Genomic DNA, 41,659 nt, shown 5'->3' with positions numbered 1-41,659 from the left:
ACCATAAAAGAGGCAATTAAGGGGTTTGTTTTAAAAATGCAAGACTTTTTTTAAAATTTGAAATGGGTTAAATGCATAAAGGTTTGTTAAATTTATCTAAAATAATTTCCCCGTCTATATTTTAAAAATATATTAAAATTTGATTGCCTTCGATTCCAATAAATGGCACCGGGCATTTGATATTAATATGATTACATTTTTTATTTAAAAATACCTTTCAAAAGGGGGGGGGCAATATTCATTAAAAAAATTGCTCCGTTCAACCTTAAATAAACGGAGCAATTTCAAAAATAACCTATGAGCAAATCAATGAATCCTTTCTTACAATTCGGCTCCTTCACGAAACTCGCGCATTCCCTGGCGTTTTCCGAATCTACCTTGTCGGTTTTTCTTCATCCTGGCATCGCCGCGTTTCCTTTTTTCTCCCTGGAAATGGCGTAACTCCTTTGCTTTTTCACGTTGTTCAGGAGTCAATACTTTTTTGATGGCCAGAGTGGTATTAATTTGTTGCGCCATTCTTTCTGCCTGCAATTTGCCTAACATCGAAATTTTCGCATCAACCTTTTTCTGGTCCGGTTCATCCCCGGCCACAAGCTCGTGTAGTTCAATTCGGGCTATTTTCAGCTTGGCATTTGTCTCGATGCTCTTTTTTTTGTTGTCCATGCGAAGCTGATGGATTTGTTCCTTTTGCTCATTGCTAAGATCGAGCCCTTCCATGAGCCGTGCTCCCCTTTGTTTCATTTCACCTTGTTGCGCTTGACGATGCCGCGGTTGTGCATTGCTTAAACTCGCACAAAAAATTAAGCAAACACCAAATATGATTATGGTTAAGCGTTTCATAGTTATGTCCTTTCATTTTGTGTGATTGGTTCTATTTTTGTTTTGCTCATTTAGATTTTCTCCATTCATTTCTAACGGCCGCAACTATTATACAACCAGGGACTTTAAAACTTTCAAATAAATGTGACTAAAACCGTTTTGCAGGGTTAAAGCTATAAGAAAGAGGGATAGAATTCGTAGTAAAACCCCTAAATTATCCAAAATTGGAATATCAAATGGAAAGATTTCCTGTTAAGATTTATCATTTCGAAATATCGTGGGAAAGCGGCTTGAGTACCAACCAAGGATACCGGATCAAGTAATTTACTATAGGTGGCTTTGGTTGTTTGTTCATCCTAATCTCGCCGGGTATCTCTTGCCACTCAAAAGGCAAATGTTCGATGCCGCCGGGTTTATCCATCTCCAATATCGCCAACATGCTCTTCTTACTCATCTCCCCGATGCAAGCACTTACCCACACAATACTATCTCAATTCCGCAGGAGCCGTTTTAGATTAATCCACAATCCGAGGGCGCACCCGAAAACACGAAGTACCGAATAAATCTCTTCTTTAAGTTCGATTGCTGTAGGCTTGTGCAAATCCCTGTTCCTTCATGCCGACAGGTGGAACATGGCGTGATTGATGGAGTGATTTCCGGGGACTGATTGGTGGTTAGCAAATCCAATTGACATAGTGGAAATAGCCTCACATGGCAAGGGCGTTCTAATCTTCGAGCCATGTGGGGCAACCTATAAAGTCTAAAGAAAAGGAGCGTTTCAGAGGGTTGAATTCTGCGAAATTCAAGCCATCTTGATTGCAATTGCAGGAGTCACGCGAGAATGGTTCAAATCATTAGTTTTTGAGTAATTCAATTCAATAATGCAAAATCTCGCGCGAAGTCGCAGAGAGCAAACTGCGATTTTGGATGTAGAAATTAGCTGTCTCGATACTAATCTATGCTAGATGCAATCAGCCAGTTGTTTCGTTAAAGGCGTTCAAGGAATTTCACGAGGCGATCAAGTTTGATCCAGGATTTAACCAGTCTCTTGGTAAACCCATTGCTGAAACGATGAATCTACGGTTTTAGCCTTGCGTCTGAATATTCAAGTTTGATTATTTTTTATTTGATTTCGATTCTCAGTAAGATCTTTGATTTCCAATCTCCTAATTATTCAATATTCTATCCTAATAGTTGCTTTATTACAATATTAAGATCAATTGCCATCTGTTTTTCAGGCGTCAAAATATCCAACTCCAGGTAAAATTCACAGCGGTCGATAATCTCACCCGCAGTCATCAATAACATTCAAACCCACAAACTAAATTTGCATGTTTGTATATTCTTTCAACTTTGGATGATCATATCATTTATTCTCATAGCCCCTGGATTGTGCCATACCGATTCCCATGGTCACTACTGGTATAATCAGGTATGTGATACCAATATCCGACATATACTCGCCAAATGTCATTAACATGGGCCCGCCAAACAACATCATTGGGGCATCAATTAAAATACTGATCAAAAACCAAATTACTCCAAGCAACGCCCCTTCCCTGAGAAAATTCGATTGAATGGATTTCATGTAGTTTAGCCCTAGTATCATTGCACTACAGGTTACTGTGACAGCCATAATCGATTCAAACCAAAGCTCTGTTGGAATCATGAATGAAAAATATAGCAATAGCTACGATGAATGGTATCAACCAAACCAAAAAACCAAAAAGGACAACTTTGCGCCAGGATTTCATAGCTTACCTCTTTAGTTAAGTTGCGGTTACTGGAACTCACAAAATAAATTGCTTAATCTTAAAACTAGAAGTTTCGCAATATAATGATAAAATGATAAAAGTTAAATTTTATTTATTTTCTTCCTTTTTTTCAATACTTTGTGCCTTGTGTCTATAAATTATGCAAGTTAATTTATTTTCCCAAATATTTTTTAAAAGCATTTCGCAAATGAGGTTCAATTTGAGATTGGATAGACTTGTTTGCATAACCGATCCAGGTGACATTTTCATCTACACTTAAATTCGAGCTTAATTGATTGCCGTTTTCGTCTGTAATGATTACTCCTAATTCTCGTGCAATAAGTTCTGTACAAACATCGTATGGATGGCAGCATAATCCGAGAGCTGATCCCTTGTCAGCTAAAATTGGTTCTATGAGTGGCCGAAAATCTGCAATAAATCGATCATGGCCGGCCATTAATTCATAAAACTGTCCGCCGGTGCAGATGTATTGGTCTTCAAAACAAAGAGCTTTGCCTTTATGGATGGGTCCTAAAGCTTTCCTGGTTATTTCCTCATCAATAGTGGAAAGAATATCCCGTGCCCCAGGAATAAAACGCGAAATGGTTGCAAATCCATGTTTAATCGTTGGTGCCTTTGAAGGTGCGAATTTAATAGAACAAACTTCTCCGGTCAATCGGTTAACCCGTTCAGCATGCGCTTCCCGGCCTTTGAAAGCCCATATCCTATCAGATAAATGCTGTTTAATCATTGGAATTTCCGTTTGAATTGCAAATTCAATATCCGAAAGTTTGGTTGAATTCCCCTTGTTTGGAGCAAGCCCGGTTAAAATCCAAGCGCTTCTCTTTTGGTACATTAAGCCGCGTGTGCCATCAATGGGGTCTATGATGATTCTCAGGACTGCCTCTTCTTCGGAACTGCTATCAGGTAAAGTTATTTTTCCACCAGGGAGTCCTTCCGCAATCAGTATGAGTGGAAAACTTTTAGCGATTTCTTTATCCAGGTAATCAATGATTAACTCTTCACTGATTTTATCGATTGTATAAATCGTATCCGCTGTGGTTTCCCGGGCGACTTTTGATAATTCATCCATTGAATTTTCTTCACAAGATTCAACGACTTTATCCCGGATAATCTCATGAAGTTTTCGAATGGGTGTGAGAAATTGCTCGAAATTAAGAGGCATTGATTTGGATTAACCTAGTTATTGAATAGTTTGAAGATAAGCAATAAAATAGAATTCATAATCAATAAATCAAGTTGTTTTAAAGTGGATACAGAAAGGATTGGAAAAAAATTGTTTTTTGAAGGGTGTTTTTATTTAACTAACAGCCCCCCAATGAAGGGCGATTATCTGGCTACTTGCGTTTAAGTGTATATACGTACGCCTCTACCGTGCTCTTGTCGCTGAGTATTGCCGTTGTTAAGACCCGCTCATAGCATTCACCCTCAAACTCATCGAGGCTCGCCCATTGCGTCGAGAGTTTATTCGAACTGAACAGAAAGCCATCAACTTCGTCACCTAACTTATCAAGCACTATCGCGGGATAACCTAACGTTGCGCCCCAACCCTCTGGAATCAGCGTTCCCCTCACCGAGGCTTTTTGCCAGGAACCACCGATTTCTTCCAGCAAATGCTCATTCGGCTTTCCTGGCGCCAAGGTTCCGTATACAAATAATCGTTGAATCATCTTAGTTCATTATTATACGCTTTATAGACTTCACTAACTAACGCCGCCTTCGCCAAGTTTTTCTAAAATCTAATATTGTGAAATTGTCTTGCCAATCATTATCGGTTCTCCTCAGCAGATAGTTTGCCTGTGAGATAATGTAGATGGAAAATTTATCATCATGTTGAAGTTCTCTCTTGGTTCCAATTATTTCTAAGAAATCGTGCATTTATCTCACAGGGTAAACGATATTGGATAGTATTAGTTGAAAAATTCAAAATCAATGATTTTCTTGACTTTGTTTGGAGATTTGGATGGATAGATAATTTTTCAGATTGTGGTACAGGTTTGCTGTTCGGGAAATTGATCAGTGAAACCGGCAATTTTTCGGATAAATTTTATCCTGGCATTACATTACTACCTTAAAAACGCCTCATGCAAGCCCCCATCCACGCTAATAATCTGACCGGTGGTTTTACTGAATTTATTGCTGATTAACAGACAGGCTACTTCTGCCTGATCTTCCATTGTGACCGGTGATTTAATTAGGGTTCGTTGAGCATAATATTTGGCCAACTTGTCGCGCAGTGTTTCAGTGGATTCCGTTTCTGAAAATGGAATTTCATATTTTACCAAAGAACTGATAACACGATCACGGGGAAACATATTGCTACCATGTAGGACAGTTGCCGGCGCAAGTCCGTTGACCCGAATATTGGGCGCCATTTCAATAGCCAATTCTCGCACCAGATGGTTGGCTGCCGCTTTGCTGACATCGTAGGCAATAGATCCTTCTTTAGAAATGGCGGCATTAACGCTGGTAGTAATTACCATGCTGCCTTTCAATCTTTGTGAATTCCAGATTTTCTGGGCTTCATCGGCAACGAAATAACAACCGATTACGTTGACGTCAAAGGTTTTACCCCACATCTCATCTGGTATGCTGCCTTCGTTTGAGGGTGGTACAAAAATGCCCGCAGTGATAATCACATGATCGATGCCGCCATAAGCAAGTATCGTATCCTTAAACAGTTTCCGGATACTTTCCCGGTTTGTGATATCTACGGATAAACCAATGGCTGGTCCGCAGGTGGAAATCCCGCTACCCGCAACTCCAATGCCCAATCCGTAAATATCGGTGAGTTCTTTTGCTGTTTGCACGGCTGCATCACCATCCAGATCTGCACAGACCACATGTGCGCCGTATTTGGCAACGCAATTCGCGGTGGCATTGCCTATACCACTTCCGGCCCCGATAACCACAACAACATCGTGCGCAAATTCTTTTGCCGGGGGCATCCGTTTCAATTTGGCTTCTTCGAGTAGCCAGTATTCGATGTCAAAAGCTTCCTGTCGTGGTAAAGCAACGTATTCGCTAATCGCTTCCGCGCCACGCATGACTTCCACGGCGCAATTGTAAAATTCGGCCGTCACCCGTGACTCACTTTTGTTCTTTCCCCAGGTGATCATGCCCAACCCAGGGATTAGTATCACGGTGGGGTTGGGATTTCGCATCAGGGGAGAGTCGGGATACTTGCAGGCTTTATAGTATGCAATATAATCTTCCCGATAACGAACTAAACCGGTATGGAATTGCTTTAACAGCTCGTCAACATTCTCAGTTGCGGGGTTCCAGTCGATATATAACGGTTTAATTTTTGTGCGTAAAAAATGATCCGGGCATGAGGTACCAATTTCCGCAAGCCTTTCCGCATCGTTACTATTAACAAACTGCAAAATGGCATCATCCGATTGGACCGTAGAAATAAACTTTTGCTCCTGTGACACCATTCCGCGCAAACGAGGTAACAATTTGAATAATAAATCTTCTCTCGTTGTGCTATTTAATACAGGGTATTTTTGACCGCCAAACGTCTGTTCTCCCCTGTCATTGGCTTCGATGTACCGAGCCGCTATTTCGATCAGTTCCAGGGTCAGTTCATAGCATTCTTTATGGTCATCGGACCAGTTGATCAGGCCGTGCTGCCCCATTACCAAACCCTTCAGTTGCGGATTCTCTCGACACGCCGCTTCGATCTTTATACCCAGGTCAAAGCCAGGACGCTGCCAGTCAATCCAGCCAACTGCATCGCCGTATATTTCCCGTGTTAATTGCTTCCCATCACGGGAGGCGGCAACGGCAATGACGGAGTTTGGGTGCATGTGATCGACATGCTTAAAAGGAACAAAGGCGTGCAAAGGCGTATCAATAGAACTGGCGCGGGGATTCAGGTTGAAAACCGTATGCGGATAAATGGCCACCATCTGATCCTCAATGGGACTTTTGACACCTTTAACCGCAGCCTGATCATAGATTCTTTTCAGGTTCTTTAATTTACTAAGGTAAAGAGAAGCAAAATTCGCCTTGGTAGACGTACGTAAATCTCCCCCGGAACCCTTTACCCATAACACTTCGATCTCTTCACCGGTAAGAGGATCTTTCATGGAAATTTTTGATGAGGTGTTACCGCCACAAGTATTGGTAATTCGCAGGTCGTCGCCCAGAATGTTTGAGCGATAAACCAGATGTTCAACCGCATCTAGCGCCTCTACCCGGGAGTCATCCCAGGCGTAATTCACATGTTGGAAATCGTTTCTATTAAAGTTTGACATTTCACACTCCAAATTGTATAGATAAGTCACATTTGATCCCAAACAACATTGCTTCACTTTTTTCCGACTTGGCTTTTAATTTACTTATGTTTGGCAATAATTTTTAAAAACCTCTCATAGGCCTTATCCCATTGGTCATGGTCATGACTAAAGTAATGCTTCAAAACGCCCATTTTTGCAATCAACTGTCGCGCTTCATGAATGTTACTAATTTCACCCAACGCAATGAGTTGCGTCAAGGCATTGCCAAGCACTGTTGCTTCATCGGGCCCGGCAACCACCGGCAAATGCGTGACATTAGCGGTCATCTGGCAGAGCAGTACGTTTTTTGATCCTCCCCCTACAATGTGAATGATGTTTACTTCACGTCCGGATATCTGCAGTATATCCGTTAAAACCTTCCTATAGGAGAATGCCAGGCTTTCCAGAACGCAGCGGATAATGGCTCCTTCGTTTTCGGGAATCGACTGCCCGGTTTCCTTGCAGAAGCTCTGAATGAGTTGAGGGTGATCCCCGGGTGGTAAAAACATCAGGTCATTGGGGTTGATGAAATGTTGTAATGGCAGCGCCTGGCTTGCTAAAGCCATAAGTTGTTGATAACTTAGTAACTTACCTTTTTTTGTAAAAGTATTGCGACATTGTTGGAAAATCCACAATCCCATTACATTTTTTAACAACCGAAACGTATTTTCTACACCACCCTCATTGGTCAAGTTCGCCTCAAGTGCTTCTGGACTGATAATCGGGTTTTCGATTTCGATACCCACAAGGCTCCAGGTACCACTGCTGATATAAGCATAATCCGGATTTTTAGCCGGAATGGCAGCGACCGCGCTACCAGTATCATGACAGGCCGGGGCAATTACGGGTATACCATGATATTTACCGAGTCGAGTGCCCGGCAATGTAATGGATGGGAAAATCGTTTCAGATATGGCCAACTTGTCAAGGACGGGTTTTGCCCAGTTACCAACTGTCGGATTATATAGCTGGGTGGTGGTGGCATTGGTAAATTCACAGGTTTTTACACCCGTTAGCCAAAAATTCAACAAATCCGGTATGGTAAGAAAGGTGTGAGCAAGCCGAAGTGACGCTGATCCATTCAAGACCATGCTATACAACTGATAAATGGTATTGATAGGCATGAACTGAATACCCGTTTGTTGGAAAATTTCTTCCCGGGATACCTTCCGGAAGGCTTTTTCCATTATGCCATCGGTGCGATGATCGCGGTAATGCACTGGAATACCCAACAGCTGATCGTGATTGTCCAGAAGAGCAAAATCTACACCCCACGTGTCTACCCCGATGCTGGCGGAGGACAGGTCTTTTGCTTTATCAATGCCGTCCTGGATATCCTGCCAGAGCTGTAAAATATTCCAATGCAAAGTATTGCGGATCATAATCGGGCGGTTTAAAAAACGATGCACCGAGGAGAGTTCCAGTCCATTATCGTTTAAATGAACAGCCATCACCCGACCAGACTTAGCGCCAAGGTCTATACCTAGAACAGAAATTGCTTTCAATGTGTGTTATTTCAGTGTGTTTTGGAAACGGAATTTAGTGATTTAACATTTGTAACTTTCAAGAAACTTGAGTGAGTGAGTGAGTGGTCCGAAACAAAGATATGACGTTAGCGGTCTGTCGGATACCCACCGCTGCCAGTTTCCGTACCGCGTTCTCGAGTAATTTTGTCTTCATAATCATCCATGCGATAAGCCTCAATCGGATCGGGATGCAATCCCATCTCTATTCTTACCTGAGCTAACAGGGGGCGCACATCCGTTTCAAAAGCTTCTGTATGTAAGCGATGGGCACCCAGAACATCGCCAGATTCCTGAGCAGCACGCAAGGCAGTGTAATTGACAATGAGCGCTTTGGCGTATGCCTGTTGGCAGTTCATAATACTGTAAATCATCGCTTCCAGTTTTGGTTCAATATTGTGGCTTTGATCGATCATGTAGGCTATGCTTGCCGCACGCTGTTCATTGACAACCAATTGTGTAAATATGTCAAAGAGCTCGTAAGGATTCTGTGTGCCCACAATAAGATCGTCGTCAGCATATTTCCGGGCGTTGAAATGAAAACCACCTAGTTTCCCTTCGCTCAATAAAAAGGCAACAATATGGCCAATATTGGTGCCCTGGGCATGATGACCGGTATCGACAAGGACTTCTGCTTGCTTACCGCATTTACAGGCCATCACATAGGCCATACCCCAGTCGGCAAGATCGCTATGGTAGAACGCCGGTTCAAAAAATTTATATTCAATGAGCATGCGGCTATTTGTGGGCAGGTTTGCATAGATGGTTCGCAGCCCTTCTTCCAGTCGCTCTTTACGAAGGGAAAGGTCATCTTGCCCGGCATAGTTGGTCCCATCCGCCAGCCAGATGCTTAAAATATCACTGCCGGTTGCTTTCATGATGTCGCAGCATTCCACCATGTGGGCAACGGCATGTTCACGCGACTTGGCAAAAGGACTGCACAGTGACCCCAGCTTGTATTGGTCATCTTGAAACACATTGGGATTGATCGCCCCGATGTTTAATCCCTTTTCCCTGGCAAATTTACCCAGGAACTGCCAGTCATCCGTTTTATCCCATGGAATATGAAGGGCAATTGAGGGCGCTATTCCAGTGAGCTTGTGCACGTATGCCGCATCAACTATTTTTTCATAGATATTTCGTGCGGCTCCAGGCCAGGCGAAAGTCTTGAACCGGGTGCCGCTGTTTCCGTATCCCCAGCTCGGGGTTTCGATTAGCTGAGCTTTCAGTTTGCTCTTTATAATTTCAATGTCTAATCCACTTTTCGCAAGGTCTTCTTGCAAATAGCGGTAATTGTCCGAAGTTTCCATAATTAATCTTGCCGGCTTTGTGTTTGGGAAATTAAAACTTCAATGCCTTTTTTCCGGAAAGCTTTTACTGCTTCCCTGGTTGTACTCACATCGGTAACGATGGGATTAATTCTTTCTGGAAAGGCAAAGGATGCCAGGCCGACCTGACTAAATTTACTGCCGTCAACAACAGCAATTAATTCTTTGGAACGTTTAATAATGGCTTTTTTAATATCCACTTCCATCATATAGGTATCTTGACGTTCATTCAGTATCATGGTCAACGTCTCATGAATCTATTTTCTTGCTTTATGAATTATAATCAAAGGAAATACTTTTTTCTATTGTTTTTAAATATTTACAATTACTTACAGGTTGAGTGCAAGATGAAAATGAGCAGCCTTGAGAGGCTCATTTTCATTGCCATATTTAACTTAATCAAAATAATTTTTAATTTTTTTGTAGAGATTATAGTTTCTAATGGTCCTAAATATATTAAAGGTATTACTGATGAAAAAAAGTTAATCTAGCAGCGCGCGAAAGTAAACTTTTTATATTTTTATCATTATATTATATGACTAAATCAGTTATTGCCCATTAGTAAAAAGTTGCAAGGAACTTTGTAATCAAGTGGATCCGATGAGGGGATAAATTCTATCCATCACGCCGCATCCCTTATACAATGGTTGCATAAACCACCCAAAATAGAAATTCTTTTAACTATCCCATTACTCTGGGATTTGTAACCCAATGAATCCTCTAAGCTATCCCTTAATGTGGCGTTTGAGTTATAATATTTTATGTATTGCCGCAAAATATTCACTATCTGCTTTTCACTGATGAGAAAAAATACTCTCGGATATATTCATCCCCTCAACGTTTCTCGGGATCGGAATTATTTGTGTGGTTGTTACGAAAAGGGATTGCTAATGTGCCGACTTGTTGATGTGATAAGCAACAAAAAATGCGAGTATATTTTATATTGGATTAAACACATCTGTCGATCTGAGGTTTTTCGGGGATTGTTCGGGAAAATAAAAATAAGTCAGGAAGTAAATAAGGGTGCCTTCAAATAACTAGAATCAAATAACATTCATCTTTGTAGTTTGGACAATCTCCTCTACTTTTTTTAGCTTCAGGATAATTCCAATATCATGACCCTCTCTGCCTATATTAATGAGACAAAAAGTTGAACGTTATTGTGCTTTTGTGATGATATTGCATTTTTACACAACCTCTTCATGTCGAGGTTATGGTATAACTTTTTATTTACTAACTGAATACGACATAGGCTTTAAATCATCAATCTCATTGTGTGGAAGGAATTATAATATTGAGGGTATACATAACCCCGGGTATTCCCACTTTGCAGAATTATCAGAAGGAAGCATTGATCCAAATAATAAAACCCCTGGCTGATATCCAACCAGGGGGTATAAAAGAAATTCTTTTAACTATACTTTTGAAACGTTAGTTGCTTGTAAGCCTTTAGGTCCACGTTCGACATCAAACTGGACTTTGTCTCCCTCTTCCAATGATTTATAACCCTCACTTACGATGGCATTAAAATGGACAAATACGTCTTCGCCCTCTTCTCGATTGATGAATCCATAACCCTTAGAGCTATTGAACCATTTTACTGTTCCTGTTTCCATATACTAAATCCTTACATTAATTTATTTTGACTTGTACAACTAAGTCTACAACTTTTACATCCCATGATCCATCAGATTTGCCATTTACCAATATATATGAATTTTGATTATATTCTATATGTGAAGCTTATTAAAAGGGCATTATTAGATTTGAACATATAAAAGCATAAAACAGGTGTACATATTACTTAGGCGCTTAACTTATATTTAATTCAATAAAAAAGCAACTATTAATTTCAATAAAATTCAACAACTGAAATATTTAATTATTGTTATGTTCTAGGTTCTCTGAAATATTCACAATCCAAGGGTTAAGATTGATTGGTTTTTCGCAAAAGCTTACCTTAATTTAAGTCAAATTGAATTTATAATATAAACTAACTTTTCAAAGATTATGTCAAATTATAAAACAAAATTAATATTTTTATTCTTAGTTTTTCTATCCGTTAATCTAATCCATTGTCAAAAAAGTCAAGACCCTGAAATTGGACTTCCTGTCGATGAGGAATCGTTTGTGAAGCTTTATGCTGAAATAATGATCATAAAAACGCTCTACCCAAGAGAAGAAGATTATACCTCAAGATTTATTCCATTGCTCAAAAAAAATAAAATTACCCTAGAAAAATACGAACTAATTCTTTCTTATTATCAGACGAATCCGGATAGATTTCTGGAATTTCTCGACAAAGTCAGCGCTGAGGTTGACAGTATGGCAAAGGAGAACAGGAAAGAAAACCCGGAAGAATTAGAACCATTCCCGGGTTGAAATTTCAGGTATTGCAACATCACCTGGATAAAGAACATCAAGCAAAACCTACGGTAAATGCCCTGGCTATTTTTACCGGCTTTTCAAAATCCAATGCATAGGGAATAAGCTCCAGTAAAATCAAGAAAATCATAACTCCTGCTGCAAACCCCATCAAAACGGTCATGAGCGGTTTGAAAAAACCAGGAAGCAATCCCAGCAGGAATAGCTGCCATTGGCTGTGGTAAGCTTGTGAAAAAAGTAGCTATAAACATTTCTTGATACTTGCTCAAGTGGATGGTAACAGCCAGTCCTTCGGTGATATTATGAATTCCGATCGCAACCAGCTATATAAGTTCCTAATTTCGTAGAGAGCACTTCTTCGGAAGCATATCCCACTCCCACGGCAACACTTCCTGTATGCTATGAACCATCCGAGCAATTTTTTTATCAATGGCTTACCGAGGAAAAGTATTTTAAATAAAAGAAAATGAGGGGTGAGACAAGAAAAAGGACATCAAAGCGATCGAATATACCACCATGTCCTGGCAGGATATTCGAGGTGTCTTTTACACCAGCATCCCGTTTAAATAACGATTCGACCAAATCACTCATTTGTCCAACAGTTCCGCAAATTACACCGATGACAGTAGCATCTAACCAACTCCATTCCGGTAAAAATAACATTTTGGATAAATACGCCACCATAAGCATGGAGATAAATCCTGCAATCGCACCCTCGATTGTTTTTTTTGGGCTGACTCTTGTCGCCAATTTATGTTTTCCTATGCTGCTTCCTACAAAATAAGCTATCGTATCCCCAATCCAAAAAATCGCCAATATAGTAATAGCCCAAATTCCGCCCTGGTTATAGTCAATATTCAAATCAAGGGGTAATTGGCGGATCCCAACAAAAAAACTTAGCAGCATTCCTAAATATCCGACAGCAAAAAAATTAACGGAGAGATTTTGAATCTGCGACCCCCTGGTTTCCCATAATTGTAAAATGCTGATGAGAACCAGATAAACACTGATGATAGGTATAAAATATTCGCCGCGAGAAAAATACATGTCATATAAAAGTAGCAAACCGGCTATAATAGAAATTAATAAATTGGGAACGACACCCTTATTTTTAGATAGCTCAAAGAATTCCCTTAACGATAGGACAAATATCGCCGCAATGAATATAAGGAAAGGCCAGTTTCCAAAATATACACAACACAAAACAATAGGCGCCCCGACAATTGTAACGAGGACTCGAGATTTAAGCTGTGCAAATGCCATTTTGATTTTCTTTTAGAGGGTTCCGATTAATTCCGTGATAGATTCTAATTTGTTTTCTTCGCAATACTGATGTAGATCATCAACCAGTTTTTCGCTGATTTTCGGCTCAATATAATTTGCGGTCCCTATTTGAACCGCAGAGGCCCCCGCCAATAGAAATTCAACGACGTCGGTTACTGTAAAAATACCTCCGATTCCTATGATGGGTATTGAAACGACCTGGCTAAGGGCATAGACCTTTGCTAGAGCTAACGGCTTTAGTGCTGGTCCAGAGAATCCACCGGTTATGGTTCCCAAAACCGCTTTTCTTTTTTTTGTGTTAATTGCCATCCCGATAAACGTGTTTATTGCAGAAATGATGTCCGCTCCACCTTCTTGCGCTGCAAGCCCCAATTCACCGATATCTGATACTTCCGGAGTCAATTTGATAATCAGCGGTTTATTCGTCAATTCCCGTAATGCCGACGTAATTCGATGTACTTGTCTGGGATCTTTGCCAAAAGTCCTACCACCTTCCTTTACGTTTGGACATGACAGATTTATTTCATATGCATCAATTCCATTATTAACAGTTTCTAATTTTGTGAGGACAATTAAGTATTCATCAAGGCTCTCACCTGCAATATTGACGATAACCTTGCATTCCAAGGTTTGGAGAAATGGCATTTTATCCTGAATAAATAAATCTACGCCAACGTTGGCCAAACCAATTGAATTGAGCATGGCTCCTGTAACTTCTACCACACGATGAGGTGGATTTCCGGGGCGAGGATTGGGAGTAAGAGATTTTGTAACGATTCCTCCTAGTCTGTCAAGATTGATAAATTCTGCAAATTCTTTTCCGTAACCAAAAGTCCCTGAAGCGGTTAAAATTGGATTTTCTAATTCTAATGGCCCCAGTTTAACAGTCAATTTACTCAAACTTTATTTCACCCAAATTAAAAACAGGACCGTCGATACATGACAAATAATAGCCGGATCCGTCGGATTTTGGCATGGGACAACCGACACAAACTCCGAAGCCGCATGCCATGTGTGTTTCGACAGAAAACTGGGCTTTTATATTTTGAGATAAGCAAATTTTTTCGATAGATTCCATCATTTGATTGGGTCCGCAAGCCAATAATGTCGAATTTTTAAGACTACTATTTTCGGCGATCAATTTATTTAGCACTTGCGCAACATCACCTTGAATACCAAAGCTGCCATCATCAGTTGAAATTAACAGTTGGTTCACAAAGGGCATAATTTCATCTCCACAACAGTATTCATTTTTTGAACGAAAACCCTGGATGAAGTTTATGGAGATGCCATTTCCAGCCAGCTCCTCAGCCAAAAACACTAATGGTGCAATTCCAATTCCACCCCCAATAAGAATAGCGCTTTGAATTTCATTGCTATTAAATCCATTCCCTAAAGGACCAAATAAACCAAAAAATTCTCCTTTTTTTACAGTCGAGAATCCCAAAGTGCCCTTCCCTACCACTTTTAGCAAAAATTCGATCCATCCCTCTTGACGGTTGCATTTGTAAATGCTCATTGGCCGTCTTAGGAGGGGGTCGTACAAATCTGACATTTTTAGGTTAACAAATTGTCCGGGTAGACAAATTTGTGCAATTTCCGGACAAAAAAAACGAAGAGTAAAATAAGAATCGTTAAGCCATTCTTTTTCAATTAATTCCGAATGATAGACATAATTTTTACTCAAAGAAGTTGCTCCGGCTGAACCTTCTTTTTCGGATTGGATTTTTTATCGTCTTTTTTCTTTAAGTTCTTTTTTCGTGGATCGGTTTCTATTTTTGGATTTTTTTCAGCCTCGTTTTTATTTTTAAAGCGTGTTTTTTTTATTCTTGGATCTATATCATCTAATTCTTCTATCTTTTTTGATTCCGAATCAATTTCTTCAATTTTTAAATTGGTTGTGTCCTCTTCAGTAGATTCCGAATCAATTCCCTCAATTTTTAAATTGGTTGTGTCTTCTTCTGCAGATTCCGAAGCTATTTGCTCAGCGGCTTCTTTACGTTTTCTTTCTTCTTCTTTTTTAGCTATTTTTAATGCATTAAGTTTAATTTTAACTTGCTTAGTCAGCTCAGAATCCGGATAACGTTCTATCAACTGCTCGTAAATTTCCAATGCTTTATCATTATTAGACAGTTTCCATTCATTAATCCATGCAATAGCATAAACCGCCTTAGGGGCGAATTCAGATTCTTTGTAATCTTCCGATATGCGGTAATATAACTTTAAGGAAGAATCCACATCATTCATTTTGAATAATTGGTCTTCAGCCTGGGTAAAAAGTAATTCAACTACATCCAACTTTTTCTCTGGTACTTCTTTTCCAAGAATCTTGCTGGCTTCATCTGAATACTTTGTATTAGGATATTTATCTATGATAGTTTGGAATAGGGAATTGGCAAGATCTTTAGCCCCTTTTCTCTGTTGCAACGATGAACGCATGAATAACCAATGAGGCGCTTGTTGATTATCATCAAAGTTAATCGATAAGAATTCATAATGGCCTAAAGCAGAATCCGGCTGATCGAATTGAAAAAGAAACAGTTCTGCCAATTTGTTATGGGTTGATATTAATTTATTTTCAAGTTGATTAAAATTCTTTGGAACTGATACTTTCTTCTTTTTAACAATATTCGTATTTGGCGCTTGTTTTTTACTACCCTCTACAACGTTAATATTTTTATCATCCTTTTTCAGTTGATTGATTTTTTCTTTTTCATCCATTCTTGATAAAATTTCCTGGGACAAAAAATCCTCCATCTCCGAAGACTTCGTTGAATCATTACTGGCATCCTGTTTTATCGAGTCTGAATTCACTTGCGCCTGGTTTTGTGCAAGGGCCTTTTGTAATGCAAATTCATCCGATTCATCCTGTTCATTTACAATGTATTCACCTATCGTATCAGTATTTGTAAAATCAAATGAATAATAAGCAGTTTCCAAAATTTCAATTTCAAACTTAATCTGATCCCACTCGGTGACATTTTTCAGCCATAACTTAACACTATCAGTTACAGCATTTCGTTTATTTTTTTTCTTAGCCGCTTCGAAATAAACCTTTGCCTGTTGTAAATCATTGTCCTTCTTGATAAACATTTTACCAAGTTCAAAAAGTGCGCTGACGGCAAATTCTGATTTTGGAAAATCCACAACTATTTCCTCAAGAGTAATCTTAGCTTTGTCCCATTCTTCTCTTTCGATGTATGTGTTCGCTATTTCAAGCCTGACATTGGCCATTTCATTCCGGGTAAGCGCTCCTTTGGTCATTGCATCAAAAACCAATAATGTTTGATCGTATTCCTTAAGTTGCCGCAATATTTTTGCATAGGTCAACTCGACTAAATACTTCTGTTCCAACTCCGGTTTTAAGTCCAATGCACGACGTAAAACTTGGGCAGCCTTGTTGTAATCTAGAAGCTTTATGTATGCTTCACTTGCTTTAGACAGCGCTGTGACTTTGTCAGATTTTTTACTGACTTTATCAATTGTGTCTGTAAATTCTTTTATTGCAGCAGGATAATCTTCTTTATTGAAATATAACTCACCAAGTAAAAACCGTGCTTCACCAGAAATATTTTTATCAACTTTTTGAGAAACCAATTCATTCAGAACGGTTAATGCAGTTTCGTATTCTTTAAGCTCAATGAGGGTTTTTCCCAACCATAATTTTGATTTGGAAGCAAGTTTACCTTCCGGAAAAATTGTAATTAACTCATCGAACTTACGACGGGCTTTAAGATATTCGTAGGTATGATAAAAGGATCGTCCGATTAAAAAAAGCGCATCATCCACGTATTTACTTTTAGCATGAAATTGTAAAACTTTAGATCCCTTTTCAATCGCTCTTTCATACTCCGGGATCTTAGACCTATTCAACCTTCTGTTCTGATTTCCCGAAACTTGTGCACTTTTCTCTCGCTCAATCCGTTTTTTTTCTGCCTGATTAAAAAATTTCTTTGCATTGTAATAGGTGTTAAAATAAGCGCCACAACCCATTATTAGCATTAGAGAGAGTAATGTACTCAGAAATCCAACTTTAAAATCCCTATTAGGAAATGAAAAAGAAATTTTTAATTTCATAAAAACCATTCCGGTTTAATTCTTCATATATTTCAATAGTTCCGGCAAAACTATTCCAGAGTTCTCTGCAATTACCTCATCGGCAATTTTTGAAACCGGAGTAGGTGTTGGATTAATTTCAACTACAAATACGCCATGATACCTTGCAACTTCCGGTAAGGAAGCTGCAGGATAAACCAAAGCAGATGTGCCAATTGATAAAAATAAATCACATAAACTGGCTGCCTTATTGGCAGCTTCAAGAATAGTTTCTGATAAAAATTCACCAAACCACACAACATCGGGCCGGATTAATCCACCGCATTGGCAAATTGGCGCTTTGTTATCAGATAAATTATTTATCTCCGAATAAAAAGTGTTGCACTTTATACAAAGGTTTCTCAAAATATTGCCATGCAATTCATGAATATTTTGACTTCCTGCTTTTTGATGTAATCCATCAACATTTTGTGTTATTAAGGTAAACTCCGCATAATGTTTTTCCATTTCAACTAATGCAAGGTGACCGGGATTAGGAGTTACTTCATTGATTAAATGCCGCCGGTACTGGTACCACTCCCACACTAGATCCGGATTTCTAATAAACGCATCAAAATTAGCCAGCTCTTCCGGTTTAAACTTGTTCCATAAACCATCCTCACCGCGAAAGGTAGGTACACCGCTTTCGGCGGATATTCCCGCACCGGTAAGAACCGCTACGTGATTTGCATCAAATAACTTTTTCTTTAACTTTTCCGAAACCTTAAAGGTTTCTGTAATTCTATGAATTTAATTCTCCATCATTTTGTATGTTAATTGGCCAATTTCTCCGGTACCCTATTAAGTGGTAATTCTCTTTTTTCAGGTCGAGACCAACTTGGCAATAATTCATATAATCTATCCATAACTTCATATGCTTGCTGTAATAGTATTTCATAATTCTGGGGAATAACTTCAACAGAGTCTAAATAAATCGGGGTGCCTACGCGCACTACGATTTTACTCCATCGCGGTAACAATGCACCTGGAGGTAAAATATTTCTAGTTCCAGAAATTCCCAGGGGCACAATTGGACAATTGACTGTTTGTGCAAGTCGTACCATCCCAGTTTTTGGTCTTGGTGCGATTCCATTCTTCCATTTACGAGTCCCTTCAGGTGCGATAATGACCTTGCCGCCATTTTTTAAGATATTAATTATTTTGTCAAAACCTTCCTTATCTGAGGCATGCCGGATGATCGGATGGACATTAATTTTTTTCAGCCACCATCGCAGAAATGGCACTTCGAAAAGCTCTTTTTTGCCCATTCCATGTGCTATAAATCGTACACCAATAGCCATTGAAGAAATATCAAAACTGCTGTTGTGGTTAATGGCTATTATGAAAGGTCCTTTTTTAGGATAATTTTCGAGTCCATAACTCTCCCCTGCAAAACATATTTTCGTGAAATAATAACAGACAATGTAAGAAATAATAAATATCATGTTATGTTTTGAATAAAATATTATTTTGAATTTGCAGCATTCAAAATATCAAATAGATCTTCTTCTATCAATTTTGTAGGCTTTTCAACAATTCGACCAAGCTCTTTACCATTTTTCAAAATTACAAATGTGGGCAAGTAACGAATATTGTATAACATGGCTAATCCTTCTTTGTCTTTTTTATTTCGATGTAAACCATAAAATCTTAGTTTGCATTTATAGTTATCAATGGCTTGGATAATCTTCATAAACCGTGCTACTTCACGGCTACTATCCTTACACCATGTCCCCAACACCGTTAATATTTCAATATCCTCATCAAAATATATTTTCTCATTCAAAAACTTGGAATTCACAAGATAGCTATCAAAATTCTCTTTAAAATCCTGGAAATTAGCAAGGATTGCTTCAACGGTTGCTTGCCCAACCAAAACTCTTTCACCTTTGTAATTTTTTTCAATGATCAATTACTTTTCTACCTCATATCTACTAAGTTCTAATCTAATGCAATGCAGTCAGTCGTTAATTCTACTTTCTTATACTATTTTTTTAAACCGATAAGTCTTAACGAGTTGTCTAGTATTGAAAACTATTTAGACTCGTTAAAAGTAATACATTCTCGTATTATCGCAATAGGAATTTTAGTATTGAAATCTAAAAATAAAAACTAGGTAGAATTGAAGATAATTAATGACGAGATTTTTCGGAAATCTAGCTATTTATCCCCTGTATTTTCATTTCAACATCTGGCACTAGTATTAACCGGAACTAACTTTCCTTCTCAAATTAGAAAGCACCAAACTTGCTCCAATAAAGATCAAAATAACAGGCCAGTAAAGCTGAATATAATATTCCAGATCATAGATGTAGAGCCATCCCATGTTGTTAGCAAAAAATAACGAACCAATAAAAAGTAAGATAAAAGAAGGAATTAACAAACCCCAATCTTTTGGTTTAACTAAAAACTGTACTAAAAAAGCCAGCCCGATAATAACTAAAACAATAGGCCAAAAATCACCGAAATCATAGAATCTCCAAAAATAATAAGAATGCCTGCTTATAATCAAGAAAGCTCCGAATAGCACGAATAAAGTCGCAGGAAAAGCTGCGGATCGGTGCCCCTGGCCTATGAGTCTGTAAAGAAACCAAAATCCTAAAAACAAAAGTAAATATGGGAAAATATCCCTAAATCTAAAATCAAATAAATCAAACTTATTAAATAAAATGATACAACCAATAACTACCAAAATTAAGCCAGGAAGAATTGATCTTTTCTCGTTGCTCATTTTTTCTCTCCGCCTTTATTCGCAGAGGGCTCTGCGGTTTGCAATTCTTCTTCAGGAACGACGATCGCCATAATAATATAAACGATAATTCCGAAAATAATACTCGTCAAAATTGTTACAACACCATACAATACCCGGACAATAGTAGGATCTAAATTAAAATAATCAGCCAGTCCTCCGCACACACCGGCCAATTTTCTATCTACCAATGATCTTTTTAATTTTTTTCCATTGGTTTCCACTTTTGCCTCCTTTGTTGTTTTAACATCCTCAGATTTTTTATTCTTTGATACGTAAATGATATAAAATACTCCAGCAGCTACTAAGATGATAGGCCATGTAAGATCCCAGTCAATATTCCAATGATACATATTATACCAGCCATAAGGGAAAATACTAAAATTGTCAAACAAGTATGCTATTCCGCATAAAATTAATAATCCACCGATGATGAGCCATAATGTCTGATTTTTAGCAGCGGATTGATCGCTTTTAGCATATTCTTCTTGTGAAGGATTTAAAGGAGCCACAAAAAGAGCAACCAAATAGATGATTAAGCCAATACCATTGAACAATGCAAGCAAAACTGCTAAAATACGAACGATGGCGACATCTATTTCGAAATACTCAGCAATTCCACCACAAACCCCACCAAAAACTTTATTCTTTTGCGACCGGTAGAATCGTTTTACTTCTTTTATTTCACCAGGGTTTTCTTTATTTGGCACACCAAATCTCCTTAAATTTAATTATTGAAACCCAGATACGAAAAGATACGAAAAGATATTTTTCATGTTGCGTATTCTTATTCTTTCGATATGTCTTGGGTAATTCCTACCATCGGTACAAACCGAACAGACAAAAGTCGTCTACGCTCAAACTGATCACCAATTTTCCTAATAAATAACAATTCTTGATGATCTTGACCTAATGGAGCTATTAACTTTCCATAATCTTTTAATTGATCTAAAAGGGGTTGAGGGATATTTTGTGCAGGCGCGGCGGTTAAGATAATTGCATCAAACGGAGCATTTTTCTGCCAGCCATTATATCCATCACCTAGTTTTACTTGAATATTCCAATAGTTTAGTTTATCTAAATTCTGCTTTGCAAAGTTTGCCAATTCCGGAATAATTTCAATTGAAAAAACTTGTCCGGCTAATTCTGCAAGAACCGCCGTTTGATACCCCGATCCGGTCCCGATTTCCAGGACATAATCCGTTTTGGAGAGATTCAGATGGTTCGTCATATAAGCAACAATATACGGTTGTGAAATTGTTTGGTCATATCCAATCGGGAGTGGAGAATCCTCATAAGCTTTGTCTCTATCGTCTTGGTTCACAAAAAGATGCCGGGGAACCTTTTTGAAAACATCGAGAATTTTTTGATCATTAATCCCTCGTGATTTCAATTGCTTTGAAACCATGTTACATCTAAGGTTTTTGAATTGGCCTCTTTTAGCCATCATCGATATCTTCTCGAGCTAATATTTGGAATCCATTATATTCAAATTTATTTACTTTTTTCTTTATGATCTGTAATCTCACACAAACCAAGGATATGTTGGTAAACCGATTCTGAAATTGATTGTAAATCATATCCTCCTTCCAGGACTGAAATCATTTTACCTTCGCAAAATTGATCTGCGGCTTTAACAAGTAATTTTGTCAGATGATTAAACCCTTTCGACGTCATTTCGCACTGGGCCAAAGGATCATTTTGATGGGCGTCAAAGCCAGCTGAAATAAGGATAAATTCGGGTTTAAATTGATTGAGTGCAGGCAAACAAATATCTTTGATTGCCTTGGCAAATTCTTCATCTCCCGAGCCTGCAAGTAAAGGTGCATTTATTGTAAAACCTGTTCCTGACATTTTCCCAATTTCATCATGGCTCCCGGTTCCCGGATAAAGCGGATATTGATGAACTGAAAAATATAATACTGAATTATCCTCATAAAAGATATGTTGGGTACCATTTCCGTGATGTACATCCCAATCAATAATTGCTATACGTTTATATTTATAGTGATTCTGTAAATAATGGGCAAGAACAGCCACATTGTTAAATAAACAAAACCCCATTGCTTTTTCTTTCTCCGCATGATGGCCCGGAGGACGGACACAGCAGAATGCTTTGTCAATTTCGTTTTTTGCAACAAGAGCACCTGCGGCTAAGCATGCACCCACTGCTAGCTTTGCCACTGAAAAAGAATCCCGGTTGATATACGTATCATTATCTAGAACTGTGGCGTTAGATAAACATTGTTCACGTATCATCTCGACATAATCTGAAGAATGGGTAAAAGCTATATGGGTCTCATCTGCAGACTCAAAGCCATATTTTTCTAATCGACCAAAAACATCTGACTCGTTTAAGTAATTTTGAATACTTACTAATCGATCCGGACGTTCCGGATGTTGGAACTGAGCTTTGTGTTTGGCAAAATCCGGATGACTAAAGTAGGCAATCTTTTTGGGCAATGTTAACTCCAAGTACTAAAAGTTTTATGGTTTATGCATACCTAGTAATTTAGAAAAACTTTAGGAGAAGACAAGGTTTTTTGAAGAAATCAGAAGCTGATTTTAGATTGCTCTAAAATAATGTAAATTATTCCCTCAAGATAGATCGAAATAAGAAATAAGCTGAAGTTACGAAATTTATTTCAAAAAAGATATATGCACCTGCAGCAAGACGATCGTATTTTTTTGCTTGATCAAACAGATATTTAATATCCTCCGAATTTCCTGCTTTTCGATAGCGATTAAAATTGTTATCTGCCTCTTGTTTTAAAAGTATCGCTGTTACCCCTGACACTAGAGATAATCCGAATGTCAATAACGCAACTTTCCGATCTTTCCTCTTCTTGTGATATTGAATATTAGTCAATTTTAGGTGTTGTTGAATACTCAGTTCATCGCGAGCCAGTGGTATCAATATCGAACCCACCCCTGCATCCAAATCATATAAGGTAGTATCCCGGAAGCCTTGTTTTTGCAATGTAAGAGAATATTGTTTCAAGTCGGCTAGAGATATCAAAATTGGAGTTTCTCCACGGATAGACCCGTTTAAAATAACAAAGGCTCCAAACGGGTCCGAATTAATCATTTTAAATTCAGGGAATGAAACCAGTAAAACCAAAGTGTCGCCTTTTGCGACTTCAATCTCCGTTTCAAATTCTCTCAACATCCAACTTTCAAAATATGCAGGCATAGCCAATATTTGATGTTTGCCGGTTGGCAATTTATAAATATTTCGACCAACTACAGCAACCTCAAGAGAATCTAACCATATTCGTTGGATTTGATAATTTGATTCTATTTTGATCCAACCAAAATTTAAAACATCCTGTTCAGGATCAATTATCAAAAGACTATTTGATTGTGCTTGTGAACTTCGACTCAATAAGGCAAAATTCCCAATTAAAAAAATGATGAATAACAGTAGGAATGATTTCAAAAACCTATTCAAAACTTAATTTAAGTTCCTGTTAATCGTTGTTTTCGCTTGATTTAAAAACATAAATAAACTTATTCTCCGAACCAATAATTAGGCCGTTATCGTAGATCATCGGATCAGTTCGTACTCTTCCAAACAATTCAACTTGCCATTCTTCTTCACCAGTTTCAAGAGATAAGAAAATCAGCCTCTTATCTAAAGTGCCAAAAATAACATGGCTAGATGTGATCAAAGGAGAGGTTCCTATCACCACACGAGTTTCATATTGCCATAATAGACTTCCCGACTTCAAATCCAAAGCCCTGATAATTCCATCTTGTCCTGCTGTGATTAACTTCGTATCCGATGCTGAAGGTGTTCTTCGAAATTCCAAACCGAATTTTCGTTGCCAAACAATTTCGCCATCAAAAGTAAGCGCTACAACAGTTCCGTCGGTCGTGCAAACAATAATATTTTTATTTGCTAAAATTGGCGAGGTAAGAATCGGACTTAAGAAATCCACATTCCATTTAATTTGTCCGTCATCAGTTGACAGAGCAACCAACTCACCCGATTCTGTCCCTAGAATTAGCATTTCATTTATAACTAATGGATTAGCATGTAATTGGGACTTCAGGTCGGTTTTCCAGAGAATTTCGCCATTTGATTTATTAATACAAAAAATTCCTCGATATAAAGAAGCCACAAATATCCATTCATCAAAAATTACTGGGATTGCTTTAATAGATCCTAATTCTGCAGTCCATAATTTCTGCTTTTGATAGGGATCATAAGCATATAAGCTCTTTTCCCCGAACTCCAAAGAAATCAATAGATTTTCATCCAATGGTAGAATATTTGCATGAACACCCCCGGTTATTTTCATTTTACCGATTCGTTTGGCAGTCTTCAAATCATAAGCCTCGAGCCTCCCGTTTTTTGTAGGAACGAATAAAATATGCTCCACTCGCATTAGTTTCTGTTTTGGTGCAGATGAAACATCGAATTTATGCAATAACTCTAATGGCAGCTTGATTTCAAATTCAGGATAGAATAAATTATTATTATTATTCAAGGGCTTTTCTTGAGCTGTTTTTGCAAGATTACGATAATCTACTGATGGAGGTACAAGGTATCCCTGGCATGATATAAAAATTGAAACGCATAAGAACAAAACAAATTTAAAACAGAGATTCAAAGAAGGCATTAGAAATCGAATCCAAAGAAGAATTGAGTAAAAGTGCCTGGTTCCCGAACAATTTTCTGAGGAAAAAATCCATTAAATTCGGTGTAGAATTTTTTACCATAGTCAAGACGAAACACCAAAAATCCAATAAAATTCATACGTGCGCCAATTCCATAACTCCCGAGTAACCTATCGAAAGATCCATTCCATGCATTACCGTTATCCAGAAACAAGGCTCCGCGAATTGTGTTAAAACCAATACCACCAAAAGGGAATCTAATTGCCAGTGCATCCAATAGTGGAAAGCGTAACTCCTGGCTAAATAAGACAAGGTTTTCACCCCAAATGCTCCAACGTTGGTATCCACGCATATCCCAACTTCCACCCATAAAAAACTTGAGAGCCTCTTTACCAACATTAAAGCTACCCAAAGTTCGGGAAGCAAGCGTAACTCGCTGGCCGAGTCTAAAATACTTTCGATAGTCCGCAATAGCTGTATAGAAATTCACGTTAGAGCGCTGGACATCTATCGTACTGCCTATAGTTAAATTGAACCTAGAGCCATCCACAGGACCAGTTCTCCCCCATAAAGTATTGTCCTTTACATAAGAAATAAAATTTGAGACCAATAAGGCTTTTCTGATTTGACCTAATCCAAACCGTTCTTTTTCGGATTCTCTCACATTCAAGGAAGTCTCAATGCGATTGAACACAGAGATTGGGTAACTCACCTTAAAAAATCCGCCATATCTTCTTTCATAGAAAAATTGATCTTCAGGATTGAAAAAGTTTCCGGCTAAATGATAAACTCCGTAAGACAGGTTAAGCCTTCGTGATAAATCTATCTTTGTGACCGCAACATTGAAACTCTTTATAAATTCACTTCGTTGTCTGGCATCGTTATAAACCAAAAAGTGATATTGATGATTCCCCAAAATATCACTCATAGAAAGCTGGGCGCCGCCATAATTGCCAAATGTAGGATCCTGGACGACAAAACTTTGTGCAACATCCAATGTAAATCTTTTTTTGTATTTTAGATTACCCTTGGCAATTTTTTTGTTTCGGTGATCTTTTAACCAAAAATTTCCTTTATGAACAATCAGGTCCAGTTCAGCTTCACTTTCGCGATCAAAAAGCTCTTTTAAATTATCTAGTTGTCTTAATTGAAAACTATGTTTCTCGAATGCTGTAAAAATCAAATTGCCTTCATCTGTCCACTCCGGATCAAAAGCACCTGTCACAAAATGAGTTACCTTTTTCAACTGCACAGGTTCGACAATATTAGTAGCTACAGGCCCGTTTTTAAGTGTAGTAAAATATCTCTCGGTTTCGGTAAGTTCTATACTACTGGAAAAATCAGGATTATCAATTCCGGCAATTTGAGTGGGCATTCTTTTGTACCTGATTCCAGGTTTAATTAACCATATGTTAAATGCATCATCCCTGTTTGAAGTGAAGGCAAGATATTTACTATCAGGTGACCAGACCGGAGATGAATCCTGATAATTGCCATAGGTGATATGCTCAATCAAGTAGGTTGATAAATCCATTTTAAAAATATTATAGGCGCCTTGCATCCCATAATCGGTCCGATCCGAACTAAACACGATGGAGCCGTTTGAAGGATCCCAACTTGGATCTTTATCGTCATAAAAGTCATTTGTGAGCCTGTTTAGACTTTTATCGCTTAGAGTCGTGGTATATAAATCATTCTTACCCGAAAAATCTATTGCTGAAAATACTATACGATCTCCTTCGGGAGAAAAGGCTGGTGAAGAAAGATAAATTAAATTATCAAACTGAAGCTTATCTAAAATTTCCTTTGCTTCCAAATCGTAAATATAAATAGCATCTGCCTCCCCACTTTTGGCTATAAATGCCAGTTTCCCATCGTTTGATACATCCAATTTGCTTCCCAGGAGATGGAAAGATTCGAATTCGGAAGTTCTTTCTCCCTCAACTAATACTTGTGCTTCAAAATCTTTTGGATTTTCTCCTTCCAATGCCTTTTGATAAACATTGGAATATCCTGAGCGATTTGCATAAAAGGCAACGTAAGGTTTTGAATTTAGTCGAAAAAACGCAGGCTTTGTATTTATCCCATTCTTTGTAATTTCCTTTGTAACTTTACCTGGGAGATCGTTTTCTGCTAAAATCGGATAATATTTTTTCTTTAACGAATAAACCCATTCTTCATCTAATTGCTTGAAATCAACGCCAAGAGTTGCTTCTACAACTTTACTAAATCTGTTTATTTTCCAATAATTCTCGAATAATTGGATAATTTTATTTTCGCCATATCTCTCAGATATAAATCGAAAAAAAGCTTGACCCTCTTTGTACATAAGAAAACTACCTCTGATCTGGTAGAGATTTTGCAATGGAAAGAAGTAATTATTTATGATTGCATCGCGAATAAACATTTCAGTTTGAGAATCCCAGCCAATCGACCAATATTCGGCAAGACCTTCGGTAAACCAAAGTGGCAAGCCTGTCCAATCCAGCTTTCGATTATCTTTCAGTATACGTTTTATTTTACTTCGTGAAAAAACATGAACAAGTTCGTGATGAATTACATGGCGAAATCCATACAATGAACCATTTGCCGGAATAACAACCCGGCCTTTTATGAATTCAAAAAAACCGCCTACTCCCTCAGGGATTAGATTAGGTATTACATTGGTTTCTTGAAAATGAAAATGAGAACTGTAGAAAATCAGGGGTATTTTTACATTTATCGCATGGTCAAATTTGGCCTGGAGTATTTTATACGCTTCTTCAGCATAATCTGCTCCAAGTGCAGCAAGTTCTTGCATTTCAGGATAGAAGTAAATATCGAAATGCTCGGTTTGCATAACACGCCAATCAAATTGATTATAATTGACTTTATTTCTCCCAAAGAAATATTGGGCCTTTGAGGAGTGAGGAAAGAATGAAATTAGAATTAAAACAGAAAAGAAAAAAAACTTTAACTGATTAAAATTTATAGGTATACAATTCATAGCAATGAACCGATTTGTAAGTATTGGCATTGTTTCAATTTATTACAATTAATTGGGTTGTCAAGCCAATTGTCTAATAATCATATTGTGTCACTAACTTAAAAGTAATTCTTTAAGATATATTTTAACAACCTTATCAATTCGTGAATTATTTCTTATTTATGGTTTTGGACTAAAAATTATAGTAGTTTAACAGAAATTTACGTTTCTTGACTTTTTTGATACTGTAAGTATATATTTTTTACTAATATAAGTAAGTTCTATGTTTGTGTTATTTATCCAGCAAAGCGTTTAATGGTTCAAGGAATCCATAGCGTGGAAAATGCAAAATTTATCGATTACAAAACAGTTTACATTATTCTAATTCTTGTTTTGGTTTCTGTTTTCGCTGGAATATTTATTTCTCTCAAAATCGACATTTCACTTTATGCTAAAATATTAATCACCGCAATTGTACTACTTGCTTGTTCAATTACTGCGAGTCGAGTAATTAGTGCGAGGCTCCTTCTTTTAACGGATGAGCTTACGGCAACAGGTGTTTCAGCGCGTACTAAAAAATATCGACAAGAAATTGATTCCACTGCAAGTGAACTTCGGGTTGTTAATAGGGAGTTAAAACGTCGAATTTACGATTTTCATAACCTCTTTCAGATTAGCCTGGATTTAACATCCATTTTGGATATGGATAATTTAGTTAACTCTTACCTGAATACACTAATTGGACAACTCCGTATTAAGAACACAATTCTATATTTGCATAAAGATAAAAGCTCAACAAAACTTGAACTCGTAAAAGCCAAAGGAGTTCACGAATCGGAACTTGAAGATTTAATATTCGACACAAAAGATACGTTAGTTAAAGAGCTGTTTCAGAAACGATGCCCGGTCATTATCGCCGATGAGTTAACATCATTAAAAGAAATTAACAAATTCAGATCTGTTGATGCCGAAGTAATTACACCTTTGTTCCATTCTCGTAAATTGATTGGGCTTTTAATTCTCGGTATGAAAATCAACGGTAAGCCCTATAACCAAACCGATATAGAAATGGTTACACTTATTACTAACATCGTATCTGTTGCTATCGCCAATTCGCGACTTTACGAAAAAGTAAAAGAAAGTTCAATAACTGACGATTTAACAACATTACATAACTATCGTTATTTTAGAATTCGATTGCGAGATGAAGTATTTCGATCACAAAGAACCAATAGACCCGTTTCCCTGGTTATAATGGATGTTGATCATTTTAAAAATTATAACGACACCTTGGGTCATCCGGCCGGAGATAAAATTCTTAAGCAAATAGCAAAAATACTTAAATCTTGCATACGTGATACTGATGTTGCAGCTCGTTATGGCGGTGAAGAATTTTGTATAATTTTACCTGAAGAAGATCAAAATGGCGCCGAAGCCTTTTGTAAAAGGTTGATGAAAAGAATACAAGATTTCCCCTTCTACAAAGAGGAAGTCCAACCTAAAGGAAAATTGACGATCAGTATTGGTGCAGCAACCTATCCCAGGGATGCAAATATGATCAAAGAACTAATTGTTCGTGCAGATAAAGCATTATACAAGGCTAAGAACCAAGGAAGAAATCAATTCACCTTATACTCAAATAACTCTAAAAAAATATTAAATCCTGAAAAAGTTGCGGAAGTAATGCGGAACTAATAAGTTCAACCGATGTAAATGTAATACATTATGAAAATCTTTAAGGAGTAAAAATGATCAGTAGAATACGTAAAAAAATAACCATCCCAGTTCTCTCGGTAATTTTCATCTCGACGATTTCAATAAGTTTTGTCTACAGCAATTGGCTAGCTCCTATCGTTGACAATATCTATGTAAAGATGAAAGTTTTTAATGCTGTCATGCAAACCATCCAAAGAGTTTATGTTGACGACGTTGATATTGATAATCTTATCAATAATGCAATAAGCGGAATGTTAAAGGATTTGGATCCTCACACAAATTATATGACTTCTGACCAGGTAAAAAAATGGAGCCAACAATATGAAGGCTACTCAGGAATCGGAATTCGATTCGATATCATAAATGACAAAATTACGATTATGTCTATCATTGAAGGAGGACCCTCTTATCGCTTAGGATTTCGGCCAGGGGATCGTATCATCAAAATTAATTCTCAATCAGCAGTAGGAATAAAGCAAGACGCTGTGCCGAAATTATTAATGGGGAAATCCGGTACCACCGTTAATGTCACTATCGAACGTAAAAGTTGGGATAAACCAAAAGAATTTACAATCGTTCGTGAATCGATACATGTGGATAGTGTACCAAATTCTCTCTTTCTTGAAGATGGAATTGGATATATTCGTATCAGCCGTTTTTCTGCGACTACCTCGGAAGAACTAGAAGAAGCCCTCGACAAACTCGAATCAGAGAATTTACAAAAACTTGTTCTGGATCTACGAGGGAACAGCGGCGGCTATCTGCAAATGGCAGTAGAAGTTTCCGAAAAATTTCTCCCAAGTAAGAAAATGATCGTCTATACACAAGGGAAAACCCCTCAATCTCACAGGGAATATCATTCGAGTTCGAATACCAAGCATCGAATGATTCCTCTAATCGTTCTTATTGACCAGGGAAGTGCATCTGCGTCTGAAATTGTTGCCGGGGCGATTCAGGATTGGGATCGTGGACTGATAATGGGAACTACAAGTTTTGGCAAAGGACTGGTGCAGACACAGTATCCGTTTCAGGATGGCTCTGTTCTTTTAATTACCACTGCTCGTTATTACACTCCAAGCGGTCGATTAATCCAGAGAGATTATAATGATAAGTCCATTGAAGACTACTACCGCGAAGTCTACAATGATAGCTTAAGAGAAATTAACTATGCTAGTTTACCGAAATTTAAAACATTTTCCGGGAGAGAGGTTCGAGGCGGTGGAGGGATCACCCCTGATCAATGGCTTGAGAATAAAGAAAATTCAACATCTGATTTTGTGATAAAAGTCGCCTGGAATTCCGAAAGGTATATTTATACTTTCAGCGAACAGATCCTTTCACAATATCCGAAAATTAAAGCTATGACTGCCAGACAATTTGCCAACGAATTTGAGATTTCTGAAGAATCGATTAAAACGTTTGGTGAATTTGTGATCGATAAAGGATACGGTACGGAGTTAAGCAATTTTGAAGACAATACCATGGATTTTCAATTCTTGTTGAAAAGAGAAATTGCCTATCGTTTATGGGGCGAAGAAGGTCAATTTTATGTTAATCTTATTAGAGATACTGTCTTGCAGGAAGCTTCAAAACATTTTAAGGATGCTAGTCAATTACTGTCTATGTCGTCCCTCAACAACAAAAATTAAAAAATTGGTCACAAAAAAAGCGCTTTAAAAAGCGCTTTTTTATTTTCAATCCTAGCTTCCAGTCGTTTAATCTTCATCAAAAACAGCTTTTAAGTTATCTTCAAAGGAAATTAGGTTTACCTGGTTTATTGCATTTAGTTTAATGATCTGGTAGACAATTTCTGCACTTTTTTGAACAATCGCATCTTTATCACCATGTGCTGTACATATTGCTAATTGCATAGAATCTTGACCAATCTTCTGGGCAATCTCCTCTGAAATAGATCCACCGGAGTTTGTTTCCTTGCCGGAATCACTATCCTTTGGAATGCTTTGATACAATTTCTTTACCGTCAGTTCGTCATCCTTTTTTTCATATTCGGCTTCGGACGGCTTGTTTTTTTTGAAGTCTTCAATAGTTAGTTTTTCAGATTGATCGACAATACTCTCGGATGCCCCCACAATTTCTACCTCAGATACCAGGTTATCTTCCCGAAATATTTTCTTAATATTGTCTATTTCACCATCATTCGAAATAGAATCATCCGGTAAGCCACTCGGATCATTCTTATATGAATGATAAAAACAAGTTTCGCTGCCTGTGTGGCAAGCCGGACCATTTGGTACTCCGGAGACCAACAATATGTTGCGATCATGATGAAGGAACATATCGACCACCTTGAAAGTCCGGCCGGAATCATTGCCTTTTTTCCATGTTTTCTTCTTTTTTCTATGATAAATCCATAGCTCGCCGGATTTCCTTGAACGTTTGACCGCATCTCTGTTCATGTATACATGCATGAGTACCTTGCCATTCTCATGATCCTGTATAATTGCTGGAATCAAGTTGCGATCGTTAAATTTCAGGCTTGAAGTTGAACTAAATAACATATAATACCTCGATAGTTTCGTATTTATACTATTTAATCGGATTATTTATTGGATAAATCCATTCTAGAATATAAGAGTGCTTAAAATTTAATATAAATTTGAAAATGTCTAAGGTTAAAAAGTGTAATTATTCCCTTCGTTAGGCCATTTAGCCCTGACCAATATTGTATCTTGTGCTACAAAAAATCTCTCCGATAGAACAAACGGAAAAGTTGAACCCAATGAATAAATCCCATTTTTATCTGCATCGCGATATCCACTCAAAATATATTTTCCGGGTAATATATCATTAAATAAATAAAACGTCGAGTCAATATGAACAACAGATTTCTCATCTCTTCCGGCGCCTACTTTTTCCAACTGAAGATAAAAACGACTCTGGCCAAGACTATCCTGATCACTAATGCTGCCCGAAATGGAACTCAATGTATCAGGGTTTAATATTTTCCATGAGTAATGGGTCTTCTCTATTTCCAACACATTTCCAGCGGAATCTCTAAATTTTATTTCATTCAGCTGGAATTGAATCCATTTATTGCCTTCCCATGAAATTTCCGGTAATATTTCCAATTGATGGGGATACTTCCAATTTGTTGTAAAAGGATTCAGAGAATCCTCAGAAACGGTAAATAACGTATCGTTTATTGCAGCCATAGTTTCGGAAAAAGTAAAAATAAAAGGTTGATTTGGAAAGACCAACTGACTGCTGTCCGGCGGAGTGACTGATAACAAAATCGGTTTCGTTGTATCCGGATTGGATACGGAATTAAAATTGGTGTTCACAGTATCTTGAATCGATCTTCCATACAAATCCCGCAAGTTCTTAAAACCTAACTGAAAGTTCACAGTGTCTCTTGGTGGTGTGGTTATCGACCAAATATCTTTTGTGTCTGAACTCGGGTAAGCATTCATAACCACAATACTATCGCCAAGATGATTATATAGTATTATGGAATTGGAGATTTCCGGCTCGAGCAATATCGGTTTTGAAAACCGAACTCGGATTTTTCTTCGATCCAATTGATCCAAACTTAGAATTTTTAAATGACTGGAGTCTTCCTCCATCATTCGAAATAATCTATTTTGAATATGAGTTTCTTTACCTGTTAAATCCACATCGGATGAAGTTACACCAATTTGTTCTCGACCTAAATTATATAATAAATTTTTATCTTGATCACGAACTGCAAAAAGCCTGTAATGCCTTGATGCAAGATTAGACAACTTAAATTTTCCTTCATTATCACATTGTGTTACATAAATTGGCTGGTCCTTTCCCGGATTAACCGCTTCTCCATCCGAATAAAAATAAGCCCAAACCGTCACTTCAGTTGGTTTGTCGGCAAACACCTGGCCTGAGATTTGCTTTTCGTCCAACCGATCCCCGGTCGCAAATCCAAGTGTGTAAGATTCCTTTAATTTGTTTCCCCGCAAATCTTTAATACCGGTACCCAGAGTAATGGAATAAGTCACATTTGCAATCAGTGAATCTGTAAATTCTAGATTGATTTTGTTCCCTTTAGCCTTTATCGTAAAACCTTTCCCGGGATTAGGGGAAATAAAAATTAGACTTTTGAGTGAATTATCTTGAATGTTTTCAGAGAATTCAAATTCGACCTCCGTCGTTCTGGGCACATTTGTGGAATTTATATCCGGAATCGTATGAATGATCTCCGGTGGAGTTTTATCCTCCGGACCACCCGGAGGCATTCCCTGGTTAGCACAATTATTCGATTGACAAACGCAAATTATCACAAATATTTTTAGCAATCGTTTCATTAGAAATTTACATTAGTTCTTTACAATTTTAATTTCAACCATATCTGAAACTTGCAAAGAATTATGGCGTTAATTAAATTCGATAACCTTAGCAAAATTAATTTAAACTCATTACCTTGAATCTACGTCCCAATAATATGATGTTTTAGATCTAATGCAACTCGTTGCCATACATTAAGTGATCGAAGAATATTCCAGAAAAGGTACCCCATGGGTAAGATGTTAAAATATTCGATTCTAGTTTTAATTTATTTATTCATTTTCAATCCTACACCAGGGTTTTCCCAAACTATTCAAACTTCACAATCGAAGCAAATTGAAAAAGAATTTTCATTTGCAAAAGCTTTATTTGACGACGGCCTTTATCCTGTAGCAAAGGAACAATTTGAACGTTATCTTCGCAAATATCCTTCATCCATCCATCGATCTGAAGTCACCTATATGTTGGGTGAATCACTCTTCCAAATTGGTGATTATAAAAATTCGATTACAGTTTTTAATCAATTTATGTTCAGGGCGCCAATTAAAGTATTTAAAGAAAGGGCTTTATTTCGATTGGGGGAAGCTCAATTTCGCAGCGATAAATTCAATGAGGCTTTGGAAACATTCGACAATTTCACCAATCAATTTCCGAGTTCGGAATTTATGGATCAAGCCTATTACTGGCAGGGAGAAAGCTACCTGAAACTTAATAATAAGCAAGATGCGTTAAAATCCTTTTCGAACCTAATACAGTACCACCCTAACAGCTTATATATGGATTTCGCTTTTTACTCAATAGGTTGGCTCTACGAACAGAACGATGAAATAGAAAAAGCTTTTCAAGTTTACCAAAAATTATTGGATGACTTTCCCGAAAGTGAACTGGCCGAAGAAATTTCATTTCATATGGGATTCTCTGCATTTAAAACCAATTTGTTTATCCAATCCGGAAACTATTTGAACCAAGCTTTGGGAAAATATCCTAAAAACAACCGGGCTTCTGAAGCTCAATTTTTTATTGCGGAATCACAATATCACTTATCTCATCTCGATGAATCTGTAACATCGTACCAAAAAGTGGCCCGCGATTTTAAAGATGGCGCCTGGGTAGAACGAAGCTACTATGGTTTGGGCTGGACTTATTTTAAACAAGAAAATTGGCTAAGAGCCATTGCCGCTTTTGAATTTTTGGTTACAAATTACTCCGAAAATGAACTCGCCAGTAAAAGTTATTTACAAATTGCCAGATCATTTTTAAAGATATCAGATAGGTCAAAAGCAAAAGAAACATTTACAACCCTGGTTACTAAGTTTCCAATGGATTCAACCGCAACACAAGCAAAATATGAAATGGGAATTCTTGAGTTTGATGAGAAAAACTACCCGGAAGCCCAAAGGATCTTTGAAGCTTTGAGTAGTTTGGATCAAAACTCCAAAATGCGAGCGAACTCCCTGTTCATGCTTGGTGAAATTGCAGTTGCGCAGAATCAAACTGAAACAGCAGCACGTATTTATCAGCAAATCATAGAGCAACATCCGCTTAACCCAATTGCGGTGGAGGCTACGTTTCGTCTTGGTTGGTGCCGATTTCATATGAACGAATTCACCGAAGCAGAAGAAATTTTGCAACGATTCGTACTCAATAATTCTAAGAATCGGTTTATCGATCAAGGCATATTTTGGCTGGCTGAATCCAAACTAAAATTGCATAAACTTCAGGAAGCGCAGAGGGAATATCAAAGGCTTATTCAATCTTTTCCAAAATCGGATTTAGTGGATGACGCCTATTACAGCCTGGGATGGATCTCATTGAAGGAACAAGATTTTAGAGAATCTGTTGCACAGTTCGATCTAGGCATAACAATATCCAAAGATAAAGGGCTGCTTGCGGAATTGAATTTTCGCAAAGGAGATGCTTTATTCAATTCGAAAGCCTACGAAAAAGCTATTACTTCTTACCGTTCTTCGTTAGAATATCTTCCTGTAACCGATCAAGCACAGGCTCAACTCCAAATTGGACAATCTTATTTCAAGCAAGGCAAAATCTCACGGGCTATCACCGAGTTCAACCAATTAATACTTAATTACCCGGATTCTGACCGTGCCCCACAATCCCAGATGATGATAGGTAGAAGTTATTTTCAGCTTGGTGATTACGACCGTGCCGTGCTGGCATTTCGGAAATTATCAAACCTGTACCCCGAAAGCGAATTTGTCGATGACGCTTTATATACTATCGGTGATTGCTACTATAATGCCGGCAATTATGAATTGGCCATTCAGTCTTATGAAGCTCTTCTGCAAAAACATCCCAAAAGTCCTTTACTTCCGGATGCAATCAGTGGTATCCAATGGTCTATGATCCAAAAAGGCGATTCGAAAGAAGCTGTCAAAGTAGTGGATCATTATATGAACCTCCTTAAAGAAACCGGGTCCGCGCCTGAATTCTTAAAGAGGAAGGCTGAATTGTTTGTTAATTTAAACCAGTTCACAGAGTCAATAGACACCTATAGAAAAATAATGCGGGATTATCCGGATTCAGAACAAGCGTCAAATTCCTGGTACTGGATAGCGGAGATTTATCGCAAATCTAGTAATAAGCAAGAAGTTGAGGGCGCTCTTCTACGCCAGGTTAGCGAATATCCTTTGTCCTCTTCCAGCGCAATTGCTTTGAACGAGTTGGCTAAAATAACTTTTGAGGGCCAGAATTTCAGGCAAAGTATTAACTACTGTAATCAACTTCTTTCAAAATTTCCGGATTCCAATTTTGCTCCAAATGCAGATTATAGAATTGGTCAAAATCTTCTGAATTTAGACCAAGTACTCCAGGCTGAGAACCACTATCGGTCCATGCTATCTAAAAGTCCGGCCGAGCAATATTCTGACTTTGCAAAATTGGGGCTGGCCAGAGTTGCCATGGCTCGAAACAGCTACATAGATGGCATTACTTACGTGGATGAAGTATTAAACAATCGCAATGATGAATTGGCCGCAGAAGCTCAATTCCTCAAAGGTGAGTTGGCTTACAACCGGGAGAATTTCCAGGAAGCCGGTTTAAATTACCTTAAGGTGAAATATTTATTCCAACAATATCCATATTGGGTTGTTCAAAGCGTGTATGGGGCTGGACTATCCTACGAGAAAGCGAATCAAAAAACAGAAGCCATCAAATTATTCAGATCACTCCTGCAAAACTTTCCTGATACACAATTTGCTATTCTTGCTCGAGATCATATTGAATTAATTACGGGAAATAAATAATATGCTGAATAAAACGAAAGTTTTTCCTCTTCTTGTGGTGTTTGGTTTATTTTTCATTGAATATGGTTTTGCTTTTCAAGAAAAGAAGATCCCCAAGCCTAAACCCATTAAGCCGCCAAGATCAACCGAAATTGATTCTACAAAACAACACCAGAATCGATTGGAAATACCCGAGGTTTTAATTTTCGGCAAAGATAGAAGCATTCGGGTGCCATCTACTAAAAGGACTGAACTGGAATCGAATGCAATCTTACCTCTAAATCTTGACATTAATCGTGAACAAAAAAGCGAACCAAACTCAATCGATGAAGACCAAATTCCAGACCAGGTTATTACTAATTTAAATCGTAGCACCCAGGTTGAACTTCGCTATGGAACCTACAACTCCCCATACCTTTCTGCAAATCATTGGCAGCAGTTCAAAAAAACCAGTTTCAACATTGAAGGAATGTTCGAAAAAAGCGACGGTCAATATCAGAACAGTCAATTCGAAAACTGGATGATCACTTTTTCAGCCGCCTACGAATTCGATTTTCGCAATAAGATCTATGCGGGAGGTAGTTTTCACTCTTTTGATTATGGTTTATGGGCTAGTTCCGTGGATCATAAAAGGGAATGGAATCAATCACAATTTAGAGTTGGCTACAATGGTGCCATTAATGAGTCCACACAATATGAATTACGGTTGTCACAAGTAAAATCTCCGATTGAAAGTGATATCGATCAGCTTCCAGATTCTCTTTCTCGAATCAATAACCGGGAAAAAAATCGCGAGCTCTCCGCAAAACTGATCCGGATTTGGAAGAATATGGAAATAAGTTTTCAGGCTAAAACTTATACCAACAAAATTGAAGCAAATATAAATCGAATCATCGGCATTCCAAATTTAGGCTATATAAATTCAATTTCCAACCTTAACCTAAATGTTGCCAGGCAAATCAACCAAAACGGTTTCATAAGAGCAGGTCTGGATTACCAGTTTTATGATTTAGATAGCTTGGGTATTTCAGACAATCGTTTTAATCCTGTTTTTGAATTTAGCTGGAATGCCAGTTCAAAAGTAAAATTTTCAGGATTCTATAAGTCGTTTTGGCGCTTAACCACTCGCCAACAATTGCTGGAGATTAATCCGGCTTCGGATCTGCAACTTACTGATTCTCCTATCGAAGACATCAAATCATCAGCCGGGGTTGGTTTGCAATGGCAAATGAATCCGCTATCTTCACTTTCTTTATCCTACAACTACCAGGACATTGAAAATCTGCAAGTCTGGATGGTACCTGACAATAACGACCTGTTTACACTTTTTCGAATTCGGACTTTTCCAAAAGCTCATCTGTCATTTTTTAAGCTTGAGTTTAGTTATGGGAATCTTGCCCCGTACAGATTTCGATCCACTATCTTGATTTCAGGCTCAAGTATTGATGATTTTGGTAATACATTACCGGTGGTTCCTGCCGAGAGAAAAATTCCATACCTGGAAGACGTTAAATTCCCGATCGAATTTGAATATCGTTTATATACCAATGTCATTGCTTCAGTTACCGGGGACTATTTAAGTTCGCGAGTTTTTAACCTTTCACAACCGCTACTCGGTAAAAGTTTTTTGCGATTGAATGCCAAGATTAACTACAAAAAGGATAAATTCGAACTCTATATATTGAGTACAAATATCCTTGATCAAAAATACGAAATCTGGCAAAATTACCCGGAGAATGGTATTCAAATATTTTCAGGATTGAAAGTCATTTTTTGAGCGCATTAAAGAAACTCAGAAAAACGATCATTTGGCATTCAGCTGGAATTTTGTTAAATAACAGCACCTTACTTGGAGGCAATTTATGACTCTTTTTGAAATAGCAGCACGTGGCGGTTGGATTATGATTCTCATTTCCCTTTGTTCTTTAGCAGCATTGGCAATATTTATCGAACGGCTTATCACTCTCAGAAAAATTAAACTCAACGCCAGAACATTTGTTTTACAAATCCAAAACCTCCTCATGCGTGGAAAACTTGATGATGCCTTAAAGACTTGCAAACAAACTCCAGGACCAATTGCCTCTTTGACAAAAGCAGTTTTGGAAAAATATGACAGATCTTATGAGGAGATCAAAGAAGCGTTAGAAAACGCCGCCAGATCGGAAATTTATCACCTGGAAAAATATCTTAGCGCCCTGGGAACTGTTGCCGCTGTCGCTCCCCTGCTCGGATTTTTGGGAACGGTAACAGGAATGATCAGCGTGTTTCAGGTCATGGCTGTTTCAGGTTCAGGCAACGTTCGCGCTATGGCCGCCGGCGTATCCCAGGCAACTGTGCCGACCATGGCGGGGATGGTAGGAGCACTTTCCGGTGTTCTATTGGTAACGTTGATAAGCCGCCGTGCGGCTCGTGAAGTGGAGTTTCTGGAAGACTCGCTCACCATGGATCACTAAGGACTAATGCATGCGTAAGACTGATCTTTCGATGGGACAGGCCGATGAGGGCGAAGAAATCAACCTCACGCCGATGCTCGACGTCGTATTTATCATGCTGATCTTCTTTATCGTAACGGCATCTTTCATTAAGGAATCAGGAATCGACGTCAATCGCCCTGATGCTCCGGTAACTGAGACCAAGCCGGAAGACGCCAATATTCTTGTGCAGATTCGCGCCAACGACGAGATCTGGATCGATCGTCGTTTGATCGACCCACGTGCGGTGCGTGCCAATATTCAACGGCTGCATGCTGAGAACCCGCAGGGGTCGGTCGTGATCATGCCACATAAGAAATCGACCAATAAGATGCTCGTGACGATAATGGACGCTAGCCGGAGTGCTGGCGTCTACAACATATCCATCGCGGATCAACGTTGAGCGGGACCTCAATAGGACGAATGTAATGCGAAAACACCATGGTTCGATGGGGCAGGAAGATGAAGGTGAGGAGATCAACCTGACACCGATGCTTGATGTCGTGTTCATCATGCTCATTTTCTTTATCGTGACAGCAACCTTTATCAAGGAGGCGGGTATCCAGGTCGATCGCCCGGACACTGTTACAGCTGAGTTTCAGGAAGATGCCTCCATACTGATCGCGATCAGTAGTACTGATGAGATTTGGATTGACCGTAAAGAACGGGAGCCTCGCGCCGTACGCGGCGTCATCGAGCGTCTGCATTCCGAAAACCCGAAAGGGTCCATCGTTATTCAGGCAGACAAAGACTCGACGCATGAGATGCTGGTCATCGTCCTGGAAGCTGCAAAAGCCGCCGGCGTTAAAAACGTTGCGATTGCTTCCGACAACAACTAGCGACTAACGGAGACGAGGCGGCTGAAACCGCTAAGGAGAATAAGCCCATGAAAAGCCGCTATGCATTTTCAATCTTGATAGGCATGGTTGTAACGCTGAGCTTGCTGTTCGTCATGCAATTGCTCATTGCATCGGGTAAGCAGGCACTGACCGACCCGCGCGAACGGCACAAGCTTGAATTCGTGCGCGTCAAACGTAATGAAAACCTGAATACTGCTGATTTCACGCCGGAGAAACCGCCGAAGCCGCCCGAGACCCCGCCGGAAACGCCGCCGCAGGATTTTGATAACATCGACCCCAATGCGCCGACCATTAATATTAGGCCGCCACAAGTATCCGCTGATACCAATATCGGTGGGCCAGGCGGCATGAATATCGCCGAGGGCGATTATCTGCCAATCGTGCGCGTGGCGCCGGTATACCCGACGCGAGCGTTGACACGAGAGTTGGAAGGTTTTGTCGACATGTCCTTTACCGTAACCGCGGCGGGAACTGTAAAAGATCCGATTGTATTGCAGTCAACCAGCAGCCTGTTTGAACGCGCCGCGACGCGCGCTGTACTGAAATTCAAGTATAAACCACGTGTTGTCGACGGCATTCCGGTGGAAGTGGTCGGCGTCAAGACGCGTATCACCTTCATACTTGAAGACTGACGATAGTAAGACTGAGAATAGTCGAATACCTCTGGCGGGAAATTATCCAGAAGGATACTTTTTGATATGAAAATTCATCGTGGAATCTTACTAAAGCTGTGCCTGGTGGTGCTTGTCGGGACATTGGCTTTTGGCGATGCGTCAGCGCAAAGCGGCCGCGCCAGTAAAGACGACAAAACCAAGACCAGGCAAGCTCAGGCGGTCAGCAAGGAAGTCTATGACCGTATTACGAAAGCCCAGGAAATGTTGGAAGATGACAACGATCGCGGCGCGCTGCAATTACTCAACCGTCTCTACAACCCCGACAAACTCACGGAATACGAACAGGCCAACGTACTGAACTACATTGGTTTCATTCACTACAACATGGATCAGTTCAGGGAAGCGATCTCGACCTACGAGAAATTGCTCCGGATCCCAAGCCTCGAACTGCAGATGGCCAAGCAGACAACTTTCACAGTCGCGCAATTGTTGACCATGGAAGAGAAATATTCTGAGGCACTGATAACCCTGGACAAGTGGTTCATTCTCGAAACGAACCCGTCAGCCGAACCGTTCATGCTGAAAGCGCAACTCTTCTATCATCTGGACCGTTATCAGGAGATGGTCAAGCCCATCGAAAACGCCATGC

General features: G+C 38.7%; 36 protein-coding genes. 10 read left to right on the top strand and 26 right to left on the bottom strand.

Going from position 1 to position 41,659, the window contains the following annotated elements; genetic code table 11:
- Positions 1 to 321: 321 nt before the first annotated feature.
- The 10 genes from IIC38_06355 to IIC38_06310 all read right to left on the bottom strand — a co-directional run bounded on the left by IIC38_06355 (position 322) and on the right by IIC38_06310 (position 11,344).
- Entirely contained in the window at positions 322 to 840 is a 519-nt protein-coding gene (locus tag IIC38_06355; GenBank protein ID MCH8125568.1) for a Spy/CpxP family protein refolding chaperone, read from the bottom strand.
- Positions 841 to 1,081: 241 nt separating this feature from the next.
- Entirely contained in the window at positions 1,082 to 1,273 is a 192-nt protein-coding gene (locus IIC38_06350) for a hypothetical protein (GenBank protein MCH8125567.1), read from the bottom strand.
- A gap of 912 nt (positions 1,274 to 2,185) precedes the next feature.
- Positions 2,186 to 2,455 carry a hypothetical protein gene (locus IIC38_06345; protein MCH8125566.1) on the bottom strand — a complete coding sequence of 90 codons (270 nt, stop codon included), beginning with the start codon at positions 2,453 to 2,455 and terminating at the stop codon, positions 2,186 to 2,188.
- Positions 2,456 to 2,745: 290 nt separating this feature from the next.
- Positions 2,746 to 3,759 carry an inositol monophosphatase gene (locus IIC38_06340; protein ID MCH8125565.1) on the bottom strand — a complete coding sequence of 338 codons (1,014 nt, stop codon included), beginning with the start codon at positions 3,757 to 3,759 and terminating at the stop codon, positions 2,746 to 2,748.
- A 172-nt stretch (positions 3,760 to 3,931) separates the two neighbouring features.
- On the bottom strand, positions 3,932 to 4,261 hold the full coding sequence (locus IIC38_06335; protein MCH8125564.1) for a gamma-glutamylcyclotransferase: 330 nt from the start codon (positions 4,259 to 4,261) through the stop codon (positions 3,932 to 3,934).
- Between the two features lie 399 nt (positions 4,262 to 4,660).
- Complete coding sequence (locus IIC38_06330) at positions 4,661 to 6,856, bottom strand: bifunctional rhamnulose-1-phosphate aldolase/short-chain dehydrogenase (GenBank protein MCH8125563.1); 2,196 nt, start codon at positions 6,854 to 6,856, stop codon at positions 4,661 to 4,663.
- A gap of 80 nt (positions 6,857 to 6,936) precedes the next feature.
- Positions 6,937 to 8,328, bottom strand: coding sequence for a rhamnulokinase (locus IIC38_06325; GenBank protein ID MCH8125562.1), 1,392 nt, complete (start codon positions 8,326 to 8,328; stop codon positions 6,937 to 6,939).
- A gap of 161 nt (positions 8,329 to 8,489) precedes the next feature.
- A complete protein-coding gene (gene rhaI / locus IIC38_06320; protein ID MCH8125561.1) occupies positions 8,490 to 9,710 on the bottom strand; it encodes an L-rhamnose isomerase in 1,221 nt (406 codons plus the stop codon).
- 2 nt (positions 9,711 to 9,712) lie between these two features.
- Positions 9,713 to 9,967, bottom strand: coding sequence for a DeoR/GlpR transcriptional regulator (locus IIC38_06315; protein MCH8125560.1), 255 nt, complete (start codon positions 9,965 to 9,967; stop codon positions 9,713 to 9,715).
- A gap of 1,176 nt (positions 9,968 to 11,143) precedes the next feature.
- The gene (locus tag IIC38_06310; protein MCH8125559.1) at positions 11,144 to 11,344 is read right to left on the bottom strand and encodes a cold-shock protein; all 201 of its coding nucleotides are present in this window, start codon (positions 11,342 to 11,344) and stop codon (positions 11,144 to 11,146) included.
- Positions 11,345 to 11,858: 514 nt separating this feature from the next.
- Between IIC38_06310 and IIC38_06305 the strand changes: the two genes are divergently transcribed.
- Positions 11,859 to 12,110 carry a hypothetical protein gene (locus tag IIC38_06305; GenBank protein MCH8125558.1) on the top strand — a complete coding sequence of 84 codons (252 nt, stop codon included), beginning with the start codon at positions 11,859 to 11,861 and terminating at the stop codon, positions 12,108 to 12,110.
- A gap of 429 nt (positions 12,111 to 12,539) precedes the next feature.
- Here the strand turns inward: IIC38_06305 and IIC38_06300 are convergent, their stop codons facing one another.
- The 14 genes from IIC38_06300 to IIC38_06235 form a co-directional block, all read right to left on the bottom strand.
- Positions 12,540 to 13,376, bottom strand: coding sequence for a phosphatidate cytidylyltransferase (locus tag IIC38_06300; protein MCH8125557.1), 837 nt, complete (start codon positions 13,374 to 13,376; stop codon positions 12,540 to 12,542).
- 12 nt (positions 13,377 to 13,388) lie between these two features.
- Entirely contained in the window at positions 13,389 to 14,297 is a 909-nt protein-coding gene (locus IIC38_06295; protein MCH8125556.1) for a dihydroorotate dehydrogenase, read from the bottom strand.
- Positions 14,290 to 15,084: a dihydroorotate dehydrogenase electron transfer subunit gene (locus tag IIC38_06290; GenBank protein ID MCH8125555.1), complete on the bottom strand. Its 795-nt coding sequence runs from the start codon at positions 15,082 to 15,084 to the stop codon at positions 14,290 to 14,292. Before IIC38_06290 ends, IIC38_06295 begins: the two co-directional genes overlap by 8 nt.
- Positions 15,081 to 17,474 carry a tetratricopeptide repeat protein gene (locus IIC38_06285; GenBank protein MCH8125554.1) on the bottom strand — a complete coding sequence of 798 codons (2,394 nt, stop codon included), beginning with the start codon at positions 17,472 to 17,474 and terminating at the stop codon, positions 15,081 to 15,083. The genes IIC38_06290 and IIC38_06285 overlap by 4 nt, the downstream gene beginning before the upstream one ends.
- Positions 17,475 to 17,489: 15 nt before the next feature.
- Positions 17,490 to 18,233 carry an NAD-dependent deacylase gene (locus IIC38_06280; GenBank protein MCH8125553.1) on the bottom strand — a complete coding sequence of 248 codons (744 nt, stop codon included), beginning with the start codon at positions 18,231 to 18,233 and terminating at the stop codon, positions 17,490 to 17,492.
- A gap of 32 nt (positions 18,234 to 18,265) precedes the next feature.
- Positions 18,266 to 18,937 carry a 1-acyl-sn-glycerol-3-phosphate acyltransferase gene (locus IIC38_06275; protein MCH8125552.1) on the bottom strand — a complete coding sequence of 224 codons (672 nt, stop codon included), beginning with the start codon at positions 18,935 to 18,937 and terminating at the stop codon, positions 18,266 to 18,268.
- Positions 18,938 to 18,957: 20 nt separating this feature from the next.
- Positions 18,958 to 19,404, bottom strand: a complete 447-nt coding sequence (locus tag IIC38_06270; protein MCH8125551.1) for a thioredoxin family protein — start codon at positions 19,402 to 19,404, stop codon at positions 18,958 to 18,960.
- Positions 19,405 to 19,695: 291 nt separating this feature from the next.
- Positions 19,696 to 20,223, bottom strand: a complete 528-nt coding sequence (locus IIC38_06265; protein MCH8125550.1) for a hypothetical protein — start codon at positions 20,221 to 20,223, stop codon at positions 19,696 to 19,698.
- Positions 20,220 to 20,951: a PspC domain-containing protein gene (locus tag IIC38_06260; protein MCH8125549.1), complete on the bottom strand. Its 732-nt coding sequence runs from the start codon at positions 20,949 to 20,951 to the stop codon at positions 20,220 to 20,222. Before IIC38_06260 ends, IIC38_06265 begins: the two co-directional genes overlap by 4 nt.
- A 77-nt stretch (positions 20,952 to 21,028) precedes the next feature.
- Positions 21,029 to 21,691: a protein-L-isoaspartate(D-aspartate) O-methyltransferase gene (locus IIC38_06255; GenBank protein MCH8125548.1), complete on the bottom strand. Its 663-nt coding sequence runs from the start codon at positions 21,689 to 21,691 to the stop codon at positions 21,029 to 21,031.
- Positions 21,692 to 21,735: 44 nt separating this feature from the next.
- Entirely contained in the window at positions 21,736 to 22,692 is a 957-nt protein-coding gene (locus IIC38_06250) for a histone deacetylase (GenBank protein MCH8125547.1), read from the bottom strand.
- Positions 22,693 to 22,831: 139 nt separating this feature from the next.
- Positions 22,832 to 23,626, bottom strand: a complete 795-nt coding sequence (locus IIC38_06245; GenBank protein ID MCH8125546.1) for a PEGA domain-containing protein — start codon at positions 23,624 to 23,626, stop codon at positions 22,832 to 22,834.
- Between the two features lie 85 nt (positions 23,627 to 23,711).
- Entirely contained in the window at positions 23,712 to 24,734 is a 1,023-nt protein-coding gene (locus tag IIC38_06240; GenBank protein MCH8125545.1) for a PQQ-like beta-propeller repeat protein, read from the bottom strand.
- 131 nt (positions 24,735 to 24,865) lie between these two features.
- Entirely contained in the window at positions 24,866 to 27,703 is a 2,838-nt protein-coding gene (locus tag IIC38_06235) for a PD40 domain-containing protein (protein ID MCH8125544.1), read from the bottom strand.
- Positions 27,704 to 28,165: 462 nt separating this feature from the next.
- Here IIC38_06235 and IIC38_06230 point away from each other — a divergent pair, with 462 nt between their 5' ends.
- The gene (locus IIC38_06230) at positions 28,166 to 29,524 is read left to right on the top strand and encodes a sensor domain-containing diguanylate cyclase (GenBank protein MCH8125543.1); all 1,359 of its coding nucleotides are present in this window, start codon (positions 28,166 to 28,168) and stop codon (positions 29,522 to 29,524) included.
- Between the two features lie 53 nt (positions 29,525 to 29,577).
- Positions 29,578 to 31,194 carry a S41 family peptidase gene (locus IIC38_06225; protein ID MCH8125542.1) on the top strand — a complete coding sequence of 539 codons (1,617 nt, stop codon included), beginning with the start codon at positions 29,578 to 29,580 and terminating at the stop codon, positions 31,192 to 31,194.
- Positions 31,195 to 31,260: 66 nt separating this feature from the next.
- On the opposite strand, the gene IIC38_06220 is transcribed toward IIC38_06225, so the two are convergent.
- Positions 31,261 to 32,064, bottom strand: a complete 804-nt coding sequence (locus IIC38_06220) for a hypothetical protein (protein MCH8125541.1) — start codon at positions 32,062 to 32,064, stop codon at positions 31,261 to 31,263.
- Between the two features lie 114 nt (positions 32,065 to 32,178).
- Complete coding sequence (locus IIC38_06215; GenBank protein ID MCH8125540.1) at positions 32,179 to 33,843, bottom strand: Ig-like domain-containing protein; 1,665 nt, start codon at positions 33,841 to 33,843, stop codon at positions 32,179 to 32,181.
- A gap of 210 nt (positions 33,844 to 34,053) precedes the next feature.
- Between IIC38_06215 and IIC38_06210 the strand changes: the two genes are divergently transcribed.
- The 7 genes from IIC38_06210 to IIC38_06180 form a co-directional block, all read left to right on the top strand.
- The gene (locus IIC38_06210; protein MCH8125539.1) at positions 34,054 to 37,086 is read left to right on the top strand and encodes a tetratricopeptide repeat protein; all 3,033 of its coding nucleotides are present in this window, start codon (positions 34,054 to 34,056) and stop codon (positions 37,084 to 37,086) included.
- 1 nt (position 37,087) lies between these two features.
- Positions 37,088 to 38,842 carry a TonB-dependent receptor gene (locus tag IIC38_06205; protein MCH8125538.1) on the top strand — a complete coding sequence of 585 codons (1,755 nt, stop codon included), beginning with the start codon at positions 37,088 to 37,090 and terminating at the stop codon, positions 38,840 to 38,842.
- A 124-nt stretch (positions 38,843 to 38,966) separates the two neighbouring features.
- Positions 38,967 to 39,518: a MotA/TolQ/ExbB proton channel family protein gene (locus IIC38_06200; protein ID MCH8125537.1), complete on the top strand. Its 552-nt coding sequence runs from the start codon at positions 38,967 to 38,969 to the stop codon at positions 39,516 to 39,518.
- A gap of 10 nt (positions 39,519 to 39,528) precedes the next feature.
- Positions 39,529 to 39,939, top strand: coding sequence for a biopolymer transporter ExbD (locus tag IIC38_06195; protein MCH8125536.1), 411 nt, complete (start codon positions 39,529 to 39,531; stop codon positions 39,937 to 39,939).
- Positions 39,940 to 39,964: 25 nt separating this feature from the next.
- A complete protein-coding gene (locus IIC38_06190; protein MCH8125535.1) occupies positions 39,965 to 40,375 on the top strand; it encodes a biopolymer transporter ExbD in 411 nt (136 codons plus the stop codon).
- A gap of 47 nt (positions 40,376 to 40,422) precedes the next feature.
- Positions 40,423 to 41,028: an energy transducer TonB gene (locus tag IIC38_06185; GenBank protein ID MCH8125534.1), complete on the top strand. Its 606-nt coding sequence runs from the start codon at positions 40,423 to 40,425 to the stop codon at positions 41,026 to 41,028.
- A gap of 66 nt (positions 41,029 to 41,094) precedes the next feature.
- On the top strand, positions 41,095 to 41,659 hold a 565-nt coding region (locus IIC38_06180), incomplete at its 3' end, for a hypothetical protein (GenBank protein ID MCH8125533.1).

The sequence above is a fragment of the candidate division KSB1 bacterium genome, from assembly GCA_022566355.1.
Taxonomy (GTDB): domain Bacteria; phylum Zhuqueibacterota; class JdFR-76; order JdFR-76; family DREG01; genus JADFJB01.
Note: the sequence above shows the minus strand (reverse complement) of the source record. Positions and strands in the feature narration are given on the sequence as shown.

Coding starts and splice junctions, on each gene's coding strand:
- IIC38_06355 (MCH8125568.1), bottom strand. CDS start 840: ATGAAACGCTTAACCATAATCATATTTGGTGTTTGCTTAATTTTTTGT.
- IIC38_06350 (MCH8125567.1), bottom strand. CDS start 1,273: ATGAGTAAGAAGAGCATGTTGGCGATATTGGAGATGGATAAACCCGGC.
- IIC38_06345 (MCH8125566.1), bottom strand. CDS start 2,455: ATGGCTGTCACAGTAACCTGTAGTGCAATGATACTAGGGCTAAACTAC.
- IIC38_06340 (MCH8125565.1), bottom strand. CDS start 3,759: ATGCCTCTTAATTTCGAGCAATTTCTCACACCCATTCGAAAACTTCAT.
- IIC38_06330 (MCH8125563.1), bottom strand. CDS start 6,856: ATGTCAAACTTTAATAGAAACGATTTCCAACATGTGAATTACGCCTGG.
- IIC38_06325 (MCH8125562.1), bottom strand. CDS start 8,328: ATGGCTGTTCATTTAAACGATAATGGACTGGAACTCTCCTCGGTGCAT.
- rhaI (MCH8125561.1), bottom strand. CDS start 9,710: ATGGAAACTTCGGACAATTACCGCTATTTGCAAGAAGACCTTGCGAAA.
- IIC38_06315 (MCH8125560.1), bottom strand. CDS start 9,967: ATGATACTGAATGAACGTCAAGATACCTATATGATGGAAGTGGATATT.
- IIC38_06310 (MCH8125559.1), bottom strand. CDS start 11,344: ATGGAAACAGGAACAGTAAAATGGTTCAATAGCTCTAAGGGTTATGGA.
- IIC38_06300 (MCH8125557.1), bottom strand. CDS start 13,376: ATGGCATTTGCACAGCTTAAATCTCGAGTCCTCGTTACAATTGTCGGG.
- IIC38_06285 (MCH8125554.1), bottom strand. CDS start 17,474: ATGAAATTAAAAATTTCTTTTTCATTTCCTAATAGGGATTTTAAAGTT.
- IIC38_06275 (MCH8125552.1), bottom strand. CDS start 18,937: ATGATATTTATTATTTCTTACATTGTCTGTTATTATTTCACGAAAATA.
- IIC38_06265 (MCH8125550.1), bottom strand. CDS start 20,223: ATGAGCAACGAGAAAAGATCAATTCTTCCTGGCTTAATTTTGGTAGTT.
- IIC38_06255 (MCH8125548.1), bottom strand. CDS start 21,691: ATGATGGCTAAAAGAGGCCAATTCAAAAACCTTAGATGTAACATGGTT.
- IIC38_06235 (MCH8125544.1), bottom strand. CDS start 27,703: ATGCAAACCGAGCATTTCGATATTTACTTCTATCCTGAAATGCAAGAA.
- IIC38_06225 (MCH8125542.1), top strand. CDS start 29,578: ATGATCAGTAGAATACGTAAAAAAATAACCATCCCAGTTCTCTCGGTA.
- IIC38_06220 (MCH8125541.1), bottom strand. CDS start 32,064: ATGTTATTTAGTTCAACTTCAAGCCTGAAATTTAACGATCGCAACTTG.
- IIC38_06215 (MCH8125540.1), bottom strand. CDS start 33,843: ATGAAACGATTGCTAAAAATATTTGTGATAATTTGCGTTTGTCAATCG.
- IIC38_06210 (MCH8125539.1), top strand. CDS start 34,054: ATGGGTAAGATGTTAAAATATTCGATTCTAGTTTTAATTTATTTATTC.
- IIC38_06205 (MCH8125538.1), top strand. CDS start 37,088: ATGCTGAATAAAACGAAAGTTTTTCCTCTTCTTGTGGTGTTTGGTTTA.
- IIC38_06200 (MCH8125537.1), top strand. CDS start 38,967: ATGATTCTCATTTCCCTTTGTTCTTTAGCAGCATTGGCAATATTTATC.
- IIC38_06195 (MCH8125536.1), top strand. CDS start 39,529: ATGCGTAAGACTGATCTTTCGATGGGACAGGCCGATGAGGGCGAAGAA.
- IIC38_06190 (MCH8125535.1), top strand. CDS start 39,965: ATGCGAAAACACCATGGTTCGATGGGGCAGGAAGATGAAGGTGAGGAG.
- IIC38_06185 (MCH8125534.1), top strand. CDS start 40,423: ATGAAAAGCCGCTATGCATTTTCAATCTTGATAGGCATGGTTGTAACG.